Source organism: Nodularia sp. LEGE 04288 (assembly GCF_963896525.1).
In the GTDB taxonomy this organism is placed as follows: Bacteria; Cyanobacteriota; Cyanobacteriia; order Cyanobacteriales; family Nostocaceae; genus Nodularia.
Genome location: NZ_CAWQOY010000113.1, coordinates 1 through 54,585, shown reverse-complemented (window position 1 = coordinate 54,585; position 54,585 = coordinate 1). Strand labels below are relative to the sequence as shown.

Annotated in this window: 39 protein-coding genes, 1 tRNA gene and 1 pseudogene; 21 read left to right on the top strand and 20 right to left on the bottom strand. The window is 42.1% G+C overall.

The window, feature by feature from the left end:
* Positions 1–225: 225 nt before the first annotated feature.
* Both AACX33_RS13480 and AACX33_RS13475 read right to left on the bottom strand, forming a co-directional pair.
* Positions 226–1,872: an ABC1 kinase family protein gene (locus AACX33_RS13480; protein ID WP_194002053.1), complete on the bottom strand. Its 1,647-nt coding sequence runs from the start codon at positions 1,870–1,872 to the stop codon at positions 226–228.
* Between the two features lie 190 nt (positions 1,873–2,062).
* A complete protein-coding gene (locus AACX33_RS13475) occupies positions 2,063–3,127 on the bottom strand; it encodes a mannose-1-phosphate guanylyltransferase (RefSeq protein WP_194002051.1) in 1,065 nt (354 codons plus the stop codon).
* Between the two features lie 116 nt (positions 3,128–3,243).
* Here AACX33_RS13475 and AACX33_RS13470 point away from each other — a divergent pair, with 116 nt between their 5' ends.
* From AACX33_RS13470 to AACX33_RS13450, 5 genes are all read left to right on the top strand, one after another.
* Entirely contained in the window at positions 3,244–4,752 is a 1,509-nt protein-coding gene (locus AACX33_RS13470) for an LCP family glycopolymer transferase (protein WP_194002049.1), read from the top strand.
* Positions 4,753–4,870: 118 nt separating this feature from the next.
* Positions 4,871–5,377, top strand: a complete 507-nt coding sequence (locus AACX33_RS13465; RefSeq protein ID WP_194002047.1) for a pentapeptide repeat-containing protein — start codon at positions 4,871–4,873, stop codon at positions 5,375–5,377.
* Positions 5,378–5,547: 170 nt separating this feature from the next.
* A complete protein-coding gene (murJ, locus tag AACX33_RS13460) occupies positions 5,548–7,152 on the top strand; it encodes a murein biosynthesis integral membrane protein MurJ (RefSeq protein WP_194002045.1) in 1,605 nt (534 codons plus the stop codon).
* A gap of 112 nt (positions 7,153–7,264) precedes the next feature.
* The gene (locus tag AACX33_RS13455; RefSeq protein WP_194002043.1) at positions 7,265–7,789 is read left to right on the top strand and encodes a DUF937 domain-containing protein; all 525 of its coding nucleotides are present in this window, start codon (positions 7,265–7,267) and stop codon (positions 7,787–7,789) included.
* A 57-nt stretch (positions 7,790–7,846) separates the two neighbouring features.
* A complete protein-coding gene (locus tag AACX33_RS13450) occupies positions 7,847–9,052 on the top strand; it encodes a glutathione S-transferase family protein (protein ID WP_194002041.1) in 1,206 nt (401 codons plus the stop codon).
* A gap of 110 nt (positions 9,053–9,162) precedes the next feature.
* Here AACX33_RS13450 and AACX33_RS13445 read toward each other — a convergent pair whose 3' ends face one another.
* From AACX33_RS13445 to AACX33_RS13420, 6 genes are all read right to left on the bottom strand, one after another.
* Positions 9,163–11,544: a phosphoketolase family protein gene (locus tag AACX33_RS13445; RefSeq protein WP_194002039.1), complete on the bottom strand. Its 2,382-nt coding sequence runs from the start codon at positions 11,542–11,544 to the stop codon at positions 9,163–9,165.
* Positions 11,545–11,969: 425 nt separating this feature from the next.
* Positions 11,970–13,874: an SdrD B-like domain-containing protein gene (locus tag AACX33_RS13440; protein WP_194002037.1), complete on the bottom strand. Its 1,905-nt coding sequence runs from the start codon at positions 13,872–13,874 to the stop codon at positions 11,970–11,972.
* A gap of 4 nt (positions 13,875–13,878) precedes the next feature.
* Positions 13,879–17,754 (bottom strand): TonB-dependent receptor, encoded by a 3,876-nt coding sequence (locus AACX33_RS13435; protein ID WP_227789082.1) that lies wholly within the window; start codon positions 17,752–17,754, stop codon positions 13,879–13,881.
* The gene (locus tag AACX33_RS13430; protein WP_416209822.1) at positions 17,751–19,295 is read right to left on the bottom strand and encodes a hypothetical protein; all 1,545 of its coding nucleotides are present in this window, start codon (positions 19,293–19,295) and stop codon (positions 17,751–17,753) included. Before AACX33_RS13430 ends, AACX33_RS13435 begins: the two co-directional genes overlap by 4 nt.
* A gap of 336 nt (positions 19,296–19,631) precedes the next feature.
* Positions 19,632–20,198, bottom strand: coding sequence for a DUF11 domain-containing protein (locus AACX33_RS13425; protein WP_194002035.1), 567 nt, complete (start codon positions 20,196–20,198; stop codon positions 19,632–19,634).
* Positions 20,199–20,279: 81 nt separating this feature from the next.
* A complete protein-coding gene (locus AACX33_RS13420; protein WP_194002033.1) occupies positions 20,280–22,790 on the bottom strand; it encodes a DUF7925 domain-containing protein in 2,511 nt (836 codons plus the stop codon).
* A 529-nt stretch (positions 22,791–23,319) separates the two neighbouring features.
* On the opposite strand from AACX33_RS13420, the gene uvrA reads away from it, so the two are divergent.
* The 4 genes from uvrA (at position 23,320) to AACX33_RS13400 (ending at position 27,525) form a co-directional block, all read left to right on the top strand.
* Positions 23,320–26,196 carry an excinuclease ABC subunit UvrA gene (uvrA, locus tag AACX33_RS13415; protein WP_194002190.1) on the top strand — a complete coding sequence of 959 codons (2,877 nt, stop codon included), beginning with the start codon at positions 23,320–23,322 and terminating at the stop codon, positions 26,194–26,196.
* Positions 26,197–26,365: 169 nt separating this feature from the next.
* On the top strand, positions 26,366–26,782 hold the full coding sequence (locus tag AACX33_RS13410; RefSeq protein ID WP_194002031.1) for a hypothetical protein: 417 nt from the start codon (positions 26,366–26,368) through the stop codon (positions 26,780–26,782).
* Positions 26,783–26,868: 86 nt separating this feature from the next.
* Positions 26,869–26,942: transfer RNA gene (locus AACX33_RS13405), tRNA-Met, on the top strand.
* Between the two features lie 202 nt (positions 26,943–27,144).
* Positions 27,145–27,525, top strand: coding sequence for a hypothetical protein (locus tag AACX33_RS13400; RefSeq protein ID WP_194002029.1), 381 nt, complete (start codon positions 27,145–27,147; stop codon positions 27,523–27,525).
* Here the strand turns inward: AACX33_RS13400 and AACX33_RS13395 are convergent.
* A pseudogene (locus tag AACX33_RS13395) lies at positions 27,464–27,658 on the bottom strand (DNA adenine methylase); the annotation flags it as partial. The gene AACX33_RS13400 and the pseudogene AACX33_RS13395 sit on opposite strands and share 62 nt — an antisense overlap.
* Positions 27,659–27,869: 211 nt before the next feature.
* On the opposite strand from AACX33_RS13395, the gene AACX33_RS13390 reads away from it, so the two are divergent.
* Together AACX33_RS13390 and AACX33_RS13385 are read left to right on the top strand one after the other, a co-directional pair.
* Positions 27,870–28,889 (top strand): hypothetical protein, encoded by a 1,020-nt coding sequence (locus AACX33_RS13390; RefSeq protein ID WP_228049101.1) that lies wholly within the window; start codon positions 27,870–27,872, stop codon positions 28,887–28,889.
* Positions 28,882–31,008, top strand: coding sequence for an ATP-binding protein (locus AACX33_RS13385; RefSeq protein WP_194002024.1), 2,127 nt, complete (start codon positions 28,882–28,884; stop codon positions 31,006–31,008). Before AACX33_RS13390 ends, AACX33_RS13385 begins: the two co-directional genes overlap by 8 nt.
* A 131-nt stretch (positions 31,009–31,139) precedes the next feature.
* Here AACX33_RS13385 and AACX33_RS13380 read toward each other — a convergent pair whose 3' ends face one another.
* The gene (locus tag AACX33_RS13380; protein ID WP_194002022.1) at positions 31,140–32,006 is read right to left on the bottom strand and encodes a DNA adenine methylase; all 867 of its coding nucleotides are present in this window, start codon (positions 32,004–32,006) and stop codon (positions 31,140–31,142) included.
* 67 nt (positions 32,007–32,073) lie between these two features.
* Positions 32,074–34,071 (bottom strand): amylo-alpha-1,6-glucosidase, encoded by a 1,998-nt coding sequence (locus AACX33_RS13375; protein WP_194002020.1) that lies wholly within the window; start codon positions 34,069–34,071, stop codon positions 32,074–32,076.
* Positions 34,072–34,210: 139 nt separating this feature from the next.
* Here AACX33_RS13375 and AACX33_RS13370 point away from each other — a divergent pair, with 139 nt between their 5' ends.
* The 3 genes from AACX33_RS13370 to AACX33_RS13360 all read left to right on the top strand — a co-directional run bounded on the left by AACX33_RS13370 (position 34,211) and on the right by AACX33_RS13360 (position 36,174).
* Positions 34,211–34,822: a peroxiredoxin gene (locus AACX33_RS13370; protein WP_194002018.1), complete on the top strand. Its 612-nt coding sequence runs from the start codon at positions 34,211–34,213 to the stop codon at positions 34,820–34,822.
* Positions 34,823–34,960: 138 nt separating this feature from the next.
* Positions 34,961–35,497, top strand: a complete 537-nt coding sequence (locus tag AACX33_RS13365; protein ID WP_194002016.1) for a peroxiredoxin family protein — start codon at positions 34,961–34,963, stop codon at positions 35,495–35,497.
* Between the two features lie 17 nt (positions 35,498–35,514).
* Positions 35,515–36,174, top strand: coding sequence for a glutathione S-transferase family protein (locus AACX33_RS13360; RefSeq protein WP_194002014.1), 660 nt, complete (start codon positions 35,515–35,517; stop codon positions 36,172–36,174).
* A gap of 71 nt (positions 36,175–36,245) precedes the next feature.
* On the opposite strand, the gene AACX33_RS13355 is transcribed toward AACX33_RS13360, so the two are convergent.
* The 4 genes from AACX33_RS13355 to AACX33_RS13340 form a co-directional block, all read right to left on the bottom strand.
* Entirely contained in the window at positions 36,246–37,043 is a 798-nt protein-coding gene (locus tag AACX33_RS13355; RefSeq protein ID WP_194002012.1) for a hypothetical protein, read from the bottom strand.
* 115 nt (positions 37,044–37,158) lie between these two features.
* Entirely contained in the window at positions 37,159–37,521 is a 363-nt protein-coding gene (locus AACX33_RS13350; RefSeq protein WP_194002010.1) for a four-helix bundle copper-binding protein, read from the bottom strand.
* A 409-nt stretch (positions 37,522–37,930) separates the two neighbouring features.
* On the bottom strand, positions 37,931–39,067 hold the full coding sequence (locus tag AACX33_RS13345) for a cystathionine gamma-synthase (RefSeq protein ID WP_194002009.1): 1,137 nt from the start codon (positions 39,065–39,067) through the stop codon (positions 37,931–37,933).
* A gap of 5 nt (positions 39,068–39,072) precedes the next feature.
* Positions 39,073–40,491 (bottom strand): cystathionine beta-synthase, encoded by a 1,419-nt coding sequence (locus AACX33_RS13340; RefSeq protein WP_227789080.1) that lies wholly within the window; start codon positions 40,489–40,491, stop codon positions 39,073–39,075.
* A gap of 234 nt (positions 40,492–40,725) precedes the next feature.
* Between AACX33_RS13340 and AACX33_RS13335 the strand changes: the two genes are divergently transcribed.
* Positions 40,726–41,325: an MBL fold metallo-hydrolase gene (locus tag AACX33_RS13335; protein WP_194002007.1), complete on the top strand. Its 600-nt coding sequence runs from the start codon at positions 40,726–40,728 to the stop codon at positions 41,323–41,325.
* Here the strand turns inward: AACX33_RS13335 and AACX33_RS13330 are convergent.
* On the bottom strand, positions 41,320–42,180 hold the full coding sequence (locus tag AACX33_RS13330) for a helix-turn-helix domain-containing protein (protein WP_194002005.1): 861 nt from the start codon (positions 42,178–42,180) through the stop codon (positions 41,320–41,322). The genes AACX33_RS13335 and AACX33_RS13330 overlap by 6 nt on opposite strands.
* A 109-nt stretch (positions 42,181–42,289) precedes the next feature.
* On the opposite strand from AACX33_RS13330, the gene AACX33_RS13325 reads away from it, so the two are divergent.
* The gene (locus AACX33_RS13325) at positions 42,290–42,670 is read left to right on the top strand and encodes a DUF2834 domain-containing protein (protein WP_194002003.1); all 381 of its coding nucleotides are present in this window, start codon (positions 42,290–42,292) and stop codon (positions 42,668–42,670) included.
* A 100-nt stretch (positions 42,671–42,770) separates the two neighbouring features.
* Here AACX33_RS13325 and AACX33_RS13320 read toward each other — a convergent pair whose 3' ends face one another.
* A complete protein-coding gene (locus tag AACX33_RS13320) occupies positions 42,771–43,664 on the bottom strand; it encodes an ABC transporter ATP-binding protein (protein WP_194002001.1) in 894 nt (297 codons plus the stop codon).
* 229 nt (positions 43,665–43,893) lie between these two features.
* Complete coding sequence (locus AACX33_RS13315) at positions 43,894–44,667, bottom strand: ABC transporter permease (protein ID WP_194001999.1); 774 nt, start codon at positions 44,665–44,667, stop codon at positions 43,894–43,896.
* Positions 44,668–45,024: 357 nt separating this feature from the next.
* On the opposite strand from AACX33_RS13315, the gene AACX33_RS13310 reads away from it, so the two are divergent.
* Positions 45,025–46,965 carry an FAD-dependent oxidoreductase gene (locus AACX33_RS13310; RefSeq protein ID WP_194001997.1) on the top strand — a complete coding sequence of 647 codons (1,941 nt, stop codon included), beginning with the start codon at positions 45,025–45,027 and terminating at the stop codon, positions 46,963–46,965.
* 89 nt (positions 46,966–47,054) lie between these two features.
* Here AACX33_RS13310 and AACX33_RS13305 read toward each other — a convergent pair whose 3' ends face one another.
* Both AACX33_RS13305 and AACX33_RS13300 read right to left on the bottom strand, forming a co-directional pair.
* Entirely contained in the window at positions 47,055–47,831 is a 777-nt protein-coding gene (locus AACX33_RS13305) for a PEP-CTERM sorting domain-containing protein (protein ID WP_228049100.1), read from the bottom strand.
* 335 nt (positions 47,832–48,166) lie between these two features.
* Entirely contained in the window at positions 48,167–49,126 is a 960-nt protein-coding gene (locus AACX33_RS13300) for a hypothetical protein (protein WP_322744542.1), read from the bottom strand.
* Positions 49,127–49,360: 234 nt separating this feature from the next.
* On the opposite strand from AACX33_RS13300, the gene AACX33_RS13295 reads away from it, so the two are divergent.
* The 4 genes from AACX33_RS13295 to AACX33_RS13280 all read left to right on the top strand — a co-directional run bounded on the left by AACX33_RS13295 (position 49,361) and on the right by AACX33_RS13280 (position 54,513).
* A complete protein-coding gene (locus AACX33_RS13295) occupies positions 49,361–50,536 on the top strand; it encodes a sigma-70 family RNA polymerase sigma factor (protein ID WP_194001993.1) in 1,176 nt (391 codons plus the stop codon).
* Between the two features lie 82 nt (positions 50,537–50,618).
* The gene (locus AACX33_RS13290) at positions 50,619–51,788 is read left to right on the top strand and encodes a DUF1822 family protein (protein ID WP_194001991.1); all 1,170 of its coding nucleotides are present in this window, start codon (positions 50,619–50,621) and stop codon (positions 51,786–51,788) included.
* An 89-nt stretch (positions 51,789–51,877) separates the two neighbouring features.
* Positions 51,878–53,008 (top strand): Gfo/Idh/MocA family protein, encoded by a 1,131-nt coding sequence (locus AACX33_RS13285; RefSeq protein WP_194001989.1) that lies wholly within the window; start codon positions 51,878–51,880, stop codon positions 53,006–53,008.
* 314 nt (positions 53,009–53,322) lie between these two features.
* Positions 53,323–54,513, top strand: coding sequence for a glycoside hydrolase family 10 protein (locus AACX33_RS13280; RefSeq protein WP_227789079.1), 1,191 nt, complete (start codon positions 53,323–53,325; stop codon positions 54,511–54,513).
* Positions 54,514–54,585: the final 72 nt, after the last annotated feature.

The following is a 54,585-nucleotide window of genomic DNA, read 5'->3' as shown; positions in this document are numbered from 1 at the left end:
CCCCGCAAGCGAGGCTACCGTGTACACACAAGTGATCGAATCGCCCCCTAACCCCCAATTCTGGGGGAACAAGAATTTTCAAAGTCCCCCAAGTTTGGGGGATTTAGGGGGCAGAACAAGCTCAAAAGCAGACAGGTAGGACTTGTGTGTACACCGTAGGCAAGCGAGGAGGGGAACTGGATGTCTGGTTAAATTCTATTTATGCATCTTTATCTTAAATTGGTATTACTTTAACCGCCCAGACCGCAGAATACTAAAAACTAGCCACAAACCTAATAAACTGGCAGCAGCAAAGAGGACACTACTTAAAAAAGAAAGTTGAGTTGTTTGGGCTTTGGTGGAAATAATCGCGGCTCCCATAATCAGAGAACCTACCAAAATGCTAAAAGATAATCTGTTAGCCGCATCATCCAGAGTGCGCCGCATACCATCTAAACCATTCAGGGAGAGATTCCACTGTAGGGTTTCCGAGGTAACTCGATCTAATAACAGTTCAATTTGCCGGGGAGATTGTAATGATAAACTCTTAATGTCTAGGGCAGTTCTTAAAAGCGATCGCACTGGATTATCGCCCAATAATTGCCGCCGAAACAAGTCTGTAATTAATGGCTTGATTTCATCAAATAAATTTACTTCTGGGTTGAATGTCCGGGCTACACCTTCTAAGTTAGCCAGGGTTTTGGCATATAAGCCCATATTGCTGGGTAAGCGAATTTTATTGTTACGGGCGACTTGCAAAATTTCATAAATTACCTGACTAAAATTCATTTCAGTCAAGCTGACATTATGATACTTCCGCAACATCCGGTCGTAATCATTTTCTAACCGTGACAAAATCACTGGCTGAGAAGAATCTGCTAACTGCAAAGTTAATTGAGCGCAGCGACCTGCATCTAAATCAATGATGGCTAAGAGCATTTCTGTTAATATCTGCTGGGTGCGGGGATCAAGCCTGCCCACCATTCCACAGTCTAAAAGCGCAATGCGACCATCTGCGAGATAAAATAAATTCCCAGGATGGGGATCAGCATGAAAGAAACCATCAATATATAGTTGCTGGAAAAAAGCTCGAAATAGCAAAGTAGTAATTTCTTGCCTTTGTGTATCAGCGTTTTTACCGTTTTCAATGCTGACCAAATTCGCTGAGAGCAACGGGACTCCATCCAGCCATTCCATGACCAATAATTTTTCGGTGGTTATGTCCCAGAAAATTTCTGCAACTACCAGTTGTGTGGGATCAAACCAGCGACTACGCGATAAATTCCGTCGCAGCTCATCGGTAAAACCAGCTTCTAGGGTAAAATCTAACTCGTCTTCTAAAGCTTTCGTAAATTCTTGAGCGACGGATTTGATGTCGTAGGTTTGCCCAAAATCTGTACGGGCTACTAAATCAGCAATACCTTGAATGAGAGCGATATCTTGAGCAACGGTGAGAGCAATTCCCGGACGTTGCACTTTCAAAGCTACTTCTCGACCATCTACCAATGTGGCGCGATGAGTCTGGGCGATTGATCCCGCCGCTACGGGGACAGGATTAATTGTACTGAAGGTTTCTTCTAGGGGGCGTTTGAGGTGCTTGCGGATGAATACTTCTACTTCTGACCAGGGAACTGGGGGTACTTCGTCTTGGAGAGTGGAAAGTTCCTCAATGTAGGCGGCGTTCAGTAAGTCTGGACGGGTAGAAAGTAGCTGACCAAGTTTGACATAAACTGGCCCCAAGTCTACCAGGATATTTTTTAGCACCGCAGGTGTGGGTAGCTGGGGTTGATCAGCTTTACCACCAGTCAGCAGCCTTCGCATATAGTCCCAGCCATTGCGGAGGACTACTTCGATGATTTCTCTTTGACGGGGAACGGTTTGGGTGAGGAACATTGTAGGGAGATGGGGAGATCAGGGAAATGAGAGAGATGGGGAGATTAGGGAATGGAGAAGAATATGCTGTATCTTTTGGTCTCTAGCTCCTAGTCCCTAGTCCCTAGTTCTTCAAACAGACATTTCAGTTATAATAGAGGCAACAAATGTTAAACCTCTGCTGAGGGTTTTAACTCTTAAAGCTTAACAACTACAACAGTTCAGTGAATCGGGGATCATTTGCGAGGGTTTTGAGAATCTGCTTAATTTCTTGAGTGCGGTTTTTGTTGACCACAAGAGTGACGTTGCGATCGCGCACAATCACCACGTCCTCTAAACCAATTGTAACAATCACATCTTCGGAATTAGTAGCATAAACAATAGCTCCCTGCGTATCTAAGCCCACATGGGTAGCAAGTTCTACATTAGGATTCTCTGGTTTTTTCAGTAAGCGCTCCAGTGCATTCCAGTCTCCCAAATCATCCCAACCAAATTCAACTGGCAAGACGTATGCTAAATTTGTCTTTTCCATGAGTGCATAGTCTATACTCTGTTTAAGCAACTCAGGATATATATCAGGGCCTTGTTGTTCTAATGGTTCGATTATTTCTGGCGCATGGGTATATAGTTCCTTGAGAACCACCCCAGCCCGAAACACGAACATTCCACTATTCCAGCTAAAACGCCCCGTAGATAAAAAAGTTTCGGCTGTTTCTCGGTTGGGCTTTTCAGTAAAGCGGTTGACGTGATAGGCTGGCAAATCATTAAATCTACCAATCTTTTCGCCTTGTTCGATGTAGCCGTAACCGGTTGATGGGAAAGTAGGCTTGATCCCCAAAGTGACAATCGCCTCTGTGCTTGCCGCTAACTGGGTAGCAGCATCTAAGGTGCGTTTAAACGCTTCTTGGTCATCTATCCAGTGGTCAGAGGGAAAAAAGCCAATGATCGCGTCTTCTCCGTAACGCTGCTTAATTTCCAAACTTGCCCAGGCCACGGCTGCGGCAGTGTCTCGCCCTTGTGACTCAATTAATAAATTTTGATCTGGCAGTTCAGGTAGTTGTTGTCTCACACCTGCGGCTACCTGACTAGAAGTAATGACCCAGAGGTTATTCCAACCGCTTGTAACTGTAATTAGTCTATCGGCAGTTGCTTGTAATAGACTTCTAGAGCTACCATCAAGACTTAAAAATTGTTTGGGTCGGTCTTTGCGACTCAGGGGCCAAAAACGCTCACCTTTGCCACCGGCAAGAATTACAGGGAACAGTAGATTACTCATGTTGTCATACAGACTTAGCTCAGATCACTATCAGTGTACAGTGAGCTTTTGCCCTGGACAGATTTGTGGCTGCGATTAACATACCTTTAGGGAGTGGTTGAGTGGGGAGATAATTTGTGATTAAACAATTTCAATGGTCAGAAAATCAGGTGCCGTCTCAACAAGTACCAGAATTAGAGCTAGAGGAAAGACCTCAACAAGTACAATGGGCAGAAAATGAGCTAGGAATTGAACAGCCATCAGCCTCAAATCTGGAGATAGTCCCTCATGAGCCAGGAAACATTTCCCGTAGTGTTGTGGAGTCTGTGGGTGCAATTCCCAATGAGCTTTACGACAGATTAGGATTGACCATGCCTCGATGGCTACTGTGGACATTGACAGTAGTCGTGGGGATAGTTCTATCCGGTCTGCTGGTATCGACATTGGCGCTGTGGACTCCACTGTGGAGCAATCTTGATCGAACAGATGAAGAATTGGGATTTTCTGGCAAAGATGACCAGAAAGTGCCATTACCTGGGGAATTATGGGGCAATATTTCCCAGTATAAACTATCACGGCCAATGAATATTTTGATTATGGGAGTTGATCCCATTCAAGGTGCTGTTGATGGCTCACCGGAAAGTTTTGCTGGCACCAGCGATACCATGTTACTGGTCAGGCTTAACCCCAGCGATCGCACTATGCGGGTACTCTCAATTCCCAGGGATACGATGATTGCTATCCCCGAAAAGGGATTGACTAAGGTATCTGATGCCAATGCTCAAGGCGGGCCGGTTTTGGCAGCACGGGTAGTTAGCCGGACTTTAAACAATGCCCCTATTCATCGCTATATCCGCATATCTACTAGTGGTTTAAGGCAGTTAGTTGATCAATTGGGTGGGGTTGATGTTTTTGTACCCCAAGAAATGGAATATCAAAACACCAGCAGTCAGTTATCTATGAATTTAGCTACTGGTTGGCAAACCCTCGACGGTGAAAAGGCTCAAATGTTTGCCCGGTTCCGTGAGCCAGGACTAGGGGATCTACCACGGGTACAACGACAGCAAGCCCTAATGACAGCGTTACTTCAACGTCTTAATAGTCCGACTGTCTTACCCAGATTACCGCAATTAACCCGCCTGATGCGGAAATATTTTGACACAAATCTCAAAATAGAAGAAATGATGGCTTTAGTCAATTATTCTGTCAACTTGGAACGGGATAATTTACAAATGACTATTTTGCCTGGTAATTTCAGCCGATTCAGTCAAGATCCCAATAGTTATTGGCTGAATTTGAATGGACAACAGTTACTATTGAATAATTATGTTGGGGTAGATGTACCTGGTCTAAAGTCTGATTTACGTCCAGTTCATCAACGCACAATTGCTATTCAAAATGCTTCCAATCAACCTCAACTCACAGAAAAAGTTATTCGCTATCTCAAACAAAAAGGTTTTACAAATGTTTATGCGATGTCGGATTGGCCTGATACCCAAAGGGAAACTCAGATTCTCGTCCAGAAAGGCAATCGACAAACAGGAGTTGAACTACATGAAGTCATAGGCTTGGGTAAAATTGATGTGTTGGCAACTGGGGATTTAGGATCTGATCTGACAATTCGTATTGGTAAAGATTGGAAATAGTCATTGGTCATTGGTCATTAGTCATTAGTCATTGGTGATTATTTGATTTTGGTTTCCGCGTAGCGGTGATAGTCTATGAGACTATTGGCTAATGATCATCAATCAAGTTGATAAAGTTATGAAAAAGTTTTTACTGCGATTATTAAGTTTGTTTGTGATTTTGGTTTTGGCTTGGTTATGGGTGATGATCAATCCTCAACCGGCTTTTGCTCAAATCAACACCATCAATTACAGCAATGCTAGTCTCCAAAATCGTGATTTTTCTAACACAGATTTAGCTGGGGTAACTTTTGTGGCGGCGGAAATGCGGGGGGCAAATTTTCAAGGCGCAAATTTAAAAAATGCGATTCTGACTAAGGGTGTTTTACTCAATGCTAATTTGGAAAATGCCAATCTTGAAGGCGCTTTAGTGGATAGTGTGACGATGGATGGGGCAAATTTAAAAAATGCTATTTTTACGGAAGCGACTATGACCCGGAGTCGGTTTTTTGATGCGGACATTACTGGTGCGGATTTTACTGATGCTTTGATAGACCGTTATCAAGTGGCGTTGATGTGCGATCGCGCTGATGGCGTAAATCCAGTTACCGGGGTGGCGACACGGGATAGTTTGGGATGTCGGTAGAAGAAGCAGGGGAGCAGGGAGCAGGGAGCAGGGGGGAAGACTTTGGGCTAGTAACACCATCTTTCTTCGCGCTCTTTGCACCAAGGCGCTTCATTTCCATAATCTTAGCTGGGAAGTGAAACACCAACGAATTACGAATTAAGAATTACGAATTACGAATTAAAAACTTAGTGACACAAGAAGATCCGAAACCTTCTCGTTCTTTTGCGGGAATTGCTGGCATTGTAGCGGCGGCTACATTAATTAGTAAAGTATTTGGTTTAGTGCGACAACAAGCGATCGCAGCTGCTTTTGGTGTTGGTGCTGCGGCTACTGCTTATAGTTACGCTTACATTATTCCGGGTTTTTTATTAATTCTACTAGGTGGTGTGAATGGACCATTACACAGTGCAGTGGTCAGTGTTTTAGCCAAGCGCAAACGGGAAGAAGGCGCGCCACTGGTAGAAACAGTCACAACTCTGGTGGGTGGATTACTGTTGCTTGTGACGTTTGCTCAGATTTTCTTTGCTGATACGATTATTGATATTGTCGGTTATGGCTTAGAACCGACTACAAGAGCGATCGCTATTCAACAAATCCGCATCATGGCCCCAATGGCTTTATTTGCAGGTTTAATTGGCATTGGTTTCGGTACACTCAACGCCGCCAATCAATATTGGTTACTTTCAATTAGTCCCTTATTATCCAGTATTACTGTAATTGCTGGGATTGCCATCTTAACAGGGCAACTAGGTAAAGATATTATTCAGCCAAAATACGCCCTCATCGGTGGTATGGTCTTAGCTTGGGGAACCCTAGCCGGGGCAATTCTCCAGTGGTTAGCACAGCTAATTGTGCAGTGGCGCTTAGGACTGGGTACATTACGCCTGCGGTTTGATTTTAAATCCCCTGGGGTGCAAGAAGTCATTAGAATCATGACACCGGCGACAATTTCCTCTGGAATGATGCCCATTAATGTCGCCACTGACCTATATTTTGCTAGTCCGATCCCCGGTGCGGCGGCTGGCTTTAATTATGCCAATCTCCTTGTGCAGACTCCTTTAGGGATAATTTCTAATATTATTCTGCTACCTCTGTTACCAATGTTTGCAAAATTGGCTGAACCAGAACATTGGCCAGACCTGAAATTACGCATTCGCCAAGGAATATTGCTCACCGCCGTGACTATGCTACCTTTAGGGGCGCTGATGATCGTGTTATCTGTGCCAATTGTGCAGATAGTATATGAACGAGGTGCTTTTAAACAAGAGGCTACACAGTTGGTTTCATCCCTGCTGATTGCTTACGGAATTGGGATGTTTGTTTATTTGGGGCGTGATGTTTTAGTACGGGTGTTTTACGCCCTGGGCGATGGACAGACACCCTTTCGCATTAGTATTTTTAACATTTTCCTTAACATTTTCCTAGATGCGATTTTGGTGAAACCCTTTGGCGCGACTGGTATTGTGTTAGCAACAGTAGGCGTAAATTGCAGTTCGATATTAATGCTGTTATGGTTACTTGACCGCAAACTCAATGGTTTACCTTGGCGTGAGTGGAGTTTGCCAATTTTGGGCTTGACTGGGGGTAGTGTGGTCGCTGGGTTAGCCAGTTTTGGAACTTTGGTCGGTTTGCAGCAGTTGTTAGGTACGCAGGGGTTAATCATTCAACTGTTGCAGTTGTGTGTATCAGGCTTAGTGGGGATTTTGGTGTTTGCAATTATTGTGTCATTCCTGAAAATACCAGAGGTTAATACCTTTGTGGTGCGGATGCGTCAGCGATTTTTAAAGAGATAATTGTTTACCAAATTTTTCATCCTTAAGTGTCTGGTTTTGCGGAGTTAATTGTTTCATAATAGCAACAGCTGTTCTACAGTCAACGAATCAGAACATTAGGAGAAAGATGATTATGGGTCTGTTTGATCAAATTATCGGTGCTGTGAGCAATCCCAATCAACAAGCTAGTTTAGGTCAACTCGGCAGTATTATTAACACTGTTAATCAGCTGAGTAATACCACTGGTACAAATCCTTCAACGATACAATCGGTTATTGGTGTAGTTGGTAACCATGTACGTTCTGCTTTACAACAGAAACAAGCCTCAGAAGGTAATGAAGCAACCCAAGCATTGGTTAATCAATATGCTGGGACTTCTTCTAACCCTCAAGCCGTCAGTTCCCTGTTTCCTCCGCAAATCCAACAGCAGGTAGCACAGATAGCTTCCCAACATACAGGATTAGATGCTGGTACAATTGTGCAATTGTTACCTGTGATTGTGCCTCTAGTATTAAATTTATTGCAATCTGGTGCTAATACCCAAAATCCTCAAACTAGTGGAAATTCTGTCTTGAATTCTTTCTTGGATGCCAATGGGGATGGAGATGTCAATGTTGCCGACGCTATTCAATTATTTAGTAAATATGTTGGCAAGTAGTCGGGAAAATTGTAGAGTCAAGAAAAGTCCTAAGTATTGCCCTACTCAACTCCCCCTATGACTACCGCACCCTTAAGCTGGCAAGAACTAGAAACCCTCACGGACTATCAAATAGATACTGTTAATGGTATCACCAACGCTAGAGCCAGGTTACGCTTGTTTGGTCAGCCCGAATCCGATGTGCGGGTAACGCTGTACCGTGATAACCACGCCTGGTGTCCTTACTGTCAAAAAGTTTGGTTATGGCTAGAGGAAAAACAGATCCCCTACCGTATTGAAAAAGTGACAATGTTCTGCTATGGGGAAAAAGAAAGTTGGTACAAACGTAAGGTTCCATCAGGAATGCTCCCGGCGATTGAGCTAGATGGACGGATTATTAAGGAAAGCGATGATATTTTGATCGCTTTGGAAAAAGTTTTTGCTCCATTGAACCAAGGGATGGAAGACCGCAGCGTGCTGACTCTACGTCAATTAGAACGACTTTTATTTAGAGCTTGGTGTATGTGGCTGTGTTCTAAAGCTGCTTCCTCTCAACAAGAACAACGCCACCGAGAACAATTTATCACAGTGGTGGCTAAGGTCGAGGAGGCTTTGGGTAGCACCTCAAGCCCTTACTTTCTGGATAGCTTCGGTATTGTTGATGTGATTTTTACGCCATATCTGGAACGGATGAATGCGAGCCTTTACTACTACAAAGGCTACTCCCTGCGAGAGGAAAACCCTCGCTTAAGCGCATGGTTTGCGGCAATGGAAAGCCGACCTACTTACTGCGGTACTCAGAGCGATTTTCACACCCACGCACATGATTTACCGCCCCAGATGGGGGGCTGTTGGGAAAACGGCGAACCCCAGATGCTTCTCAATAAAGCGCGGGTGGATAACGGTCCCTGGTTTGGACTACCAGATGTTTCTTATCCAGAACCGGAAAACTCCCGCATGGAAGCTCTTCAACGAACTATCAAACACCGCATCAATATTATCCGAGTCAACCCCTTAGATGATAATTTGTTTGATCAAGCGCTACGTTGTGCTTTAACTCAGATGATGACTGGTGAAGACTGTGTACCTCCATCGGGATCTGATGTTGCTCTACGATATTTGCGCGATCGCATTAATGTACCACGAGATATGTCCATCTACGCAGCCAAGCGATTGAGGGAATCCCTGGAGAAAACCGCAGCCCTTGCAGGTAATGGGCAGCCAGACCCTATTCCCACTCAGCATCGACGAGATCAAGACCCGTCTAACTTTGTCATCCAGTAGGATTCAGCACTAAAAACAACCAAAAAAATGATTCCCAAACACAAAGCTCCCCGACTTCTTCAATAAATCGGGGAGCTGATTAGCTAAATAAGCAATTCAAAAATTATTAACTAATACGGCCATTTCCAATCGCGAATATCTGGCATATCATCACCGTATTTCTGAATGTAATGCTTGTGTTCAATCAGCTTATCTTCTAACATCTGCTTGACATAAGCAGCTCTAGAACCTAGTTGTGGTACGCGGTCAATTACGTCCATTACTAGGTGAAAGCGATCAAGATCATTCAGTACAACCATATCAAAGGGAGTAGTGGTAGTTCCTTCTTCTTTATAACCACGCACGTGTAAGTTTTTGTGGTTGGTTTGGCGATAAGTTAGGCGATGAATCAGCCAAGGATAACCATGAAAAGCAAAGATGATCGGTTTATCTGTGGTAAAGATGGTATCAAATTCTTTACTGCTTAAACCGTGGGGATGCTCACTTTGGGGCTGTAGTTTCATCAAATTGACTACGTTTACTACCCGCACCTTTAATTCTGGGAAGTGCTGGCGGAGAATATCTACGGCTGCTAATGTTTCTAAGGTGGGAACGTCTCCAGCACAAGCCATGACTACATCTGGTTCGCTACCTTTATCGTTACTAGCCCATTCCCAAATACTCAGTCCTTTGGTGCAGTGCTTGATAGCGGCATCCATATCTAGGTATTGTAATGATGGTTGCTTACCTGCAACGATGACGTTTACATAGTGACGACTTCTCAAGCAATGGTCTGTGACTGATAGCAAAGTATTCGCATCGGGTGGTAGATAGACGCGGATAATCTCGGCTTTTTTGTTGAGTACATGGTCGATAAAACCAGGGTCTTGGTGAGAGAAACCGTTGTGGTCTTGTCGCCAAACGTGTGAAGTGAGTAGGTAGTTGAGGGATGCTATGGGTCGCCGCCAAGGTATATCACGGGTGGTTTTTAACCATTTGGCGTGCTGGTTGAACATCGAGTCAATGATGTGGATAAACGCCTCATAGCAGGAGAAGAAGCCATGACGACCTGTAAGTAGATAGCCTTCTAACCAGCCTTGACAATTGGTTTCACTCAGGACTTCCATCACCCGACCATTGGGGGAAAGATTTTCGTCTTCTGGGAGAATGTCGGCTACCCAAGTCCGGTCTGTAACTTCTAAAACAGCCCCGATGCGATTTGAGGCTGTTTCGTCAGGGCCAAAGATGCGAAAGTTGCTGCTTTCTTCGTTGAGTTTCATCACATCCCGCAGAAGCTGTCCCATTACTTTGGTAGCTTCGGCGTAAGTTGTCCCTGGGTGGCTAACATCAACAGCATAGTCTGGAAAATCAGGCATTTTCAGATCACGCAACAGCATACCGCCGTTGGTGTGAGGATTGTCGCCCATGCGTCGATGTCCGAGGGGCGCTAGTTCTGCTAGTTCGGGAATTAGTGTACCGTTAGCATCGAAGAGTTCTTCTGGTTTGTAACTCTTCATCCAGTCTTCGAGTAATTTCAGGTTTTCTGGGTGGTCGATGACATTACCAAATGGTACTTGATGCGATCGCCAGGAACCTTCAGTTTTTTTGCCATTAACTTCCTTCGGCCCTGTCCAACCTTTGGGGGTTCTGAGGATAATCATCGGCCACTGGGGACGCTTGCTGAAACCATGTACACGGGCTTCTCTTTGGATACTTTGAATTTCGGCGATCGCAATATCTAAAATTCCCGCCATTTGCTGGTGAACATCTGAGGGTTCGACACCTTCGACAAAGTAAGGTTTGTAACCATAACCTAAAAAGAGGTTTTCCAATTCCTCATAACTCAACCTGGCTAATAGGGTGGGGTTAGCAATTTTATAGCCATTCAGGTGTAATATCGGCAGCACTGCACCATCATGGACAGGATTGAGAAATTTGTTGGAATGCCAACTTGTAGCTAAAGCCCCGGTTTCCGCTTCACCATCACCCACAACAGCCGCCACAATTAAGTCTGGGTTATCAAAAGCCGCACCATAGGCATGAACCAGAGCATAACCTAGTTCACCACCTTCATGAATCGAACCAGGAGTTTCTGGTGCAACGTGACTAGGAATACCACCTGGGAAAGAGAACTGTTTGAAGAGTTTCTTCATTCCCTCAGCATCCTGGGAAATATTGGGATAATATTCGCTGTAAGTACCTTCTAGGTAAGTATTAGCTACTAATCCAGGGCCGCCATGACCAGGGCCTGCAATGTAAATTGCATTGAGGTCATACTTTTTAATTACTCGGTTGAGGTGAACATAGATAAAGTTCAGCCCTGGTGTGGTTCCCCAATGTCCCAGAAGTCGGGGTTTAATGTGTTCCGGTCTTAACGGTTCTCTCAGTAGGGGATTGTCGAAGAGATATATTTGCCCAACTGAAAGATAGTTAGCCGCACGCCAGTAAGCATTGATTTTATGCAGTTCTTCATCTGCTAAAGGCTTTGTTTGTGGAGTACTTGTTAAAGTCATATTAGCCTCTATTCCAAAATTATTTTGATCAGGTCGTCAGTATGCCAGTTTAGTGGTTTGTGGTCAGCAGTCCATCTGACTTATGACTAATTGTTCCAGGTGTTGCGGAAATATTAGGCATAATTATGCATAATTACTGTGACTCAATTGAAAATAAGTAATTGAGTAATGCCTATGATGTTTCCATGAAAGGCTAACAAATTTACTATCCCATTAAACAAGTTTTCATCTTCATTTTAAGTTTCATTTAATATCTTTTGGCAAAAAATATCAGGTCATGGATTAATATAGCGATTCCTACAAGGTTGTTTTCAGGCGCATATTTGAGTTTAGTCGATGTTTGATAGCATCGCGCCTCTGATTCCTGGGTTTGCACTCTCAAAAAACAGTTCTTAGGTTCACGCCCCTATGAAGTTGTACTATACTCAATTTACTCTTACCCGAAACCGGATAAACCCATAAGAATTAGTGGGATCACCTGAACTTGTACTATTAGGCACATTGCCTAAATTCACAACTATAGCCCCATTGGTGTTAGAACCGCCACAGTTAATATTAGGGTAGACATCTGTGGGTTCTATTCCTACGGGAAAATATTGACCATTATCAATATCCTGAATACCAGTAAGAGCGACTAAATTACTATCATAACTGAGAAGAATACCTTTGTCTGTGCCTGGATCAATGCTATTAAAAGCGGTGGGAATAAAAGTGGTATTTTGGGGAAGGCGATCGCACATCAATACATTTAAGGCAGTAGTATCACCTGTAGACAGAAAATAGATGGTATATTCTAACTCATCTCCTGGAACAATATTACCACCATTTAACCGACCTTGTAAGTAATTAGCAGGCCAATTAGGCTGATTATCATCTGCATCGTAGGGAGCCGGTACATAATTTGGAGAGTTGATATCATCAACCCCGTCAATTAAATCTGTGTATTGGGTAGAATTAACTGCCGTAATCCGTTTAACTAAAATAATATTGGGGTTATTAGCCAGAGGTTGATTAAACCCAAAATTTTGCTCAGTTATGTTATTACCAGCAACATTAATAGGTAAATTATTGGCTGTACCTAATATCTGTCCATTGGGAATATTTGGATCATTAGTATCAACTCGAATTGTGTAGTTGCCATTACCAACACCAAGAAAAACGTATTCACCATTAGCCTTTGTATTGGCAGTGGCGACAACGTTATTAGTAGCATCTATTAATTGTAAAGTAACGTCCGCAGGTAAATTCGGCTCACCATTATTCAAAATATCATCTTCATTTTCATCTTGGTAAAGAGTACCGGAGACAGTAGACAGAGTATCAAGCATAAATATAGCTCCTCCGGTCATTAAGTCTAGCCCCCCTTCTCCTGAAGCACCAAGGGTATCAGTAGGAAAATCCGTGAGATTAACTAGATTATTACTACTAGTAATATCATTGGGAAAAATGGCATAACCATAGATTATTTGACCATCAAAGTCTGTGAGAGCGTCTATAGAAACATAAATACTAGCTATGGGTTGTGAACCAACTAAGTGTGAAGGTCTGAATTGTGGTTCACCTTCCTCTCGGCGCATGACTGCACTGTTAATGTTAAATCCAGAGTTACCCCAGGTACTTGCAGGAATATTTTTTAATTGTCCAAATGCGCTGGGATTACCACTGGCATCTAGGGCTGTGATTGGCGCTATCTTGAAGGGGTCATTACCACCGCGTTCTAAAATTAGAAAACCGATGTCTGCGGCTGATGCGACGGGTATGGATATACCTTCGGAAACAATATAATCAATGCGTTCAATGTTATTGCTAGCAACTGAATTATCATTGGAAAAGCCATTATCAACACCTTTGTTAATGATAGTACCCAGCAAAGCCTCTTCCATTGTATTGGTATAAGACGAGCGCATTTGAGTGTTATTGTTTGACTCAAAGAAAATGAGTTGTCTTTCTCCAGTAGTGAAGGCGTTATCTACGCGGCGAAATTGTAGTTTGTCAGCTACTAGTATTAAAGAGTAGTTGTTAGCTCCAATTTGAAAAGCTGAAAGCCTTAAATCATTGGTTGCGCCCACACCAAATTCTAAATCAATATTGCTGTTACAACCTGTGGGGTAATTACCAGCATCACATGGAACTCCTACTTGAGTGCTATAACTACTTGCTGGTCTTGTTTCGTAGGTGGCAGTTAGGCTAGTTACACCTACTTGGGCGGCGACTGGACTGGCTGTGAAGAGTGCGATCGCACTTGCTATTCCTAAAGAAATTTCACGCACAGTCGCAGTGGCGCAGAGGGTGGGAGTTTTGATGTTTGGTTTGTTGTGGTTTTTGTTCATTCCCCTATCTCCTTTTAAGCTGTTCGACTAAGGTTGTGATGACAGCGTTGGTGGTTTTTGTGTCCTTGAGTCGATTGACTAAGGTTTTGACCATCGATGCTTGTGGCTGGGGTGGGGGAATTTTTTGTAAGCCAAAGCCGTCAAATAATTCGTTGAGTTTCACCGTTATACCTACATAGGGACCACCGCCGGAACGTGTCCCAGAAAAATCGCGATCGTCAACTTTACCCAAAACATAGCCGGCGGCTAGTCGCAGGTTAGGGGTGAGATAGTAGCCAGTTTCCACAACAAACCCGGTTTCTGTATAGTTAGATTGATGAATTACACGAGCTTCTGTGACTAAATCCATGCTGTATCCCAGGCGATAGGTAGCCCGTAATTGTCCCAGATTTACTGTGCTTGTGCCGGCTAAATCGTTAGCTAAGTACGAGGTGCTGTTACGAAGGGCGTATTTACCGTAAAATTCCCATTGCCAATTGGGGGCGTAAATAGCTTCGGCGGCAAAGGTATGATCTTGAGAACCTGTACCAGTCCCTAAAAATATGGTTTCGGGAATGGTTGCGGGATTTTTGCGGTATTCATAACGCAATAAGGCGTTAAATTTATCATTTTTGGGGTCGCGGTAGGCTAAACCTACTCTGAGACTGGCTGTATCTCCTAATCCTATTAATCTTTGGTTGGCGGAACTGGCTTGTTGATAACGGACTAAGGCGGTGAGAGATGATGAAACTTTACCAGTAACTCCAGCGGAAATTACGGTATTATTTCCACTGCCAGAACTACGATGTTCATAACGGGCGCTGGCTTTATAGTTGGGGTTATCTGTATATTCCAAGCCGACACTGTAACTATCACCACCTGTGAAGCCAAGAGAGGCAGCACTTTGACCGATGGCGAAGGGTTGAAGAAATTGTTGTCCTGCGCCGGTGGTTCCCAGAAATTCGCCAAATACGTGTTCGTAAGCTACATTTAACCGCAAACCAGGGGCAATTGTCCAACGGTTTTTTAGACCGACTGCGCCTTGGGTGGTAATTTGGTTCGCACCACCTAAAATTGAGTAACGTCCGGTAATGCTGGTATCTGGACTTAGTTTGTGTTCGCCGTTGACACTCAAATTGGTAATGGAGTTACCGTCAAATTGACCACCACTATAAAACTGTTGAGACAGACTAATATTAATTCCGGGTATTGCTGCCCAATTGATCCCTAAGATGCTACGGTCTGGATAAACTGTGTCTGTTTGATTGGATATGGTTAGTTCATTTTGGGCTAAGAAAGTGAGGTTTTCGGCAATAGGAAGGCTGAGACGCGAACGCAATTGGTCGGATTTACTGGTTAAGGAGTCGGTAGCAATGCGGTCTTCTCGATCCCGATGAATCCAATCGAAGTTGACAGTAGCACTACCCAGTTGTTGCTGTATCCCGGCGGTAATTGTGGTGAGGGAATTATCAACTTTGCTACCGGGAATTGCTGTCGAACCTGGTGCAAATAATTCTTCGAAGGTATCTAAAGGCTGTGGGGCAATGCCAAAATTATCTTCGTGGTCGTATTGTACCCTCAGATTAGTGGTAGAAGTTAATTTACCTATTAATTGCGCTCCATAACGAGTTTGTCCGGGAACGAAACTAATTGTGGCATTATTGGCAAAACCGGTATCAGCAAAGCGATAATATCCCCGACCTTGAAGACCATTAAAAATCTCGCCTTGGGCTTCTAAACGATAAGCTTGACCATTTACCAATCCCATTAAGTCGGAATCATTGGTGGAATGGGCATATTCTGCCATTAATTTCCGGTTTGAACCGAGAGAAATCATCGCATCTGCACCATACAGTTCAAAGCCGCGCACTCCTTGATTTTCCCGGATGTAAGTTGCAGCTAACCAACTTTCTTGGTTAATGATGCGAGATAAGTTGTATTGCAAACGTCCAGCAGCGATATTGCTGTTGGTGTCTTGACTCTCATATTGGTAACTGGTGACGATGCGGCGAACTAAAACTTCTCCGTTGTTACTGATATCTGTACGCAGAATGGGTTCCCGGAATAAAATTGTGCCGCGATCGTAATCAATTTCATAATCTGGGCCGCGGTTGAGCTGTTGACGTTCTACCACGGTTCCGGGACGATTCAATTCTTCTAATTCCAAAAAGACGTTTTCACTACCGGGAACTAATAGCCGCCGAGAAAGGAAGTAAAAACCGCTAGTACCATCAGGGGCGATCGCATCTCGTTGAAAGCTCTGGACGTTATTACCGTAGAAACCCGTAAATTGAAAGTCGCCGAAGTTGTAATTAGTTTTAAAACCGTGCAGTTGTCGCGTCAGGGCTGTATATTGCTGTGACTGACGCGCAAATTCTTCTGTGTTGTAGTCTCCCCACATGGCATAATCGGGGGATGTTCCGGGAATTTGGCTCGAACGCTCGAACCGCAGATATAAGCTGTCACTGGAAGGAGTCAGGACGTGAACAGTAGAACTATCACCGTAAACCGGATAGTTTTGCTCCCGAAATTGATCGTTCCGAAATAGTCGCGTATCACAGTTACAGTCTTCGTTGAGATTCCGCTGACTGTCATAAGCACCTGTAAACAACCAATCTCCGACTTTTCCCGTAGCAAATACGGCAGAACGCACATCTAATTGGCTATTATTGTCTTTGTCTGGGGGCAGGAAATCTCGAAATCTACTGTAAAAATTAGTACTTCTACCTCCAAAACGGACATCAATTACCCCAGTTACCAAACTAGAGCGCAAAGCTGTTTGGAATTGTAATTGAGTAAAGGCTTCTAAGTTATTAGAAATCGCGCGGATACGCACTGTTTGAGCTTGTAAAGGCGATCGCAATTGGGCTGTAAATTGTCCCCCCTTAGCCTCAACTTGAAATCCGGGTTCGTCGGGTTTGAAATCGGCGCTGACAAACTCACCAGCTGTAGGGATGAGAGTGACAACAGCATTGCGATTCGAGCGATTGCCATTTTCATCAATCAGTTCACCTCTAATTGTGGCGACGGAACGGCCATCCGCAGGGATAGCGGCTTCCAGGGTTTCCACTTTCAGTTGGGTGGGCGCTCCCCGCACTGTCACCTGGACTGTTACCGGCGCTTCTGTCTCACCTACTATTTGTGCAGAGATTTGATTTATCCCTTCTTTGAGGGAGACACCATACCATGTCTGCGTTACTAAGTTGGTCTTGTCATTGGTTTCTGTTCTCCCAATTAAAGTCCGGTCTGCCAACAGGCCATTGACACGCAGTTCGATGTCTTTACCTACCGGAAATTGTAAAATTACCGTACTAGCTGGTACATCTGCAATTGTATCGGCAGTGGGAGTGAGAATCTTGACAATAGGCGCTTCTTCTGGTGTCTGTGCTAGTTGCAGTAAACCTTTGGGTAGTGGGTTGTCAAAATAAGCAGGGGAGCAGGGAGCAGGGAGCAAGGGAGAAGACCCAGAGGTCGCTTGTAATGGGGCGCTTAAGAGTACCTCGGCTTCGCTTTGCTCCGCGCAGAGAGTTCGGGCTTGTTCCCCCTGCTCCCTGCCCCCTTCCCCTCTGCCTCTTCGGTCAGTTGCTGGTTGAAACGATGGAATTTCTGTGGGAGGGGTGGATAAAGATGATGTTTGACTCTCGGCTTTTAACTTGGCTATTTGACGCAACTTTTCCCGGAATTTCGGGTTTTTTGTGGGTTGCGGTTTGGTGATTTCAGATGATAAGGAATCCCCAGTCCCCAATTCCTGCTCCCCAGTCCCCTCGAAGTTAAGAGAAGAATCGGAGTTTTCTGGCGCTGCGGCATTAGCGATCGCCGGATATAATATCATGCTGATAGCTCCGGCCATGGCTGCCATCAACTTCAAATTTAAAGTATTTCCTGGTGCTATGGCTTTCATTTCTCGACTTGCTCCTGGAGACTGGGGGTAACTGCGAAGTTCATCCGCACCAAACCACCAGGCTCTAAACGTACTAAGCGAGATTGGCTATTGCGTTCGCGGAATTTTTGATTGGGAGCCAAGGTATAACCAGGTACACTACTGAGGTCTAAGACTCCTGTATGGCTTCCGGGTAACATATTGGCTACGGAAAATAAGCCGTTTACATCAGTAGTAATGCGGTTGCCATTTTGTAAAATCACTACTGCATCGGCAACACCAAGTTCTCCGGGCTGTTGTTCACCATCAAAGTTTTTATCTACAAAAACCCGTCCGATAATTGTCCCGGAATCTGAGGTAATTCCTGGGCGGATTCTTAAGTAATGGGTAACTGGACCATCTTTGATCGTAAAATTGTTATCAACTCGTTGTGCATTCACAATGGCACTATTTCGACCACTACCCCGCACAGCATCGGGAGTTAGTTGTACGGCGTAGACTATATTTAAGATTTTGCCGATGGGAATGGTAGTTTGGGGATTGAATGTGATGCTAGACCCGTTGTGTGAAGTAGTGATTTCTACTAGCTGACGGTCGATTTCTCCTCTGACTGATGTGGGTAAAAATCTGAATCCTAGAGGTAAATTATCAGTCACAATTAAATTGGTCAAAGCTGCATCACTTTGATTGCGAAGCGAAATCCGATAAATGGCTGTATCTCCGGGTTCTGCTGTAGCGCGATCGCCTGTTTTGAGAATCTGCAACTGATTGGTTTGACACATCCCCGTGGTGAAGCGAAAGGCTAATAAATCCAGTCCGACAGTTTCGGCATTGGGGACAACAACCACCGTATCTGTAAAGCTAGTATCGCCTGTGGTAGTGATGGGTTCACCATCTAAAGAAGTCGCTACATATCGAATAACATTGTTATTAGTATCCCCATTATTTTCTAATATTTTAATTCTGATGCGTCGTTGCTGATAAATAGAGTTATTCGGGGGATTAACCACAAAAATATAGGTTTTTCCGGGGTCAGTTTGACCAATATTCGGATCTAATAAAAAGTTATAAGTACCACGTGGCTCTTGATTATTTAAGAAATAGGGATTAATATTCTGAATATTTGGTTGTAATCCAGCCGGAACATTGTTATTAGGAATATCAGGTAATTCTGTGCGGGTTAGGGTAACTAATTCACCTAATTCTGTTTCTGTGGGATCGTTAGGATCTAGTTCATAAACACCAACAGAAAAATCTGTATAATCTGGTAAAAGTTCCCCACTGCAACCTAAAATTCTGCCGAAGGGGTCAATTAATGGAATGCTGAGAGTATTTGTATCTATCTGGGTAGAAGTGCCTTCAAATTTCAGATCGCTCCCAGGGACTGTATAAGTATAACGAGCTTGATTATTAATAGTTGGCAGCGCTCCTAAATTGTCAGATTCGGCGGCTGTGACATATATAGAACTGTACAATATACCTCCTATGAAAAAAGTTGCGGTTAACTTTTGCAACCATCTGTAATTAAAAAACTTTTTTTTTCCCTTGGACAACCGATTCACTAAATATTTCTCCTCTCAGGAACCTAGTAGGATGTGGGTAAATCAATTTGGGATTTTGGATTTACTCCACCCTAAAGTGTGGAGCTTGAGGATTTTAGATTGGCGTTAGCGAAGCGTACACAGCGCAGCGAGTATTTTGGATTAATTCCGCCCTGAAGGAGCGGGGCTTGTACCGAAATTCCCAATCCAAAATCTAAAATCCAAAATCTTTCGGTAAATAGAGGGATGTAGAGATTGAGTAATGCAACATCTCTCCCAGAATTTGGCTTGACATTAAATCGGTTTTATAGGCAGAAATAGTCACACCAAATTTACCCTCAATAAATTACCCAACAATTAGCGCACTTGCACCTGATAATTGGCTTGGACTGTGGTTTTACCATCTACCACGGGTAAATATAAGCGGATATGAGTGTAAGCGCTGGCTGGTGCTGGCTGATTTTCTACATTCCCATTAGGTAAGGTAACTTTGACTGTGGGGTTTTCAACAAAGTTACGTCCGCCATCAATGCTGTAAGTGATTTTACTATTTTTGTTGACATCAGCTTTTGCCGACTTCGGCACATATACCATACCTTGAGGAATGGGTTGATTGAGAGTCAGATTTTTAACTGGGCGATCGCTGGTGTTTTCGCCAATTATTGTATAACGTAGAACATCACCTGGTTTGACTGTGACTTTACCTTGTAAAGCTTGCCATTGCTTAACTTGCTTACCTTGCTGATCCTGGGTAATGACTTGCTTTTCGGCTTCTAAGCGCAACTGTACTTGACCTTTGGCCGCATTTTGTGCGATCGCACTGCTGGAGTCCCAAATCTTACCTAATCCTGGTATATTACCAACAAACGGCACTGTGGCAATTAAAGCGATCGCACCGATACCGACAACTGAAATCCGCTTCATTTTCATACCCTCAAAAACTGCTGTAATTTGATTTCCTCCAAGAGATGTAGAGACATAGCATTGCTACATCTCTACAAAGAGTTAGTTCACTCTACGTTGGAAAGTAAACGTCCCATCTGCATTGGGTACGACAGTTCCCACATTATTTGTATACCTAGTGACATCTGTATTTACCGTTGTACCAGTGGTAGTGGTAGTGACCGGATTAGTTGCTGGGTTACCATTGAAGAAATTAATCGTTCCAATTCCAGAAGAAGCCTGAGCCGAGCCTACGACGTTGCTGGTATCAATCTCAGTATTACCATCGTTATCTAAAGCCCAGTTATTCGGCGCAGTCACACCATCTTCCACAATTACCACACTGCCAGCTGTCAAAATCACATTACCCGTACCAGCTTGAACATCAGAAATATTGCTGTAGGTAATTCGGTACTCAATAATGTTCCCTGGTGCAGGCTGCTTCTGAGTGGTGCTAAAAGTGCCATCAGTACCCTGTACTGCTGGAGCATTAACATCACCCTGTAAAATGCGTGATTCTTTCACCAATTTCAAGAACCCAGTATATACACGGTCGATAGTAGTATTCTGAGGTTCAGATTGTACACCGGGGGTAGCATCATCAACAAAAGCTGTAACGGGTACTGGGAAACCCCGGTCAATATCGGTAGATAACGGAGTATTAGCAGGTAAATTCACCGTAACAGTGTAATTTACGGTGGCTCCTGGTGCTACGTTAGGAATCGTAATGTAATCAGAAGTGTCATCAATGGGATTACCACCAATAGTAAATACAGTACCATTCCAGACGTAAGTTCTCGTATCCCCATTAGCTGTAATGGTGACTTCTGTACCAGTCGGTAAATCACCAGGAGTCGCTGGTGGCGTGGGTACTAAGGAAATCGGAGCAGTAGCACCACCATTATTTTGCACTGTGTTAGTGAAAACTACAGCATCTGGGTTAAATGTAGACCCTGGTGCGAGACCGACGGGAACCGCAGCCGATTGATTAGTGAAGTCGTCATTATTATCGGTAGGACCAACTGCAGCTGGTACACCATCCGGCCCATTGAGAACATTGGCGGGGGCGTTGATTTCAAAGGTGTTGGCTTCACCACTAGGGCCAGTACCAGTGTTGTTATTGTTGGTATCAGTTCCAGTGTTGGTTAAATCTGCTGGGTCGTTAATATAGCCATCGGAGATCGTCGGAGTTGTATCAGGAATACCATCTCCATTGGGGTCTGTAGAACCTAGTGGAATACTACCGACACCATTATAGTTGCTGGGATTTTGGTCTCCAGATTCGTCATAAACGAGGTTATCGGGAACACTATCCCCATTGCCGTCTACTGGTGTCACACCGTCGGTTTGACCAAATAATTGGGCAATGTTGTTCACCGTTACAGATAGTGCAGTCACAGCATCTCTGACTTTTACCTGCAATGAGAACCCAGTTACCGTTGTACCAGGAGCAACAGAAGTGATAGTTCCGGGGATATTAATAAAACCAATCCGAGTGACAGTACTCAAATCACCAGGATCACTGGTAGTCCACAGTGCTTGATTAGCATTAGTTGTCACAGGAGTAGTGGTATACACAACTTGCCAACCAGCTGGTGCAGTGGGGATGGCGGCTAGTTGAGTATTTAGGGGAATTGCATCAGAAACTAAGATGTGAGTTTGGTTTGTACCATTGAGGTTGATAGTTGTCCCCACTAATGCTGTTGGGGTAATTCCATTATTGGTGGGGTCAGTGTTCTCAACCCGCAAACTCAAACCATAGTTTAATGTATCATCTGTGATTGCTGGAGTTCCTTGATCAGTATAAGTACCCCGTGTCTTCAGGACTGTAGCTAAAGCATAAGGCTTATCCGGTACATTCACAGTGGCTGTTTGGGTAGCACTAGCTTCTCGAACACCATTGACTGGTAGTCCAACTACCTCACCAGGAATAGCACTAGGATCAGGGTTATCTTCAGTATATACGTCACCAGGCTGGGGATCTCGCAGTAAATTCTGACCGTTAGCGGGTGTATTACCCAATTGAACGGTAATATCTTCACCTTGATTCGCACCGGCGTTGACTATCACGGGAACCCGGACTAACACGGAACCACCGGCTGGAATTGAATTAGTTAAAAAGTTAGGATCAGTAACATCAACCCAAGTTGTCCCACCGTTTTCACTGACTTGTACAGTACCCGCAGTACCAGGGCCAGTCACAGTCGCCGAATTGGGAATCCTAATTCTGGTGGGGTCGTTACCAACGTTAGTAACAGTGTATTCATAGTTGAGAGTATTAGTGGGCGCAGGGGGTTCACCGGGATTTGTGACATTATTCACGGCTAACCCAGCAACGGTAATACCTGCTACTTCTGCTACAGTAACAACCACCGTATTAGATGTAGAGTTGATTGTCTCCCCTGGATTATTAGGGTCTTCGTAGGTAGCTGTGGCGGTGTTACTAATGCTTTCACCGGCGGCTGTACCTTCAGCAATTACAGGTAAAGCAAATTCAAAAAAGCTACCAGCTAATAATGCTGTTGCTATTAATGAACGATAAAATTTTGATTGTTTTCTCTGGGAATGGTTCATGCTAACTGTTATTTATCTGTTTCAGGCGAGGTTATTTAAGTAAGCATTCTAAATGTAAATATTTACTTAAATATACATAAGTTACGCTTGCTTTTGATTGCAATAATCAGGTTATGAAGCGGTAAGATGCCTATCGTATGATTAGTTACATATTAAATCAACTTGTATTTTTACTGAAATTAATCTGTTAAAGTTATAAACTTGATAAATAAAATCTATGTAAATTTTCAGGATGCCAAAACTAAAATTTGCCGCTAAATCTTGCCATACAAGACTTTTAATCAAATCAACCCAGATTTTTTTAGCAGCGAAAAAAAGATCCAATTTAAGTATATTAACTGAGCAATTCAAAAATACTAAACACTTAAAAACTACTATATAAGGTTAAGTAACAAAAAATACATCTATTTTGAAAGCATATTGTGGAGAAATCACTACCTGAAACAGTACGATTGTTCTACAATAACCGTAGTAAAGATAGTATTATGAAGGATTGTTTCAAGCCGCCTCTTACTATCACCAAGCCGATATGTCAGATAAAAAGCTAGCCCCATCCTTAAATGGACATCTTCCTAATTCTCAGCACAACAGCCAGAATACCATTCGGATTCGGGGTGCTAGGCAGCATAATCTGAAGAATATTGACTTGGAATTACCGCGCGATCGCCTGATTGTATTTACTGGCGTTTCTGGTTCGGGTAAGTCTTCTTTAGCCTTTGATACCATTTTCGCCGAAGGTCAACGGCGTTATGTAGAGTCCCTCAGCGCCTACGCGCGGCAATTTTTAGGTCAATTAGATAAACCGGATGTGGAAGCCATTGAAGGCTTAAGTCCCGCCATTTCCATCGATCAAAAGTCTACTTCCCACAACCCCCGTTCCACAGTGGGGACGGTGACGGAAATTTACGATTATTTGCGGTTATTGTTTGGTCGCGCTGGTGAACCCCATTGTCCGATATGCGATCGCTCCATTGCACCCCAGACCATCGATGAGATGTGCGATCGCATTTCCGATTTACCAGATAGAACTAAGTTCCAAATTCTTGCGCCAGTTGTCAGAGGTAAAAAAGGAACTCACCGCAAGCTGATATCTAGTTTGGCTTCTCAGGGTTTTGTGCGGGTGCGTGTGGATGGAGAAGTCCGCGAACTGTCAGACTCGATTGAATTAGATAAAAATATTACCCACACTATCGAAGTTGTCATCGACCGCTTGGTGAAAAAAGCTGGTATTCAAGAGCGTTTGGTAGATTCTCTGTCTACGTGCTTAAAACAATCCGGTGGTATTGCTACCATTCTAGTGAGTTTGACTTCTGAGAATGGCGAAGAGAAAGAAGAAGAATTAGTCTTTTCCGAAAACTTTGCTTGTCCGGTACATGGGGCGGTGATGGAAGAGTTATCACCGCGCTTGTTTTCCTTCAATTCGCCTTATGGTGCTTGTCCGCACTGTCACGGCATCGGGACATTAAAGACATTTACGCCTGATTTGATTGTACCAGACCCGAACGCACCAATTTACGCTGCGATCGCGCCTTGGTCGGAAAAAGATAATTCTTATTATTTGGAATTACTTTATAGTGTGGGACAGTCTACTGGGTTTGAGTTACAGGCTAAGTGGAATCAGCTAACTGTGGAACAGCAACACACTGTGATGTATGGGGAGAAGGAAGCAGCCCAAACAAAGCAGAGTTTTAAGGGTGTGATTCCGATTTTGCAACGTCAATATGAGGGTGGAACGGAGTTAGTTAAGCAGAAGTTAGAGCAATATTTGGTTGATCAACCCTGTGAAGTTTGCGGGGGAAAACGTTTAAAACCAGAGGCTTTGGCGGTACGGTTAGGACAATATGGAATTTTAGATTTAACTGGAGTTTCGATTCGGGATTGTCGGGAAAGAATTGATTTGTTAGAGTTGAGCGATCGGCAAATTCAAATTGCTGATTTAGTATTAAGAGAAATCAAAGCTAGATTGCAATTTTTGTTAGATGTTGGTTTAGATTATCTTACTCTAGATCGTCCCGCCATGACTCTTTCTGGTGGAGAAGCCCAACGGATTCGTTTAGCAACACAAATTGGTTCTGGTTTAACTGGAGTGCTTTACGTTTTAGACGAACCAAGTATTGGTTTGCATCAACGAGATAATGGACGATTACTCAAAACTTTAACTAAATTACGCGATTTAGGTAATACTTTAATCGTAGTTGAGCATGATGAAGAAACCATCCGTGCAGCCAATTATATCGTTGATATTGGCCCCGGTGCCGGAATCCACGGTGGAAATATTATTTCTCAAGGAAGTTTAGAAACTTTATTAGCAGCAGAAGATTCTTTAACGGGTGCTTATTTATCAGGAAGAAGAGTAATTTCTACACCAGAGGAACGGAGAAAAGGAAACGGACGCAGTTTAGGAATTAAAAACGCTCATCGTAACAATTTAAGAAATATTGATGTTGAAATTCCTTTAGGTAAACTCGTCGCTGTAACTGGCGTTTCTGGTTCTGGTAAATCTACTCTAATTAATGAATTACTTTATCCCTCATTACAACATCATTTAACGAAGAAAGTTCCTTTACCGAGACACTTACAGGAAATTCAGGGATTAAATGCAGTAGATAAAGCCATTGTGATTGACCAATCGCCCATAGGACGTACACCACGTTCTAATCCTGCAACTTATACAGGTATTTTCGATGCAATTCGGGATGTATTTTCCCAAACTGTAGAAGCTAAAGCCAGAGGATATAAACCCGGACAATTTTCTTTCAATGTTAAAGGTGGACGTTGTGAAGCTTGTAGCGGTCAGGGTGTAAATGTCATTGAAATGAATTTTCTCCCCGATGTTTATGTCCAGTGTGAAGTTTGCAAAGGTGCAAGATATAATCGCGAAACTTTGCAGGTGAAATACAAAGATAAGTCAATTTCTGATGTTCTCAATATGACGGTTGAGGAAAGTTTAGAATTTTTCCAAAACATTCCTAAAGCTGTGACTCGGCTGCAAACTTTATATGATGTCGGTTTGGGTTACGTCAAATTGGGACAACCTGCAACTACCTTATCTGGTGGTGAAGCGCAACGAGTGAAATTAGCCACAGAACTATCTCGCCGGGCGACAGGTAAGACACTTTATTTAATAGATGAACCAACTACAGGATTATCTTTTTATGATGTCCATAAATTGTTGGATGTGTTGCAGAGATTAGTAGATAAAGGCAATTCAATTTTAGTGATTGAACACAATTTAGACGTGATTCGTTGCTCTGATTGGGTGATTGATTTGGGGCCTGAAGGTGGCGATAAAGGGGGAGAAATCATTGCTGTGGGGACACCGGAGGAAGTCGCTAAAAATCCTCGTTCTTATACTGGACAATATTTGCAGCAGGTTTTAAAGCAGTATTCCAAGGGGAGGAAGTAGGAGTTCTGTTTCACGCAAAGGTAAATTTAACACCAGATCCCCGACTTCTCAAAGAAGTCGGGGATCTAGGGGTTCTAGAGAAGTCGGGGTTCTATATCCTGAGTGAGCAACTTTGGACACAATCTGCATTTTTTATAGTCAATACTTAATAAAATAGAAAGATTTGACTATGAAACTGAATTTAAGTCATGGAGTTTTAGTAGTAAGACTGGCATTATTAGGATTAATGCCACTTGCAGCAAATGCTCCAACTAATAGCTTCCAATATCCACAGCCGAATCGACAAGGTGACTATACATCAATTCTCAGCCAGTTTCAGAATAGGAAGAAATCTGACCATCTTGTATGGAATGTTGTAACTAGCAAGCTTAATTGTCGCGCCCAAGCTGGAGTGAATTACCCTGTGGTGCGATCGCTTGCAAAAGGTGATAATCTCAATATCGTGGCAAATCCGAGAATTTATCGAGATAAACAAGGTTTACCCTGGCTGTATATTGCCAAAGAAGGCAGTGCAGAAGATATCAAAATTCGATGTTTTGTGCGCGCCAATACTCAGTTTATCAAACCAATCCCTTACTCCTTTTAGATCCTCCAGGGGCTGAAAAAATTAATCTCTCAACACACTAGCCATACCAAAACCTATATGCTATGATGACAAAGTATGAAACGTAAGGCTCAGTAGCTCAGTTGGTTAGAGTACGGGACTCATAAGCCTGGGGTCGTCAGTTCAAATCTGACCTGAGCCATTTTAAAACAAATTTACCAAGTTACAGCAGATAGTCAAAAAATTGACTATCGGTTTTTTCGCTGTTTTGATCCACATTGATACCAATGTGGGATTTGTGCTGTAAATATACTGTAAAATTGGAGACTACAATCATTAAAGTTGCTCCATATTGCTGGGTAGCTGCTACAGCTATTACACTATTGATTTGTGGGTGTAATCAAATGACAGAGTATTTTTTACCAGAAGATTTTAAAGTATATGTGAATGCTCAAGGGTCTATTGTTAACTGGCCAGCACCTGGGTATACAGAGAAAGTTTTGACCACAGTTAACAAGTACACCGGGGAAGATGGTGGTTATATTGCTTGTTATTCTCGTCATTCAGAGGCAAGTATTTACTCTGTTGGTGGTGGAATTTATGTCATGGGTCAAATTCGCTTACAAGGACGATACATTGGGCGGATATTTCACCCCAAAGGTTATGAGGGTAAAGATATCAGTGCGGCTCAAGAATTTAAAGACCTCTGCAATGAAACTTTTCCTACAGCACGTTCTGGCGGTTGGGCTGGTGGTGATACTGGGGGCTGGTTTGGAATTGACTAAGTTCATAATTGGTAATGAATAATTCTTTACCTTTGGCTGCACTACCTTGTTTATAGTTATTCATGCCATACTGCAATTCCCACTCACACAGATGAGAGTTGGGAAAGTTGTCTCTAATTTGAGGTGAATCATCACTTTTGGCAGCCAGATTTGAGGAAATAGAATCTGGGAAATTAGTTGTGTTGATTGTAGATGAATGACATTACATTAAAATTTATACAATTATCTAAATATTATCATCAATGATAACGCCCGATACTTTAAGCAATGTCCAGAGGAAACTGGAAGAAAGAGCCACGACAGATAAAGGAGTCATAGAAGAACTACGTAGTGAGATTCGACCATTGAAAACTGAAGTGCGTCGAATTAATCCTAGAACAACAACATCTATTTCTCTTGTTGCTGCTGATGGAGGAAACAATAAAGTTAATTTTGATCCGTACTTATTTCAATTGGTTAGGGTTGTAGACTCTTACGGGAGAGAACTGTTACTAGATTTAACTTCTCCAACGACAAATATTGAAGAATTGTCAATTAGCCACCTAGACAAGGATGGTAATCATAAATCAGCTTTGGGGCTGATGATGAAAGAGTTGGGAGTAGAAACTCTTTGGGAACTTAGCCCGATGATACCTAAACCTGATGAAGAAAATCCTAACCCTTCATGGGTTTTAGTGTATCGTGATTTGGCAGAATGGGGAGCTTTGTATCAGATGCTTCAGGAAGGAGGGTTTAATACAGATACTTTAATTGTTCGTGATGGACTCCTAAGAAGCAAAATTTTCACCCAAAAACTCTTTAAGGATCTTTTAGAAAAAATTAATGATGCTATCAAAGAAATTTATTGTCTGACTAGAAGGCGTGTTTATCTGGTTGGTTTTTCTAAAAAAAGCAAGGTAATTACACGATATAGATTAGCATTTGCATTAGAAGGAATATTGACTCAAGGTTATCCATGCTATGTAGAAATACCGCCACATATTCAAAGAAAAGCATATATTTGGGACGAGTACGCTACAGGAAGTGAAGCTGAAAAATTTGTAGGGGGACGTTTATTTATGGTCAGATTTGGTAGTCGCATAAATGATCCAATCTGGCCAGTTGATATTTTTCTCCCTCAGCTTAAGCAAGTTTCCCAAGTCATGGGGTATTTATTGGCAGATGCTAATGATGGTTTCCCAGTTCCCTTCTATCCTAGATGTTTACAGAAAGCCCATGAGCAAGCTGCTCTAGTGGGTTTTGATATGGAAGTGATGGAAGATATGATTGTCAACGCTGTGCGTCAATCATTCACTCCAGAAGAACAAAATGTTGTGGATAGAGTTAGACTACAATCTGATGTAAGTATGTTGCGATATGAATAACACACCTTTATTTCCCAAGGAAAATATCTCAGGTATTTTTAGAGGTTTCAGTGAAGGAGGGCTGGAATTTCATGCGGATATTGTCTTGCCATATCGGAATGATTTTCAAAGTATTCCTATGCATGGACAGTTTCTTCTGGTACAACTGGCTACTGAAGATGAGGCGGTTTTAGGAAGAATCACATCTTTCTACTCAGACGGAAAACTGACTAGAGAACATGGTGAGGATTTCAGTTTAAGAGCGATGGGAGAAGACCGAGAAATTCCAGAAGACCTGCGTGAACAATACGTAAAATATCGAGTTAATATCAGAGTTCTGGGAGTAATACGTCACTCTAATGGAAAGTTTGTATTTGTAGCTTCTCATCGTCGTCTTCCTCATGTTGGTAGTAAAGTTGCTTTTCCAAGTGATGAGATTTTAAGAGAAATAGCAGGACATAATACTCTAGGAGCAGACCTTGGTTTTTTTGCACTGGGAGAATTTGTTTACGCTGGTGATGATTCACGGCTTGGTGTTGCTGATTGGATGCAGGTTAAACATCCAGAAGTTATTACTCATTTTCCTGTACAGAATTTAGTTTCCCGAAGATCATTTGTATTTGCACGGGCTGGTTATGGGAAGTCTAACTTGGTCAAATTGTTGTTTAGCGAACTATACAAAACAATACCAACTAAAAAGAAACGAGATCAAGAAGTCCCAGTGGGAACCCTAATCTTTGATCCAGAAGGTGAATATTTCTGGCCAGATGATAACGGTAGACCTGGTTTTACAGATGTTCCACATTTACAAGATAAACTTGTAATTTTTACTCGTCGTGAAGCTCCTAGTGATTTTTATGGTTCTTTTGTAGCTGGTGGTGTTAAGCTGGATATTAGGCGTTTGAAACCTACTGAAATTGTTGGCGTTGCATTGTCACCAGAGCGACAAGAACAGCAAAATGTTCGCAAAATCAGAGGATTATCTAATGAAAAGTGGATACAAATTGTTGATTTAGCTTACAAAGATGGCTATGGTGCAGATATAAGAAAAGTGAAGGATTTACTAAGTATCGGCGACGGGTCTGATGCAGAAGCTGGAGCAGCTTTAAGCAACATAGTTTATATTGTCAGAACTTTACATGATCCTAATAGTCGTCTGATGGATTTCTTGAAAAAAAGTTTGAAAGAAGGCAAGCTTTGCATTGTAGATATTTCACAGATGCGAGGAGAACAAGGGCTAACTTTATCTAGTTTGATTCTTCAACAAATATTTAATCATAACCAGGATAACTTTACTAAAAAGGATGCTAAAACTATTCCTACCATTGCTGTTTTAGAAGAAGCCCAAAGTGTCCTTAATCAAGGTAGTGGTTCAAGTAATGGAGCTTTTGTAGATTGGTTTAAAGAAGGACGTAAATATGACTTAGGTGCTGTGATGATTACTCAACAACCTGGAAGTATTCCGGTTGAATTACTTAGTCAAGGTGATAATTGGTTTGTATTTCACTTACTATCTGCTTCAGATTTAAAGAGTTTACAAAGAGCTAATTCTCACTTTAGTGATGATTTACTAGGTGGTCTTTTGAACGAACCATTACCAGGACAAGGAGTAATGTGGAGTAGTGTAAGTGCTAATCCTTATCCTGTTTCGTTTCGTGCGCTATCATTTGAAAAAATATATCCATACCCTTTAGATTCTAACTATGATAAAGAATCTGTTGAGACGTTTGCTACCAAAATCAAAAGAGAATTAAATGGACAAGTCAATAATATATCTCTAGATGGTCAAGATTTAGAAGGAACTAGAGAAATTTCAGAACAAGAGTCAGAAAGTTCTCCAACACCAGAAACAGGAGATTGGTATGTTAATAGCATTAATCAAGCCATTGAAGAACTGACGAGAGATAGTGAGTTTCAGCAAAGAGTTGTTAATAGTAATGGACTTCCTTGGGGTAAACTCATGGAACTTACTAAAAAGTTTCTGCCAGAAGAGCTACATGATGATATATCAACAGTAAACAGTTGTATCAAACAAACACTTACACAAGTTTTAGGTGAAGAAGGAAAAGATTGGAAGTCTGAATCCCGAACAAAAACAAGCGGAGGTACTTATAAATGGGTATGCCGTATAACTGAATAGCTGATTTAACACAGTAAAATATGTCCAATTCAGATGATTCTGCAAAAATGAATATGAAAAGTTTCATTTGAATTGGAACCATTGATAATTTATTATTACACGAATTTTATATAAAAATATTCTTGATTAGTTTAGGAAGTTTTAATAGGAAAATTTGCTATCAGTAATTCTGCACCTCGTCTAGATTTTTGCCCACTAACATTAGTCATACCATAAGCTTTTTCCCACTCTGATTGATCAACAGCCCAATCATATAGCTCTTTAATTTCTGGACAATTATCAATTGTCATTAACCACTTGCATTTATCATTGTAATCTTTTAACACTTTTGCTAAACGTACATGATCAAAAGTTTTATGTAAATCTCCATTCTTCCCATACAATCCTGAAGCTTTAGCAGATAAATAAGGTGGATCTAGAAAAATAAATATATCTTCACCTGGTTCTTTGATAACTTCTTCATAATCTAAATTAGTAAACCGCACATCTTTGAGAACGTCTGTTAAACGTCTTAAAGTTTGAATGCTAGAGTCTGTAAAACGCTGACAATAAGCAGCTTGAGTCATTCCTCCACATTCGGTAGAACCTCCAGATGTACTACGATTTAAAATAAAAAATTTAGCTGCTCTATTTAATTGGTTATCTGTAGATAATGTATTATTAAGATTCAATGTAAAACTTTTACGGAATTTTTGCCATGCTTTACAGTTTGCTTGTTCACCTCTATAGTCTTTTTTAAGTGATACAACTAAATCAGCAAGTTCATTGACATCACATTTAACCTGATTCCAGAAATGCACTACTGAAGGATTTAAATCATTTCCCCAGTATTTTTCAGCTTTTGATTCTTCTAAAGCGTAAAGAAGTAGACTAGCGCCTCCTAAAAAAGGCTCTCTAAATTCCTTACAGGGGAGCAAAAATTTAGACAAAAATGGAATATCTTTCTGTTTTCCTCCGGGGTAACGAAGAGGTGATTTATAACTACGTTTAAATTTCATTAATCTCTAGGTTGTTTGGCGCTCGTGCGGCTACAAATTACCATTTATAAAATAATTTATCAACTATTTATTGAAAATGCCTGATTACTTCGGAAACTGACCAGGCTTGTGCGATCGCACCTTTCGGTGCATGAGGCCAATCTCCATCAAATATCTCCGAAATCGAGTTAATACAGCCATCAGCCAGGAAGTGGTCTAGCAGTGGTTGCCAATCAAATGGTAAAGGTTGTTCTGGGTAAGAACGCTGCCAAGCACGGGTATAGGGACCAATTAGCCAACCCCAAACAGTACCTTGGTGGTAGGAGCGATCGCGCTGTTGTGAGTCGCCCGTGTATTTGCCTATATAATCGAGGTCGGCTGGATCAAGACTGCGAAGACCATAGGGGGTGAGTAAACGGGAAGTAGCCAAATCCATCACCGCTCGCCCTTGCTGTTGTGAAAACCCGCAATGATGCAGTGACAATGCCAAAACCGCATTCGGACGAATCTGGGAATTGCGACCATCATCGGGATCAATACTGTCGTACAAATACCCAATCTGTGGATTCCAAAACTTTTGCAGGGAAATTGTCACTTGTTGCGCTTGTTGAGTATAACGCTGCGCCTGCCTTGCCAGCCGGGCTGAGTCGCCTAACTCCATTTGGCTTAATCTTTCCGCCCATTGACTCATCCAACATAAGGCAGAATACCATAGGGCATTGATTTCTACTGGTTTACCATTACGGGGTGTTATGGGCTGTCCCCCAATCACTACATCCATCCAGGTGAGGGCGACACCGCGCACGTCCCAACTCACTAACCCATCTGTAGCATCAACTTGGATGTTGTAACGTGTACCTCCGATAAATGCTTTGTGAATTTGCTGCACTACGGGAAATTGTTCGGCTAAAAATTCCCAGTCTTGGGTGGCTTCTAAGTAAAGTCCTAATGTTTCAATCCACCATAAAACGGCATCAATACTGTTATAAGCCGGTTCTTCACCGATATCAGGAAAAACATTCGGAATTAATCCGTGGTGACAGTAACGCCCAAAAGTTTGCAATAGTCCTTTGGCTAATTCAAAGCGCTGTGTGACTAAGGCTAAACCCGGTAAAGCAATTAAGGTATCACGCCCCCAATCATTGAACCAGTGATAACCAGCAATCACTGTGGGGCCAGCTATGGAGGCTCGATAAACGATAAACTGGTCGCTGGCTTTTAATAATTGCTGCCAAATGGGGGATGAGGGGGATTGATTTTTTCCCCAACCAAAAATCTGGGATAGCCTTTCTTGTTCGGCTTCCACAGCCTCGGCAAAAATTCCGGGAGCGAGTAGACTTTGCAGTGGGTCGGGAAAACCCATCTGTGCTTCTAAGGTGACTGCATCTCCTGGTTGGAGTATAACTGTCAAGTAACCAGGGCTGTAGAGGTCTTCGCGATCGCCTAATCCTCGTTCTTTTTCCTCTGGTAACTGATAATCCCAATACCAAACTGCATCTGCTTGATATTCCCCCTGCGTCCAACGCAAATGCCAAGGTGTGCCGAATTCCCCGGAAAATATGGCTTGGAGACAAACTTGATTTTGACCGAGTATTTGGGAAAACTGTAAGTCTTGATCACCTTTTTGCTGGTGGTGAAAATCGCGATCGCCGATCAGCAACCGCAGCCGTAAAATGGCGGTATCACTGCCTTCATAGCGATACTGAATCAATAGCCGATGTGAACCAATGTCTTTCTCCCCACCTCCCCACCCGTGAGGCATCAGCAATTGCCTGCTTAGTTGCCAGTTATCTTGTTTCCAAATCCATTTAGGAACTGGGTTAATATCAAAAGAGTCTAGGAGTTTGTAGCCCTGGGGCGAAATCTCCTGATGTCCCCAAAAGTTAGTCCCTAGTGCGATCGCCCTTCCTGATACTTCCACGCTAGCTTCTAGGTGGGAAAACAGCAAAGTCCGACCAGAGGGCGGATTGGTCGCGGCAAATAGCCAACCATGATAAGCCCGCGTGCGAACGTCAGAAATCGTCCCACTGGCAAAACTCCCCAAGCCATTAGTCAGTAACCATTCTCTTGTATCTAAATCTGGCATTTGTTACTCAAAATCGTTATGACTATGATATAGTCGTAACAGATTGTAATTAAACTGTAACAATTGTAGATGGGTAAGTGTAAACTCACCCAAATTTCCAAGGTATTATACTTATATAAGTTGAAGGAGAATTCGTTTAATGTCCCTCACTTACGCAGCAGAAGGATGCCTCCGTGTAGGTCAACAGGCTCCAGAATTTACAGCAACGGCTGTACTAGATCAAGAATTTAAGAATATTAAACTTTCCGACTATCGCGGTAAGTATGTGATTCTGTTTTTCTACCCCCTAGACTTTACCTTTGTTTGCCCGACCGAGATCACAGCATTTAGCGATCGCCACGAAGAATTTAAGCAAATTAACACTGAAGTTCTCGGTGTCTCCGTGGATAGCGAGTTCTCTCACTTGGCGTGGATTCAAACTGATCGCAAGTCTGGTGGTGTTGGCGACCTGAATTATCCCTTGGTTTCCGACATCAAAAAAGAGATTAGCGCCACCTACAATGTCCTTGACCCAGCCGCTGGTATTGCCTTGCGCGGTTTGTTCATTATTGATAAAGATGGTGTAATCCAGCACTCTACCGTTAACAACCTGGCTTTTGGTCGCAGCGTTGACGAAACCCTACGGACATTGCAAGCAATTCAGTATGTCCAGTCCCACCCTGATGAAGTTTGCCCAGCTGGTTGGCAACCTGGGGATCAGACAATGGTTCCTGACCCAGTGAAGTCCAAAGTCTACTTCGCTGCTGTCTAGATTTTTCGGGAAGATTCAGATCATCAAAACCACAGATGCACACAGATGAACACAGATACTCCTTAGTCAGTGTTGGTTTCTATGTATATCTGTGGTTTTTAATTTCAAATTTTTTTATCAATAAATTAGCAGAAAAATATGTTAACTTCTACTGATTTTAGCGGCTTATTAAATGAGCGCTTCTTCCGAAACTTTTTACCAATCCCCGCAAAAAATGAGCTAAGGCTGGGAGTAGGGACACCAGATTTTCAACTGCCAGATATCACTAATGGCACTGTGGTGAAATTATCAAATTACAAAGGTCAGCAACCAGTCTTACTTGCTTTTACACGCATCTTTACAGAAAAGCAGTATTGTCCCTTTTGCTTTCCTCATATTAAAGCTTTGAATGAAAACTACGCACAATTTAAAAGTCGTGGAATTGAAGTTTTAATGATTACTAGTACCGATGAAAAGCAAAGTCAAATAGTAATCAAAGATTTGGGTTTACAAATGCCCTTGCTGAGTGATCCTAGTTGTCGGGTATTTCAAACATACAAAGTAGGGCAAGCCTTGGGTGCGCCTTTACCAGCCCAGTTTGTGCTAGACAAAGATGGTAAGTTGATTTACAGGCATTTGTTTTCCTTTTTAGATTACAATGCTAGCGTGGAGACATTATTAAAACAATTCAATTAAAAGTGTGAGGTGATTTCATGTTGAAGCTTTATTACAATCCAATCTCAATCAATTGCCGTAGAGTATGGATAGCGCTACTGGAAAAAAAACTAGAATTTGATCTAGTAGAAATGAAACTGGATGGAGACCAGTTACAACAGGAATTTCTGGCGATTAACCCCTTACATCATATTCCAGTTTTGGTGGATGATGGCTTTAACGTAGTGGAATCATTAGCAATTCTCGACTACTTAGAAGCAAAATCCCCTACTTCCCCACTGCTACCCACAGATGCCAAGAATTTAGCGATCGCCCGTATGGTAGAAATGGTAACAGTCAATGAACTGATGCCTGCCATGAATCCGCTAATTTATCAGATGATGGGTTTTGCTGGTGGTGAAGATTCGCAGAAACTGGAACAAGCAAAGCATCAATTAGCTAAAGTATTGCCATTCTTAGAAAACTTATTAGGCGATCGCCCATATTTTGGTAGTGATCAATTAACTTTAGCCGATATCGTTGCTGGATGTGCAGTACCTTGGTTACCAACTTTAGGTTTTCCCTTGATTGACTACCAAAAGTTGAGTGCTTGGACTGAACGCTTGATGGCACGTTCCTCATGGCAAAAAACTCAACCCACACCAGAGATGATTGCAGCTTATAAGTCTCAGAAGCAAGCCTTAGCTGCAAAACGGTAGCACTTTCAACACCTAAGTTCTCAACCTCACAGAGACTCTTTGTGTTCTCAGCGTCTCTGTGATTCTATAAATTACTCAACTTCTTCACAACGAATTAACAGCATTTCCATCGCCTCAGCCAGAGAAATCAACTCAGACCAAGAAGAAGCACTGACTAAATTTTGGGCGTGCGCCAATCGATTTCGTAACTGTTCAGCAGATTTCAGGAAGCGTTCGCCAAACCGTTTAGATTTTAATCCTAGTTGCTGAAGAAGTTCGGGTTGATTTAAAACCAACTCGCGTTTATCACAAAACTGAAGATAGTCCAACAAATCTGTAGCTTCGTTTCTTTCCTGACTCTCTCGCCATAGCCGTTGTGCAATTTCTAAGCGTTCAGGTTTGAGGACTTTTTGCCAGGAATCTTGGGGATAGTAAAGCCGCACTAACCGGAGTAAATTCATTTCCAATAGTGTCACCAAGCCAAATAGCAGCATTCGCGCTGGTGCTTTCTGCAAATCGCCACAGGTAATAATCCCGCTGACTTGATTACAGTCGAGGACAAACAAGCGGGGTGTTTGTTGCAGAATGGGTAACAACTTCAGCAGAGGAGTAGAAATAGCAATCAGTTCTTGGGGATGAAATAACCTTTGATAGTCGCTACACTTACCAGATTTAGCCGACATCAAATTAGAGCGTTCCACATAGCCAGTAATCCGATTTCCCATTTCAATCCCGACAACATCAAAATCCTGCGTCTTCATCCAATGCAGTACCTCTGTCACGGATGCTTCGGCGGACACAGCTTTGAGAGATTCAGCCACATATTCAATGGTGATACTGCTTTCAAACAAGTTCCGCAAGTCTTGGGAAGTAGATTTCAGGTGTTTCATCAAACATCAGCTTTGTACTGCTGTAGATGTCAGGTAAAAAACTTCAAACGCCCAAACTTGAAAGCCTGAGCGCTTGAATCATAGGTTGCAGAGAAACTTCTGCGAGGTGGTGAAATTACGCAGGCATCATTTGCATGGATCTGCAAGCTTCTGCACACCGACGGCAAGATGCGGCACATTCCATCATCTTTTGGTCTTGGCTCATTTGTTCGCAAGCGGCGGCACAGCGATCGCACATTTCCGCGCAAAGCATACAAGTGCGTCCCATGAACTCAGAACCGCCCATCATCATATTCATACACATCATGCACATTTCTGAGCAGTCGCGCATCATCCCCATCATGCTCATATTCATTTGCTTACCGCCTTGGCTCATGCAGTAAGTCATGGTTTCCATGCACATTTTGTGACATTCCATGCAAGCATTTATGCAGTTTTGCATTTCGGTGGTCATAGTTTCAGTCATCATCATCATCATCGGAAATTCCTCCTGAATTGTTGATGCTTATTTAGTGCTTTAAGCAGGACTACTTTTAACAGTAATCATATTTTTTATAGAGTCAATAGCAATTTTTTGGCAATTTTTATAAACCTACTAACCCGATATAATTACCGGATTTTCCAACCAATACAACATCACTCTTCTGTAGTTTAGCCAGAACTGTTATTTAGCAACAGTTTGAATCTCCCATATTCCAGTAGAGATTTATTTTTGCTATTCAGTAATTAACTAGGGATCACTATACAAGCTCAAAATTCCCCCCAGAATAATGTCTAATTTTTGGGAATTTCACCCTGTAGACATATAACCTGCGTCATTCATTTTTCTTTCTGTCTTCCTGTTGAAAATTCAATTAATAGTATCCGCTCAAAAATACCAAAAGATATTAAGCTAAAGCGCCTTCTAAATCAGCTTGCAAATCTAATTTATTCTCAATACCGACAGAAAGACGGACTAAATTATCCTTAATTCCCCGTTTTTGTCTTTCAGCTTCTGGTAGCGAACCATGGGTCATTTTGGCGGGATAGCAAAGCAGTGATTCCACACCGCCTAAACTCTCTGCTAGTAAAAATAACTTGAGTAGAGCCACAAACTTTTCCACCTCAGCTATACCACCTGTTAATTCCAAACTAATCATCCCCCCAAAGCCGGACATTTGTTGTTTTACTAGTTGATATTGTGGGTGACTGGGTAAGCCTGGATAGTAAATTCGCTCAACTTTGGGATGCTTTTCTAAAAATTTAGCTAAGAATAAAGCATTTTTTTCATGTTCTCGCATTCGTACAGCCAGAGTTTTAATTCCTCGCAGCACTAACCAGCTATCAAATGGGCTAGGAATCGCTCCAATGGCATTTTGATAAAACTTTAATTGGCTGTATAATTCCTCATTAGATGTCACAACTGCACCACCAATAATATCGCTGTGTCCGCCTAAATATTTGGTGGTACTATGAACCACAATGTCTGCACCTAAATCTAAAGGTGTTTGAAAATAAGGACTAGCAAAGGTATTATCAACTACCAGGATAATGTTATGTTTACGGGCAGTTTTTGCCAGTGCGGCGATATCAATAATTTTTAATAACGGGTTGGTGGGAGTTTCAATCCATATGAGTTTGGTATTGGGTTCAATAGAGTTTTCTAAGTCTTCAATCTGATCAATATCTACATAGGTGGTGGTTACGCCCCAATTTTTCACCACTTGCTCTAGTAAACGATATGTGCCACCATATAAATCATCCCCTGCGATAATGCGATCGCCACTTTTCAGGAGACTTAACACAGTGGTAGTTGCAGCCAATCCAGAAGCAAAAGCTAAACCAAATTTACCATTTTCAATCGAGGCTAAAGATTCTTCTAAAGCTGCGCGGGTAGGATTACCAGTGCGCGAATATTCATATCCTTTATGCTGTCCGATGGCTTCTTGTTCATAGGTAGAAGTCAAATAAATCGGTACAATCACTGCACCAGTTTGGGGGTCTGATTCCTGTCCTTCATGAATTGCTCTCGTTTCAAATTCCATTTTTATTAATCCTGATTTTCACTAATCCAATATCTAATTAAATCGGCTCTGGTAATTAATCCGGCGGGAGTATGATTTCGTGTAATAATAATTGCTGTGGTTCCAGATAACAGCACTCGATAAGCTTCAGAAATATCAACTTCTGCATCCAGAGTTGGTAAAGGTTTACCCATCACAGCTACAACTTCCTGGTTAGAAAAATTAATTCCATCATGGAGAAATTTCATTAACGAAGCTTCATTGACACTACCAACTACATGACTATGATCAATTACAGGTAACTGGGAAATATTCAGTTTTTGCAGCAAGTTAACAGCGTTATCTAAAGTATCATGAGAACCAACAGCAACCAGAGAAGGAAAATCAGTTTTCTGGTCTAAAATCTCCCCCACTTTGGTAGTTTTTACAGTTTTACCTTCCCAAAAACCATTTTCTTGCATCCAAGCATCAGAATAGATTTTATTAATATAGTTTCTACCTGTATCTGGTAGTAACACGACAATATACTTTGGTTCGGATAATCGCGCTGCATATTTGAGGGCGGCGGCTACGGCTGTACCACAGGAACCTCCCACTAGTAAGCCTTCTTCTCGTGCTAAACGGCGCGCCATATTAAAGGATTCTTTATCGCTAATACGAATCATTTCATCGACTAATTGGCGATTAAATGTTTTGGGAATAAAGTCTTCACCAATGCCTTCAACTTTGTATGATTTGGGGGTGTCGCCTGAAAGTATAGAACCTTCTGGATCTGCACCGACAATTATGATATTGGGGTTTTGCTCTTTGAGATATTTGGCTACTCCGGAAATTGTCCCACCTGTCCCCATTCCAGAAACGAAAACTTCGACTTTACCTTGGCTATCTGCCCAAATTTCTGGGCCTGTGGTTAAGTAATGGGTGAGGGGATTATGGAGATTGGCAAATTGATTTGGTCGGTATGCGCCTGGGATTTCTTTGGCTAGTCTTTCGGCTACGCCGTTATAACTTTCGGGTGAGTCTGGTGCTACGGATGTGGGGGTGACTACGACTTCTGCGCCGTAAGCTTTGAGGAGGTTGATTTTATCTTGGCTCATTTTATCAGGCATGACGAAGATACACCGATATTTTTTGACGGCGGCGATTAATGCTAGTCCTACGCCTGTGTTTCCGGCGGTGGCTTCGATGATCGTTCCACCTGGTTGGAGGTGACCGGCTTTTTCTGCGGCTTCAATCATGGTGAGGGCGATTCTATCTTTGTTGCTACCTCCAGGGTTGAGATATTCTACTTTGGTGTAGATGGAGGAGTTAATGTTTTGGGGTATGGTGTTGAGTTTGACTAATGGGGTTTTGCCTATTGTTTGTAAGATGTTTTCGTAGGTGGCCATGATCGGTTCAGGGGGGTGTGGGGAAATTAAATTTTTGGAAAGAGGAACGAACCGCATTGGCGCTAGCCTCTCCCTTTGGGAGAAGGACGCGAAGTACACGAAGGGAAGAGAAGAGAAGAAAGGTTTTATGGGTATGAGCTACAGCTTTCTCTGTGGTTCGTTATTCTTCCTGTAACTCACCTAATTGCAAAAAACTATATATAAGCGTTGAATTATAGACTCGATTGTTGATACATTATTGATGCTGAACTATAAATCCAGTGTTATTGAAGGTACTGAACCAGAATCATTATGAAATCTCTACACCGTCCCGATCTATATGGCTGGTCTACTTTCAATCCTGCAAGAAATATCGATTTCAATGGGATTGCTTGGGTTCGCCCAGATGGTAATGTCTTGGTTGACCCTGTAGCTTTATCAAATCATGATTGGAATCACCTGAAATCCCTCGGTGGTGTGGTTTGGATTGTGCTGACAAATTCTGAACACGTCAGGTCTGCGAAGGAAATTGCTGATCAAACTTATGCGAAGATTGCTGGCCCTGTGGGGGAGAAGGATTATTTTCCTATCCGTTGCGATCGCTGGTTGGCTGATGGTGATGAGGTGGTTCCAGGTTTACAGGTGTTGGAACTTCAAGGTTCTAAGACTCCGGGTGAGTTGGCTTTGTTACTAGAGGAAACAACTTTGATCACAGGGGACTTGGTACGCGCCCGCAAGGCTGGTAGTTTAACAATTTTGCCTGATGAGAAGTTGCTGAATCGTAAGGCGGCTGTGGCTTCTGTACAACGGCTAGCAGCACTTCCTCACGTAGAAGCAGTACTGGTGGGTGATGGTTGGCCTGTGTTTCGGGATGGACGCGATCGCTTGCAGGAACTTTTAGAGACTTTATAATTTAGATGCTATTTCTAGTTTTCTCAAATTAACTTCTGTCATCTTGTCTGCGGGAAACAGGCTTTCAATCCGGAGTTCCTGCAACAGGATGTCATGAGGAGTACCAAGGGTTGTAATTGTGGAAAAGAAGCTAAGACTTAATTCATCTTTGATAAACTGCAAAGTCAGTAGTGGTATTTGCCAAGGATAGGGATAGGGTTTTTGCCATATCTGGATCACATCTGGATAGGTTTGTATTTCCTGAAAAAGGGTCATATATTGGTTGCTGTCACCTGCGGTAATTGCTTCTCGATACACCCGTTGCATTAAGTGACCAGCAATTTCTTCCCAATTAGCAATGAATGGTTTTAAGCCTTGTGGATGCAACATCAAGCGCATCAAGTTAATTTTGCCGTCAATATAAAATTTATGTTGCAGTTCCTCGATATTAATTAACCAGTTGATTAGACGCTGTGAACTGGTATTATTTTCAATCAAATTCCAATAACGATCCATAACTAAAGCTGGATAGGGTTCTTGCTGCTTTAAAATAAATCCTATAGCTTGGCGAATAGGTTCCAGTTCTGGAGATAATAAATCACCTTCCGAATAAATCGGGTCAAAGCCAGCAGCAGTCAGCATCACATTTTGGTCACGCAAGGAAACATTCAGCACAGCCGCAAGTTGTAGTACCATCTCCCGACTAGGATTCGCCCGACTTGATTCTAAAAAGCTGATGTGACGCTGAGAAACATCGCTGGCTAAAGCTAGATTTAGTTGACTGAAACCGCGTTGATTCCGCCAGTATTTTAGTAATTTCCCAAAGGATAAGTCTCTGTGGGGAAGAAATGGTCTTGAGGTCGAAATTACAGCCATATTACCTCAGAAGTAATTGTTTTTATGATCTGCGTTAGTTATAATTTAGAACAACAGTATTCATTGCCAATGTTAGGGCTAAATCCCGTACCATCTGAGTCAGAAAACTATGGAAAATATAACCTACGTTCAACCTGCATCCGGAAAATTTTTTACAACAAAATCACTTTATCTTCTGCTGGCGATTATTGGTGCTATCGCTCCTTGGTTTTTTCTGGTCAAATATTTTAGCCAGAATGATTTTTCTGTAAGTTCATTTTTTGAAAATGCATTTGCTAATTATGTTAGTTTAGATTTGGCAGTAGATTTACTCATTTCCGCCATTACTTTATGGTGTTTCTCATTTGTGGAACTCAAGCGAATTGGCCTTTCTCAGACTTGGCTAATTTTTTATATTTTGGTTACCTTGTGTATCGGGGTATCTTGTGCATTGCCTTTATTTTTGTACTTTCGTGAACAAGCTTTAGAAATACCGAAAGTTGATAAATAGTTTAATCTAATTAAAGTTTGCGTGTTTCAAATTCTCCCCTCTCCTTACTTTCGCGTAGCGTCTCCCTTTGGGAGAAGGAGAGGGGTTGGGGTGACCTATTCTAACTTCCTTGTGTCACTTCTAAATAGATATGTTCTAATCCCACAGGTAGCCGGGAAATTGACTCAAATTCTATCCCCTCAAATCGGGCGATAATTTCCTTTAATTCTAAAGGTTCTGGCAACCAAAAAGCTAACTGATTACCATAATCTTTATGTGTAAAATCATATTCTTGAGCGCGAGCGATCGCTTGCTCTTTTTGAGAAGTTTGTACTACTAAAACTTCAGAAGCTGGAATCAACTTTCTTAACTCAGTTAAACTCCCTTCAACTAAAATTTGACCATTTTTGAGAATGCCAATTCTGTCACAAAGTCGCTCCGCTTCATCCAATAAATGCGTGGTCAATAAAATAGTCACCCCCTGAGTTTTTAGTTGCCGAATCAATTCCCAAACTTCATATCTGGCTTCAATATCTAAGCCTGTCGTTGGTTCATCGAGAATAACTAACTGCGGCTGATGTACCAAAGCCACTGCAATATTCAACCGTCGCCGCATTCCCCCACTGAGAGTTTCTACAGGACTTTTGGCTCTATCTAATAAATTGACAGATGCAAGAGTTTTCTGTACTTGTTTTTGCCGTGTTTCCCGATTTAAACCGTAAATATTTGCAAAAAAATTGAGATTTTCCTCACAAGATAAAGTTTGATAAAGTAAATTTTCTTGGGGTGCAATCCCAATGATTTTTTTAGTGGCTTCAGAAACTGATTGATCATTTATAGTAATATTGCCACTATCAGCCTTGAGTAAATTACAAATAATATTAATTGTTGTGGTTTTTCCGGCTCCATTTGCACCTAGTAAGCCGTAAATTTGCCCAGACTTGATGTGTAGTGTCAAATCTTGCAGAACTTTTATTGAACCATAGGATTTATTTAAATTGGTGATTTTTAGCATAAATATAGGACTACTATTTGATTTTTGAACAGACACGTAGGGTGTGTTAGCGGTAGCGTAACGCACCAAAGCCTTAATAATGGTGCGTTACGGACTTCATCCTAACGCACCCTACAATACTTAATTTTTTCATGAATCAAACCGGATTCCTATATGTTAGCGTCAGTAATTGCAATTTTGATCTAAGAGAATAAGAGAGGACTGAAGTCCTCACTACGAGCAAATTTTATCAAAGTCTTCTTTCTACTACTAACATTCGCCGATAAGATAACCAGCCACCGATAACCATCACCAAAGCAAACACTAATAAAAACGAAAAATGTGATTGAATTTTACTAAGGTCAGCCCCCTGAGATGAAACTCCTACTAAAGCTTCATTCATATGATAAATAGGATTATATCGAGCAATATTAATCAGGCTTTGGGGAAAAAGTGAAGCGGGTAAAAATGCTCCGCCGAGAATTAACAAAGGAACTCCAAAAGCAGCGACTAAAGCATTAACATCTTCAATCCGCCGCGCTAATTGAGTCCCTAAAATAAAGCCTAAACCAACATAAGCCACGATACTCATGACAATAATTGTCAGTCCTAAAAGTATAGAACCATTGAAGGTCGCACCCCAAAAGGCAGCAATAGTATAAACCAAAAGTGTCTGTCCTAGACCAATGCAGCTGTGAGCGAGAAAAATTCCTAAAAAATAAGATGTCCCACTTAAGGGCGAAATAAACAAGCGTTTGAGGGTTTGCTGTTCTCTTTCAGCAACTACAGTGGCTACACTACCACCCAAACAGCTAAAAAATAAGGCCGCACCGACCAGAGTAGAGGGTGCTGCATAGGCGAAAGCTTCAGCCAGTGGTAATTCTGCCCGTTCTGCTAAAATGAATCCACTGAGGATTAACACGGAAATGGGGAAAATACTCCAAAAAATCAGGCTGCGTCTGCGGCGCAACAGTTCAATTAAGATGCGCTGAGTGACAGCGGTGGTTTCACGCCAATACTTCATTTTTAATCGGGGCTAGGGGGTAAAGGCAAACTTTCGGTGGTATCCCCAGAGGGTGTATGCAGTTTATGTTGGCTACTTAACCCCTGGTAGCTAATTACTAAATAATATACTAAACTATCAAATAATCTGCTAATTTAATAATTCCAATATGGCTGTCTGACATTCTATCAGATAAAAATGTTGACTATGAATATAAAAGTTGTAAATTCTCAAAATTCACAGTTCAGAATTGCTCAGTTGTCTAATTATGCAAAAATATTTTTTTTAGGATAAAGTGACAGGGAAAAAGTGATTTAAAAATTCACCAGTTCGTAGTTGCGCTTCAGCAATAAACTAATCTAGCTTTAATTTTGCAACATGAGTTTACTATTTAATTCACCAGAATCATCTACTATATCCCGGCGGACACTACTGAAATTATTTGGTGTTGGTGCAATTGTAGGAGGAACAGGATACTCCCGGTTTAGTAAGCCTAAGCCCACAGTTTATCAAAAAGATACTCTGAATTTACCGCAAATTTTAAATCAAAATAAAAGTGTTGTGGTGGTTGGGGCTGGTTTAGCAGGTTTAGCTTGTGCTTATGAATTGAGTCAGAGGGGGTTTGCTGTCACACTTTTAGAAAAAGCCCCCCAACTCGGTGGCAAAATTGCCAGTTGGCCGATTGAAGCTGCGGGGGAAACTTTCATGATGGAACATGGTTTTCATGGATTTTTCCCTCAATACTATAATCTCAAAAGTATAGTTTCGGAACTGGAGATCACTAATAATTTTCAATCATTAAACTTTTATTCTCTGGTTTACCGCGATTTGAAATACAAACCAGAGGTATTTCGCCCCAGTAGTTCGGCTTTTCCGTGGAATATTATAGATTTAGCGATCGCATCCCCAAATCGTTTACGCTGGGGAATTAATTTGACGAAGTTCAAACATTTACAAGTTTTTCAGGCCATTACTGGTTTTGAACGCGAAAAAAACTATCGCCGCTTTGATAGTCTCTCTGTGGCTGACTGGGTGAAAACCGAATTTCCCCAGGGTTTATACGACTTGTATTTTCTCCCCTTTGCCAAATCTAGCTTGAATGCACCAGATCAGATGAGTGTGGGGGAACTCATGCAGTTTTTCCATTTTTACTTTTTTGGTAACCCAGAAGGATTAGCTTTCAATGGCACTGTAGATGATATGGGTACTAGTTTAGTACAACCGATTGCTCAGTTTATTCAAAGTAACGGCGGTCAAATTCTGACTGGGGCGACTGTCAGTGAGATTCCGGCTGTAGATGGTAAGATTGATAGCCTCAAATATTATCTTGGTAGTAATAGCAGTAATGTGCCTTTCTGGGTAAAGCGCAATTCAGTGATTACTGATGATCAGGTAGAATATTTTGGTGCGGCTGATGCTGTATTTGCCTTGTCATCTGCTAGTAAATCAGCTATTTCTTTGACTTGCACTCATCAAGGATGTACTGTTAAGCCAGCCGCAGATGGTAATTTTCATTGTCCTTGTCATGGGGCAGTTTTTGCGGCTGATGGTAAAGTTATCAAAGGGCCAGCCGAAAGAGATTTACCCAAGTTTGAAATCGTCCAACGACAAGATGATCAGTTGCAATTGGTAGCAGCAAATAATCAATCAGCACCACCGCAGACAATCACCGCAGATTATTATGTTTTTGCGACGGATGTTCCTGGTGTGCAACAAATATTTAAGCGCTTCACTGGGGATGTAGATGCCAAAGTGCGATCGCAAGTGGAAAAATTAAGTATCGCTGATCCTTTCGCTGTATGTCGTTTCTGGTTTGACCAGGATTTTCAGTGGGAACAAAGTAATTTTACTTCTTTATCTGGCTATGAATTAACAGACAGCATCACTCTTTATCATCGCATACAACAACAATTTATTGATTGGTCGCAACGCACAGGCGGGAGTGTGGTGGAATTACACGCCTATTGTTATAAAGAACAGGAATTTCCCACTCAAGAGGCTTTATTAACAACTTTTGAACAAGAACTCTATGAAATTGTGCCTGAGTTAAAACAAGCTACAATGCTGCATCGGGAAATCGTCAATCAACGTAATTTTTCGGGATATCCACCCCAGAGTTATGCAGAACGTCCAGAATCTAGTTCTGGTATTGCTAATTTAATGTTTGCTGGGGATTGGGTGAAAATGCCTTTTCCTTGTGGCTTAATGGAACGGGCTGTCAGTAGTGGTTTATTAGCAGCCAATGAAATTTTATATCGTGAGGGTTTACAAAGGCGATCGCTTTTAACTGTCAATCCAGAGGGGATGTTACAAATCTAATTTTTAACGCCAAGGGGCGCGGAGATGTTAAAATCCCGGTGTCTGAGATATACCGGGATTCTGGTTAATGATGTAGAAACAGTTTTAGTTTAAGTCCGTTTATATTTAACAGTGAAACTTGAGCCTACTAAGCCTAATAAAGCTAAAAGACCACTAATGGAAGTAGGTTCAGGAACTGTTGTGGTGATCGGAGTTTGACGAATTGTAAAAGAATCATAGAAATTGTTTGTTTCTAGATCATCGGGAACATCAACAGAAAATGTGAAATCGACGGATTCACCAGGAGCGACAAGCCCCCCAGACCATTGCAGATTATAAGAGCCGTCTTGAAGAAGTTGCGCGAATTGCGATGAGGTTGGCTGTGGAGAAGCACCCAAACCGTTAAAATCAAACTCTGGAATTGCAAAACCAAAAGGAACAAGAATTAACTCAGGCGGTGCAAACTCATCATTAACCCCAAACCCGATCTTAAAGTTAAAGCCGTTCCAGATTGAACTAGTGTTATTCACAACTGTTTCGGTGACAAAATATTCTGTTGTTCCTCCTGACGGAGCGACAAACAATTGAGTATCTATTGGCGCTATAGCTTGAAAAGTCAGAGGACTACAAGATAAACCCGGAAAATCCAGAATTTGATTTGGACTGGCGGTGACGCTGTTGTCGTTATTCACAAAGGTTGTATCCACAGGAGTTTGAACTTGTGGACAAAATAAATCACCTTGACCAGCGCCTGTGGGTGGACTTATCTCAGTAATAGTACGTGCTTGTGCAATTCCACTACAGGCTACAGAAATTGCCAAGGTAGTTAGAAAAGTTTTACTGCCTGCTTTGATGTTTTGATACATATCAATTGTTGGGATAATCATCCAAAAATTAGCATATTAACTTCATTTTTGATAGTCGTTGCTTAATAAATATATATTTGGGTAGATATAAATATGGCTCATACCAATTATTTGTGCGACTGCATATTATTTCGACCCCACCCCTAACCTCTGCGGTGCAAGGGAGGAAGGAAACTGGATTTCTGCTTAAATTCTATTTATGCATCTTTATATTAAATAGACATCTCCGACAATTAAATATGCGTTTCATATAACCCTTGTAGAGAGGTTCCATGTCACGTCTTTACATTCTGGAGATGTCTATTCAGTATATATTTCAGTGCTTCCCATCGGGAAAAAAATTGCTCAAGTAAAATCTAAGCAATCCGAATGATTAATCTCGCTACACAAGCGGTTCTTTTCAGCCATCGAAACGGATTTCTGGCCTTATTCCAACAATTCACAAACTGATTATATATGCTTGTGGCTTGTGAACCTGCCTTCACTACACAAGCTGACAAAGCAGTCCAGTTTCTCGCCACGGCGTAACCAATACAGGGTATTGCTGCTGCTGCATAAGCTGGAGGTATCAACATATTGCTGATGCTTTCCATGATTCCAGAAACTGCAATGCCAACATGATAGTTAGCTAATGTATTCTCTATATTTCCTGGTACAAAGCTTTGGAATTTATGAGATGTCTCTTCCAGGAATTTGAGGTTATTTCGTCCAGGTGTTTCCAGAATCGGGTTAATTCGAGGTGTTTCTAGAATCGGGTTAGTTCGAGGTGTTTCCAAAATCGGGTTAGTTTGAGGTGTTTGTAAAACAGGTTGGAATAATGCTGGTTGTTCTCGCAGGTAAATCTGTTTCGCTGGTGGTTCTAGGGATTCCAATAACTCGCGGCGTTCTGGAACTGATAAATTTTGAATAATAGACCGATCAAGTTTGATCGTCCCGACTTTGATTTGTTTCTCAATAGTTTCCGTCCTTTGTCCAATTTTTTCTAACCGTGGCTGATTCGCTTGTTCGGCTTTTTCAAATGTCTCTAAAGCATTAATGCTGCCTTGTTTACCTTGAGTTGTGGCTAAAGTTTCGGCTTCTTTTAAAGCATTATCCAAGCCAGCTTTCATGGCTTCTGCATAGGCGAATGCTGCTTGTTCGACTTGTTCAGTGTCTTTGAGAGTAGCTACCTTTTTACGTTCAACTTGATTCAATGCAGTTTCTAGCTGGTTTAATTTAGTTGTTGCATTTCTTAACTGAATAACCGTGACTTGTGATTTTACCAGTTGAGGCGTTTGGGGGATGCGGGGTATTTGGGCAAAAGCACTAACACTCACTAAAAAACTGCTTAAAATAGCCAAAAATATCAATCTTGCTCTCTTAAAATTTCCCAACATTATTTTTTCTCCACAATTTTAGAAAATGTTTTTTGGTGAATTCACTATCTATCACAGATGTTTAATCTTTTGATTGCTAGCAAGGCGAAACATGATGATCATTCTGTGTAGTAAAGTTTGTGCAGGCGACTTTTAACGTCGTCACTTTTCCTTTAGGTTGGGTTCCCATTTTTTATGCAACCTCGACAAAGCATTATGGAAATTTTTGCAACTTTCGTGCAGTTTGATGGAGATAGCTTCAGTCGTTGGGCGACGGAATCACGATTGCGTCGCAGCATCCAAAGTTGTCTTCAAACAACACCAAAAGATACAACGGAAAATTTTTGGGTACTATATTGGTATAAGTTTTGGCAAGTTCCTGAAACTGAACTTTTGGCACAGCAACATCTCACGGCTTACTTACAAGAAGCTTGCTATTGGACTTCTCAAAAAACTGCGACTCATTTTGTCAGTACTCAGTACAAACTTTCCGATTGCTTTCAAATTGCGATCGCCCAAGTGGATAAAGTTCTTCAAGGTTTTAATCCCAGCTACAGCAGTTCTTTGAAAAGCTACGCCAGTATTGTGTTTGGGAGTGCTATCCGCGAAACTTTGCGCCAACTCCGCGAAGTTGATATTTGTACAGATTGGGGTTTGTTGCGGAAAATCTCGCAAAAGCTTTTGGATGAGTCGCTGCAAAATGCAGGTTTATCCCCAGAAACTATTAATGCTTATATTTGGGCTTGGCAATGTTTTAAAAATCTCTATATTCCTCAGAAATCCGCTAACTCTCGCCAACTTTCTCCACCTGATCCTGAAATTTGGCACGCGATCGCCACAGCTTACAATACACAAAATACTCAGCAAGTCAATCCCCAAACTTTAGAAAAGTGGCTACTAAATGCGGCGAAAGCTGTCAGAAAATATCTTTATCCCACACCGGATTCGCTGAATATCTGCAAAGGTGGTGAAAATTCCGGAGAACTACTCGATTATCTCACAGGGAGAGAGCAAGAATCTTTAATCGATGAAATTGTCGCCCAAGAAGAAGCCCAAACCCGCACCTCTGTGCAAGTTGAGGTTAAGCAAGTTTTAGCAGATGCGATCGCCCAACTCGAACCCCAAGTCCAACAGATTTTGCATCTATACTATAGTCAACAGCTAAATCAAGATGCAATTGCCAAACAATTAGGAATCAAGCAATATACAGTTTCGCGACGACTGACAAAAACTAAGGAAATATTGCTGCGGTGTTTGGCGAATTGGAGTCAAGATATTTTGCATATTTCTGTAAACACAGACCTACTGACAAGTATGAGTGCTGTGATTGAGGAATGGTTGCACAATTACTACCGTGTATCTCCTGATTAACTTATGTAACCGTTCTACCGTCTAAGAGAATATTTGCCAAATAGACCCAAAACAAGCTGAAGAATTCGCCGGAGAAAACCCCATGACTGCTAATACCCCCATCTTAAGTTTTGCTTCCACAGACCTGATCTTGGAAATTCCCACCACTGTACAAAATCAAGTTCATCTGCACAGTCAATCTTTTGCTCATTCTCCTAGTTATCAGGCTTATATCAATGAACTTTGTCTGGGTGCTGTCTTGCCTTGGTTGCAAGAAGATTTTACACCCCAAGCAAAAGTTTGGCCTGATGCTGCGGCTTTACCCAGTTTTTGGGAACTGGTAAATGGTACAGCCATAGTCGTAGACGCAACGAGATTAATTTTGGTTCCCAGTGAAAATATTGATGGTAGTGAATTGCGTATACCGCAAGAATGGGTGGATTTATCCAGCTGGGCGGGGGATTATTACTTAGCAGTACAAGTGGAACCGGATGATGGCTATGTCAGGGTTTGGGGTTATTGTACCCATGAAAAACTCAAGACTAAGGGTAATTATCATCCAGGCGATCGCACTTATGCTTTGGATGCAGATGATTTAATTACTGATATTAGTGTGTTAAACGTGGCGCGAGAATTTTGTGCTGATCAAGTCAAACGGATAGCCACTGTACATTTACCAATTCTACCACAAGCACAAGCCGAAAATTTAATTAGCCGCTTGGGAAATCCAGAAATTATTACCCCTCGTTTAGCTGTGCCTTTTCCTTTGTGGGGGGGATTAATTGCACATGGCGGTTGGCGACAACGTTTATATGAACAACGTTTGGGACTACCAGAACAACGGTCAGTTATCCAATGGTTGCAAAGCGGTGTTTCTCAAATTGCCGCTGCTATGGGCTGGGAAAAGTTAAATCTGCAATTGAGTCCGGCGGGGGCGCGGAGTATAGAAGAAAGACAACCAGGAGTAAGTTTATCACGCCAATTAGCGATCGCTGGTCAATTATATGAACTGCTGATTACACCCCAAGGCCAGCCAGACACCACACATTGGCGCTTTGAGTTACGTAACGCCACTATGGGCGCGGCTATTCCTGGCGGTTTTAAACTCAGACTCCTCACCGAAGATTTACAACCATTTCCCAACAATGAAGATATCGCCACAACTGCGGTAGAACAACTTTATATAGAGGTTGCTTTAGAAGCCGGAGAAGGTATAGTCTGGGAAGTAGAACCCCTTCCCGATAACTATGACCGAGAAATTCTCAAATTCTGAAGCCGTCAAAATTACCTTCTTACCTTTGCGACTTTGCGCCTTTGCGTGACAAAAATCCATATTTTCCATAATATAAACGCTATTAATTTATGCCTTCCGAAATCCCAACAAATCAAAATAAAATTGGTGTGGCAGTTATGGGGACTGGATTTGGACAAAAAGTCCATATTCCCGGATTTAAAGCACATCATCGCACCGAAGTAGTGGCTGTTTATCATCGAGATATCAATCAAGCTCAAGCCATCGCTGAAACTCATCATATTCCTCACGCCTGTGACACTGTGGCGGATATTTTGGCGTTACCAGAAGTGCAAGCCGTGAGTATCGCTACACCACCATTTCTCCACTATGAAATGGCTAAAGCTGTATTGCAAGCTGGGAAACATTTATTATTAGAAAAACCCACAACTTTAAATGTATTTGAAGCTAAAGAATTATATGAATTAGCTCAAGCAAAAGGTGTAACTGCAACAGTAGATTTTGAATTTCGCTTTGTACCAGGATGGCAATTATTTGCAGAATTGTTAGCCACCAACTATGTAGGAAACAAGCGTTTAATTAAAATTGATTGGTTAGGTTCCTCCCGCGCCGATACTTCCCGCCCTTGGAATTGGTATTCTGCTGAAGACAAAGGCGGCGGTGCATTAGGTTCTTTAGGTTCCCACGCCTTCGATTATATATCCTGGCTATTTGGGCCAGTCAGCAGATTAAACGCTCATCTGAGTACCGCCATTCCCGCACGAGTTGACCCTGCTAGCAAAGAATTAAAGCCAGTAAATACAGATGATACCTGTCTGCTATCTCTGGAATTAGCCGATGGCACACCTTGCCAAATTGCTATCAGTGCTGTAGTTCACGCATCGAGGACACACTCAGTAGAAGTTTATGGCGATCGCGGTACTCTAGTTTTAGCGAGTGAAAATCAAAAAGATTATATACATGGATTTCGGGTTTGGGGTTCCCAACCTGGTCAAATCCTCCAAGAAATTGAAATCCCCAGCCGCTTAGGTTTTCCGCAACATCACGCCGATGGACGGATTTCAGCGTTTATCCGTGTAGTAGACCAATGGGTACAGGGAATTGAACGCCAACAAGAAATAGTCCCATCGTTGCGAGAAGGCGTTTATTCGCAATTATTAATGGATTTAGCTCATAAATCTCACACAACATCAAATTGGATAGATGTACCCAACCTAGAAAATTTCCTCTCTCATGATTAGACCCCAAGGGAGGAGGGGAAATCAGAGTCAAACTTTGGGTGTTTGGATTGAGTCATTGACTGATATTCGATTTTCGACACTTGGATCAAAAAATTCCAGTGGACACTTCTGAGTTTGTCGCTACGTCACTTATCTGACTCTGCGAAATTTGCTGCGGTTTCTCCAAGGCAAACATTTGCTGTGCATGGAATAAATAACTAACTACCAACTAACAAACCCTTTATTAAGCATAGATGTTCCTCGATGATATGGCTAGTAAATTTCATCACACAAGGATATGGCGGGCGTGGGGAGCTAAAGCATCATTCACGGCTATGAAAATACGTTTCAGTGTGCGATCGCTCCATAGTCTTTTCCCCATTCTGGCTTTCATATCATTTATTACAGTACTGCTACTGAATAATTCAAATCCAGCAGTAGCACAATTACCGCTACCGCGTCAAGAAATTCGCGGGGTTTGGATCACCAACAATGATTTTGACACCCTCAAGGATCGCACCAAAGTGCAGTCAGCCATGACTCAATTACGGGGGCTAAACTTCAACACAATTTATCCTGTGGTGTGGAATTCTGGCTATGTCATGTATCCCAGCCCCGTGGCACAACGCGCAGGTATCCAACCCTTTGTCTTTCGCGGTACAGATGGACATGATATTCTTGCAGACTTGATTAACCAAGCTCATCGTCAGGGACTATTGGCAATTCCCTGGTTTGAATTTGGTTTCATGGCTCCCCCCACATCAGAACTAGCATTAAATTATCCCCAGTGGCTGACACAAAAGCAAGATGGTAGCCAAACCTCCATTAGTGCCGCTGGTGAAGTAGTGTGGCTCAATCCCTTCCATCCCGAAGTGCAGCAATTTATCACAAATCTTGTGCTAGAGACTGTGACTCAATATGATGCCGATGGCATTCAGTTTGATGATCACATGAGTTTGCCCCACGAATTTGGTTACGATCCATATACAATTGCCTTATACACCCAAGAAACCAATAACCGTCCCCCCACAAATCCCCAAGATGAAGCATGGATGCGCTGGCGGGCAGATAAAATCACAGCGTTTATGGTGCAACTCAACCAAGCTGTCAAAGCCCGAAAACCCCATGCGATTTTCTCGGTTTCTCCAAACTACTACGACTTTGCTTATAAGTTTCAACTCCAAGACTGGCTGGCTTGGATGCGGCAAAATATTGTAGACGAGCTAATTGTGCAGATTTATCGCCCTGATTTGCAAAGCTTCGTGTCTAATATTTCCCGCACAGAAATTCAAGAAGCCCAACAAATGATTCCCACGGGTATCGGTATTATGACAGGTCTACGAAATAGACCTGTTTCTATGGCACAAATTCAGTCTCAGGTCAGGGCTGCCCAAGCACGCGGTTTAGGTGTCACCTTCTTCTACTACGAAACACTTTGGAACTCTGCCCCAGAACCGCCAAGTCAGAGGCTAGCTGGATTTAAAAGCCTTTTCCCTACTTCCGCTTTCCGTTCAGCCTTAGAGTAAGTTATGGCAACCGCCAAGGAGGTTAAGACATAAACGGATAATCAAACTTAGACACCACTCCCTACTCCCCAC

Coding starts and splice junctions, on each gene's coding strand:
- AACX33_RS13385 (WP_194002024.1), top strand. CDS start 28,882: ATGAATAACACACCTTTATTTCCCAAGGAAAATATCTCAGGTATTTTT.
- AACX33_RS13410 (WP_194002031.1), top strand. CDS start 26,366: ATGAAACTGAATTTAAGTCATGGAGTTTTAGTAGTAAGACTGGCATTA.
- AACX33_RS13340 (WP_227789080.1), bottom strand. CDS start 40,491: ATGCGGTTCGTTCCTCTTTCCAAAAATTTAATTTCCCCACACCCCCCT.
- AACX33_RS13335 (WP_194002007.1), top strand. CDS start 40,726: ATGAAATCTCTACACCGTCCCGATCTATATGGCTGGTCTACTTTCAAT.
- AACX33_RS13400 (WP_194002029.1), top strand. CDS start 27,145: ATGACAGAGTATTTTTTACCAGAAGATTTTAAAGTATATGTGAATGCT.
- AACX33_RS13365 (WP_194002016.1), top strand. CDS start 34,961: ATGTTAACTTCTACTGATTTTAGCGGCTTATTAAATGAGCGCTTCTTC.
- AACX33_RS13455 (WP_194002043.1), top strand. CDS start 7,265: ATGGGTCTGTTTGATCAAATTATCGGTGCTGTGAGCAATCCCAATCAA.
- AACX33_RS13370 (WP_194002018.1), top strand. CDS start 34,211: ATGTCCCTCACTTACGCAGCAGAAGGATGCCTCCGTGTAGGTCAACAG.
- AACX33_RS13450 (WP_194002041.1), top strand. CDS start 7,847: ATGACTACCGCACCCTTAAGCTGGCAAGAACTAGAAACCCTCACGGAC.
- AACX33_RS13345 (WP_194002009.1), bottom strand. CDS start 39,067: ATGGAATTTGAAACGAGAGCAATTCATGAAGGACAGGAATCAGACCCC.
- AACX33_RS13295 (WP_194001993.1), top strand. CDS start 49,361: ATGCAACCTCGACAAAGCATTATGGAAATTTTTGCAACTTTCGTGCAG.
- AACX33_RS13425 (WP_194002035.1), bottom strand. CDS start 20,198: ATGAAGCGGATTTCAGTTGTCGGTATCGGTGCGATCGCTTTAATTGCC.
- AACX33_RS13280 (WP_227789079.1), top strand. CDS start 53,323: ATGAAAATACGTTTCAGTGTGCGATCGCTCCATAGTCTTTTCCCCATT.
- AACX33_RS13375 (WP_194002020.1), bottom strand. CDS start 34,071: ATGCCAGATTTAGATACAAGAGAATGGTTACTGACTAATGGCTTGGGG.
- AACX33_RS13325 (WP_194002003.1), top strand. CDS start 42,290: ATGGAAAATATAACCTACGTTCAACCTGCATCCGGAAAATTTTTTACA.
- AACX33_RS13290 (WP_194001991.1), top strand. CDS start 50,619: ATGACTGCTAATACCCCCATCTTAAGTTTTGCTTCCACAGACCTGATC.
- AACX33_RS13350 (WP_194002010.1), bottom strand. CDS start 37,521: ATGATGATGATGATGACTGAAACTATGACCACCGAAATGCAAAACTGC.
- AACX33_RS13315 (WP_194001999.1), bottom strand. CDS start 44,667: ATGAAGTATTGGCGTGAAACCACCGCTGTCACTCAGCGCATCTTAATT.
- AACX33_RS13285 (WP_194001989.1), top strand. CDS start 51,878: ATGCCTTCCGAAATCCCAACAAATCAAAATAAAATTGGTGTGGCAGTT.
- AACX33_RS13320 (WP_194002001.1), bottom strand. CDS start 43,664: ATGCTAAAAATCACCAATTTAAATAAATCCTATGGTTCAATAAAAGTT.
- AACX33_RS13355 (WP_194002012.1), bottom strand. CDS start 37,043: ATGAAACACCTGAAATCTACTTCCCAAGACTTGCGGAACTTGTTTGAA.
- AACX33_RS13310 (WP_194001997.1), top strand. CDS start 45,025: ATGAGTTTACTATTTAATTCACCAGAATCATCTACTATATCCCGGCGG.
- AACX33_RS13360 (WP_194002014.1), top strand. CDS start 35,515: ATGTTGAAGCTTTATTACAATCCAATCTCAATCAATTGCCGTAGAGTA.
- AACX33_RS13445 (WP_194002039.1), bottom strand. CDS start 11,544: ATGACTTTAACAAGTACTCCACAAACAAAGCCTTTAGCAGATGAAGAA.
- AACX33_RS13420 (WP_194002033.1), bottom strand. CDS start 22,790: ATGAACCATTCCCAGAGAAAACAATCAAAATTTTATCGTTCATTAATA.
- AACX33_RS13465 (WP_194002047.1), top strand. CDS start 4,871: ATGAAAAAGTTTTTACTGCGATTATTAAGTTTGTTTGTGATTTTGGTT.
- AACX33_RS13475 (WP_194002051.1), bottom strand. CDS start 3,127: ATGAGTAATCTACTGTTCCCTGTAATTCTTGCCGGTGGCAAAGGTGAG.
- AACX33_RS13305 (WP_228049100.1), bottom strand. CDS start 47,831: ATGATTATCCCAACAATTGATATGTATCAAAACATCAAAGCAGGCAGT.
- uvrA (WP_194002190.1), top strand. CDS start 23,320: ATGTCAGATAAAAAGCTAGCCCCATCCTTAAATGGACATCTTCCTAAT.
- AACX33_RS13330 (WP_194002005.1), bottom strand. CDS start 42,180: ATGGCTGTAATTTCGACCTCAAGACCATTTCTTCCCCACAGAGACTTA.
- AACX33_RS13435 (WP_227789082.1), bottom strand. CDS start 17,754: ATGAAAGCCATAGCACCAGGAAATACTTTAAATTTGAAGTTGATGGCA.
- AACX33_RS13440 (WP_194002037.1), bottom strand. CDS start 13,874: ATGAACAAAAACCACAACAAACCAAACATCAAAACTCCCACCCTCTGC.
- AACX33_RS13380 (WP_194002022.1), bottom strand. CDS start 32,006: ATGAAATTTAAACGTAGTTATAAATCACCTCTTCGTTACCCCGGAGGA.
- AACX33_RS13480 (WP_194002053.1), bottom strand. CDS start 1,872: ATGTTCCTCACCCAAACCGTTCCCCGTCAAAGAGAAATCATCGAAGTA.